The organism is Brevundimonas diminuta 3F5N (assembly GCF_900163625.1).
Lineage (GTDB): Bacteria > Pseudomonadota > Alphaproteobacteria > Caulobacterales > Caulobacteraceae > Brevundimonas > Brevundimonas diminuta_A.
On sequence record NZ_FUIE01000039.1, the window covers coordinates 1 to 56211 of the forward strand.

The following is a 56211-nucleotide window of genomic DNA, read 5'->3' on the forward strand; positions in this document are numbered from 1 at the left end:
CTCCGCCATAGCCCTCGCCGCTACAGTGCTCTTTTGGCTATGAGTCCTGAGCCTAGGGGAGTCGGATTGGCTGATCCGCGTCCGTTTCGGCTCGTTCTTTGGTTCAGGCATCACCGATTTTCCTTTGCTCATGGAACAAAGGTGGTACATGAATCCATGTTCGTCAACCGTCGTTCAATCGAAAAATTGGTTCGATTTGGCTGCATCTCATCAATGCATTGATTTTAAAGAAAAATTCTTATCGGATCGAAACGGCGTGACCGCTTGGTCACGCCGTTTTCCGTGGTTCACACCTTCACCTCAATCGCCCCGCCCCCAGCCCTGAACTTCGCGCTCATCTCGGCCATGCCCGCCTCGGCGTCCGTCAGGCTGGCGCCCGCGTCGTTCTGGGCTTTGGCGGCGTCGCGGATGTCCTGGCTGATCTTCATGCTGCAGAACTTGGGGCCGCACATGGAGCAGAAGTGGGCGGTCTTGTGCGCCTCCTTCGGCAGGGTCTCGTCGTGGAATTTGCGGGCGGTCTCGGGGTCCAGGGAGAGGTTGAACTGGTCCTCCCAGCGGAACTCGAAGCGGGCTCTGGAGAGGGCGTCGTCGTGGGCGCGGGCGCCGGGGTGACCCTTGGCCAGGTCGGCGGCGTGGGCAGCGATCTTGTAGGTGATGACGCCGTCCTTGACGTCCTGACGGTCGGGCAGGCCCAGGTGCTCCTTGGGCGTGACGTAGCAGAGCATGGCCGTGCCGAACCAGCCGATCATGGCCGCGCCGATGGCGGACGTGATGTGGTCGTAGCCTGGGGCGATGTCGGTGGTCAGCGGGCCAAGCGTATAGAAGGGCGCCTCGTGGCAGTGCTTGAGCTGCTCATCCATGTTGGCCTTGATCTTGTGCATCGGCACGTGGCCGGGGCCTTCGATCATGACCTGGCAGCCCTTGGCCCAGGCGATCCTGGTCAGTTCGCCCAGGGTGCGCAGCTCGGCGAACTGGGCCTCGTCATTGGCGTCGGCGATGGAGCCGGGGCGCAGGCCGTCGCCCAGGCTGAAGCTGACATCATAGGCGCGCATGATGTCGCAGATGTCCTCGAAATGCTCGTAGAGGAAGCTCTCCTTGTGGTGGGACAGGCACCACTTGGCCATGATGGAGCCGCCGCGCGAGACGATGCCCGTCACGCGCTTTGCCGTCATCGGCACGAAGGGCAGGCGCACGCCCGCGTGGATGGTGAAATAGTCCACGCCCTGTTCCGCCTGTTCGATCAGGGTGTCGCGGAAGACTTCCCAGGTCAGATCCTCGGCGATGCCGTTCACCTTCTCCAGCGCCTGATAGATGGGCACGGTGCCGATGGGGACGGACGAGTTGCGGATGATCCAGTCGCGGATGTTGTGGATGTTGCGGCCGGTCGACAGGTCCATGACGTTGTCGGCGCCCCAGCGGGTGGCCCAGACGAGCTTGTCGACCTCGTCGTCGACGGACGAGAGGACGGCCGAGTTGCCGATGTTGGCGTTGATCTTCACCAGGAAGTTGCGGCCGATGATCATCGGCTCGACTTCGGGGTGGTTGATGTTGTGCGGGATGATGGCGCGGCCGCGGGCGATCTCCTGACGGACGAACTCAGGGGTCACGAAGTCGGGGATCGAGGCGCCGAAGTCTTCGCCGTCGCGGATGCAGGGGGCGGTCTGTTCGCGGCGCAAGTTCTCGCGAATGGCGACGTATTCCATCTCGGGCGTGATGATGCCCGCCTTGGCGTATTCGTACTGGGTGACGGGGCGGCCCTCGACGCCCTTGAACACGCGGTGGTTGGAGACGTCGAAGCGGGGGGCCAGGTGCTTGCCGCTGGCGTGGCCGTTGTCCTCGGGCTTGACCTCGCGCGGGTTCAGGACGGGGGCGATGTCGCCGCGGTCCAGTTGCCAGCTGGATTTGACGCGCGGCAGGCCCTTCTTGATGTCGATGGTCACGGACGGGTCGGTGTAGGGGCCGGAGGAGTCGTACATCGTCACCGGCGGCTCGTTGGCGCTCGGGTGGACGGCGACCTCGCGGAAGGGGACGCGGATGTCGGGGAAGAGCTCGCCCGCCACATAGACCTTCTCGCTGCCGGTGCGGGGGCCGGTGGGGATGGTGCCGTGCTCGGCGGCGACCTGCTTGCGGGCGTCGGCCAGGGCGACGTCGACCTGCGGCTCGTGCGGCTGTTCGTTGGAAACGTGGATATTCATTTGGCGGCCTCCTGCGAGAAGAGGGACCGCCGGCGCGGTAGGAGCGCCCCCTACGCCGGACTTCGGGCGTCGAAAGCGGTGAACTCGTCCCTTCGCCGGCATGACCCGGATCAGGTTCGACGGGTCAGAGGAGAAACCTCAATCTCAGCCGCTCGATTGCGACCCCCCGGAGAACGCGGCGACCCTAGCCGCTTTCCCCTGCGGGTCAAGCGGGGCGGCGTGCTAGGGAGACGCCCATGTTGACCGCCCGCCCCTATCGCGCCGAAGACCGAGAGGCCCTGCCTGGCCCTGTTCGACGGCAATACGCCGCGCTTTTTCGACGCCAGCGAGCGCGAAGGATTCGTCGACTATCTGGAGGAAACCGCCTTCGGGCACGCCTATCAGGTGATCGAGCGCGACGGGCGCGTCGTGGCCTGCGGCGGCCATGCGGTTGAGCCGGACAAGATCAGCGTGGCCCTGTGCTGGGGCATGGTCGACAACAGCCTGCACCGTCAGGGCGTGGGCCGGGCGCTGACCGAGGCGCGGATCGCGGCGGCGCGCGCCACGCCGGGGATCACGCGCGTCATCCTGAACACCAGCCAGCACACGCAGGGCTTCTACGCCCGCTTCGGCTTCGAGACGATGAAGGTCACGCCCGACGGCTATGCGCCCGGCATCGATCGCTGGGACATGGTGTTGAAGCTGGATTGAGGGAGAGGGGGCGGCCCGGCCTTAACGCCCCCCCGACTGAGAAGCCGGGCCGCCGCAGACTTCGTCGGGGTTGGGGGGGCGTCCGACGTGTCCGATTGCTCAATCCCCGGCCGCGATGTTGGTTCCGCCGATTTTCGCGTGTTAACGCTCTTTATCGAACAATAATCGTTTTTCTCGCGGCGCTCGGATTACTTGAAACGCTGCGGTTCAGCAGGATCGTAAAAATGGCGCGCGTTCTGGGCGTTCTGGGCGGCATGGGGCCGGCGGCGACCGTGGCCTTCCTGGCGCGGGTGCAGGCCCTGACTCCGGCCAGGGGCGACGAAGACCACATCCGCGTCATCGCCGACATCAATCCTCAGGTGCCGAACCGCCATACGCAGGCTGAAGCGGCGGGCCTGACGCTGGGCGAGATGGCGCGGGCGCTGAAGACGGCGGGCGCGCAGGTGCTGGCTATGCCGTGCAACACGGCCCACGCCCATGCCGACGCCATCCGAGCGGCGGGCCTGCCCTTCATCGACATGATCGCCGAGACGGCGAAAGCCGCAGGCGCGACCGGGGCGCGGCGGGTCGGCGTGCTGGCCACGCCGGGCGCGGCGCTGCTTTACGCCGAAGCCCTGAGCGTCGAGGGGCTGGAGATGGTCGCCCCCTCCCCCGCCGAGCGCGAGCGGTTCATGCAGGTGGTGTTCGGGGTCAAGGCCGGCGACGTCGGATCTGACCAACGCGCGGCCATGCGCGATCTGGCGAAGGCCCTGATCGCGGCGGGCGCCGAGGCGGTGATCGGCGGCTGCACCGAGGTGCCGCTGCTGCTGGATCAGGGCGACGTCGAGGCCCCGCTGATCGACTCGACCGAGGTGCTGGCCCAGGCCTGCGTGGCGGCATGCCGGTGAGGCGCTAGGCGAGGCGCTCAGCTTGGCCTAAGCGGGAAGGCGACGCTGTTCAGCAGGAGCCTTCGTCATGGATCGCCGCGCCTTCATCGCCGCTTCGTCCGCCGCGCTTGCGGCATCCGGTCTGGCTGGACCGACCCTGGCGCGGAATGATCGGCTGCAGATCGGGATCATCGGCACGGGGCTGAGGGCGCAGAGCCTGATGTCCATCCTGCTGAAGCGGGCCGATGTGGACATCGTCGCCCTGTGCGACATCGAACCGCTGATGATCGCGCGGGCCAAGGGGATGATCGCCGCCGCCGGAAAACCTGCGCCGCGCGCCTATGAAGGAGCGCCCGATCAAGCCTATCGCGACCTGCTGGCCCATCCGGGGCTGGACGCCGTCATCATCGCCACCCCGTGGGAATGGCACGCCCCCATGGCCATCGCGGCGATGGAGGCGAAAATCCCGGTCGGCTGCGAGGTGGTGGCGGGCGTCACCCTTCAGGACCACTGGGACGTGCTGGAGGCGCACGAGCGAACCGGCACCCCCTATATGGTGCTGGAGAACGTCTGTTATCGCCGCGACGTGCTGGCGGTGCTGAACATGGTGCGCGCCGGACTGTTCGGCGAACTGGTCCATCTGCAGGGCGGCTATCAGCACGATCTGCGCGCGGTGAAGTTCAACAGCGGCGATCCGCAGAAGCCCTATGGCGGCGGGGTCGAGTTCGGGCCGAAGGGCTGGTCCGAGGCGCGCTGGCGCACCTGGCATTCGGTCAACCGCAACGGGGAGCTTTATCCGTCGCACGGCATCGGGCCGATCGCCAACTGGATCGACCTGAACCGGGGCAACCGGATGGCGACGCTGACGGCCTACGCCTCCAAGGCGCGGGGGCTGCACGCCTATGTGGTCGACAACGGCGGGGCCGACCATCCGAACGCCCAGGTGCAGTTCAAGCTGGGCGACGTGGTGACGACCTCGATCGGCTGCGCCAACGGTGAGACCCTGCTGCTTCAGCACGACACCAATCTGCCGCGTCCCTATTCGCTGGGCTTCCGGGTGCAGGGGGTGAAGGGGCTCTGGATGGACCTGAACAAGTCGGTCCACATCGAAGGCCGCAGCCCCGAGCACCAATGGGAGGCGCAGGAGGCCTGGTTCGAGCAGTACGACCACCCGCTGTGGAAGACTCACGCGGACACGGCGGCCGGGTCGGGCCACGGCGGCATGGACTTCTTCGTCATTCATGCCTTCGTCGAAGCGCTGAAGGCCAAGGCGGCGATGCCGCTCGACATCTATGACGCCGTGAGCTGGAGCGCGATCACGCCCCTGTCGGAACAGTCGATCGCCGAGAGCAACCGCACGGTGGACTTCCCCGACTTCACGCGCGGGACGTGGCGCGAGCGCAAGCCGATCTTCGGTTTCGACGGGGCGTATTGAGCCCACGCCACCCGCCACCCTCGAGCTTGTCCCGAGGGTGACTGCAGGAGGGCGGGATCAGTTCTCCGCCTTCTTGCCCATCAGGGGCGACAGCAGGCTGTTGACCTCGTCCATCTGGCCGTGGCCCTGGGCGGCGCGGTGCTCCAGTTCGTCGGCGCGGGCCTGGAGCTCGCGGGCGCGGTCGCAGCGCGGATCGCCTTCCGGCACGGCGGCCAGGTCAGGACGGCGGGCCTCCAGTTCGGCGATCAGCTCGTCGAAACGGGCCTGGTTCATGTTCTCACCCTGTTCGAACAGGGCGATGGCTTCCTCCAGGGCGGCTTCAAAGGCGTCTTGATCGGGCATGGGCCTCATCCTCTTATGCTTACGCTTTTCAATGAGCGGGGCCGCGCGCCGGTTCCGCCTTGGCCGCCGATCACGCAGGGTTTACGAGACCGTCATGCGCTCCCTTTTCGCCTCCGCCGCCCTGATGGTCCTGCTGGCCGCCTGCACCGTTTCGACGGAAGGCGCGCCGGAGCGGGCCGAGGTCGCGGGCGCCGTCTGCGACGTGCCGGACGATGTGCGCCCCGCCCGCCCCTATCGCGTTCCGCAGGACGAGGTGGCCGCCAACGTGCCGGTCGCCTTCAACATGCTGGCGGTCAGCTGGTCGCCCCAGGCGTGCCGCAGCGGCAAGGACTATCCGGATGAGCGCTATCAGTGCGCCAACAATCAGTTCGGCCTGACCCTGCACGGGCTATGGCCCAACGGCGCCGACAATAAACACCCGCGCTATTGCGCCGCGCCCGGCCCGGCCATCCCGGTCGAGACCGTGCGCGAACATTTCTGCATGATCCCCTCGCCCAGCCTGCAGCAGCACGAATGGGCGGCCCACGGCACCTGCGGCTGGGACAGCCCCGAGGCCTATTTCGAGCAGGCGGCGAGGATGTGGGACGGGCTGAACAAGCCAGACCTGGAGGCCATTCCCGCCCAGCGCCTGACCGCCGGCGCCATCCGCGACGCCTTCGTCGCCGCCAATCCCGGCTTCCCGCGCGACGGGGTGTTCATCGCCACCACCGACGGCTGGTTCCGCGAGGCGCGGCTCTGCTACTCCAAGGACTATCGGCCGATGCGTTGCCCGCGCGGCCTGGGCGCGCCCGATCGCGAGCGGCTGAGACTGGCGCCCAAGGGCGTTCAGCCCGGCGCGCAAACGACCGGTTAACCAGAACAGGGTCAGGCTGCGGATCGCTGTTTCGTCCGAGGCCGTCATGTCGACCATGCTGACCCAGTCCCGCCGTCGTTCCAGCGACCATTTCCAGCCCGAGGACATGGAGCCGCAGGAGCAGCGCCGCCTGCGCGGCCTGCTGGAGCAGATCGACTACGCCGCCTATGTCGCCAACCGCGAACTGATCGGCCACGCCCTCGCCCAGGTCGACGTCGGCGCTTTTCAGAAGCTGGCCGTGCTGACGGCCCAGGCACGGGTCCGCTGGGGCGCCGAGGCCGTGCGCCTGGCCGAATCCGGCGCCCCGGCCACGCCCGACCAGGTGGCGCGCCTGACCGCCGCCCGCACCGCCTATGACGAGTTGGCCGAGGCCTATGACGCCCTGCGCCGGATGGTGGAGCGGGGCTATCTGCCCTTGCGCTAAGCGTGACCGTTCCCCTTATCGAGAGGCATGAAACGCCTGATCCCCTTCGTGGCAGCAGCGCTGCTTCTCTCCGGCTGCGGTTCCCAGGGTCGCGATGACGCCCCGCCAACGGCCCGAACTGACAATGGAGCTCTGACCGCCCTGTTCAACGCCGACCAGAAGGCGCGCCAGGACAACCGCCTCGACCTGTTGGAAAGCATGGCCGACGCCGAACGACTGGCCGAGACCAAGTCCATGCTGGCGCGCGGCGAGATCCGATCCGGCGCCGACTACTATCGGGCGGCCTTTATTTTCCATCACAGCCGTGAGGCGGACGACATCCTGAAAGCCCATGTGCTGGCGACCGCCGCCCTGGCGCAAGGTCATCAAGACGCCGCCTGGATCGCGGCGGCGAGCCTGGACCGCTATCTCCAGGCGAGGGGACGGCCGCAGATTTACGGGACGCAATACATTCAGATCGACACAGAGATGACGCGCGGCGCCTTCGATCCCGGCTTCATGCCTGACAGCGTACGCCGCGACACCCGTGTGCCGCCGCTGGACGAGCAGAAGGCGCCGCCGCTCGTACGCTGATCAGTCCAGTCGCTGAGGCCGGGTGACGATGGGGGCGTCGGGGTCGTTCTGGGCGGGACGCGCCTGGGTCGGCGGCGGGCCTTCGGGCTGGGCCGGGGCGTCCGGCTGGGACGCGGCCGGCGGCGTCACCACAACGACAGGCGGAGGCGTCGTCGCCGCCGGAGGCTGGGTCACGGGAGCCTGAGCTGCAGACGTCGAGACCGGCCGGGTCGGCGCGGGCGCCGGACGCGCAGGCGTCGTGCTTCGCGTCGAAGGCGACGGAGCGCGGGCGGCCGGAACGGCGGCGGGCGGCGTTTCGGCGGCGGCCGAAGCGGGCTGCGGCGTCGGCGCGGGCGTCTCCGGCGGGACGACGGGAGCCTCGATCGCCGGTTCCGCGACGACGGCAGGGGGCGGAGACGTCTTCTCTTCCGCGCCCGAGCGCGCCAGCAACCACACCGCCACAGGAACCAGCACGGCGGCGGCCGCCACGCCCGCATAGAGCGGCCAACGCGAGCGGGGCTTGGGCGCAGCAGGCGTGAGGGGCGCGGCGATCGTCTCAACGACCGGCGGCGCTACGGGCGGGACGACAGGCGCGGGAGCCGCAGTCGGAATGGTGGAGGCGGCCGGAGCCGTCGCGGCGGGCGCCGCGCTGGGCGCGGCTTGCGGCAGGGGGCGCGGCGTCAGCGCGGCGGCGGGCGTGGACGGCGCTGGTTGCGGCGCGGTCGGCTGTGGCGCGGCGGTCGGCGCGAGGCGGCGGCGGGGCACCATGGAGCCGCCGAAAACGTCGGCCGGACGGGCGGCGGGCGCGGCGGGACGCGCGGCGGCGGGCTGGGCCGCCTGCGGGCGCGGTTGGGCGGGCTTGGCCTGCGTCGGCTTGGGGTGCGGCGGCATGGCGGCCAAGCGCGCCAGGCCCTCGTCGCGCGGCAGGGGCCCGACATGGAAGGCGGCCTGAGGCGGGCGGCCCCAGGTGATCTGGCCCCGGCGGAAGGGTTCGGGCTGCTTTACCGGCGCCGGATTATCAGGCGTATGGGGCTTGTCGTCGGCGTCGGACATTCGGTCTCCGGCGCCCGGCCGGGCGCGCATCAGGTCGAAAAGGCGTTAGAGGGCCAGGACGGTGAGCGCCGAGTTCGGCGCTTTCGTGACCGTCAGTTCTTCAGACGATAGCCGGTCTTGAAGATCCAGCCCACCACCGCCAGGCAGCCGAAGAAGAAAGCCAGCGTGGCCGCAAGGCTGATCTGAACGCTGACGTCCCCCACCCCATAGAAGGCCCAGCGGAAGCCCGAGATCAGATAGACCACCGGATTGAACAGGGCGACGGTGCGCCAGCCCTCGGGCAGCATGTCGATCGAATAGAAGGCGCCGCCCAGGAAGGTCAGGGGCGTGACGATCAGCATGGGCACGAACTGAAGCTGCTCGAAATTCTGCGCCCAGACCCCGATGATGAAGCCGAACAGGGCGAAGGTGGTCGAGATCAGGACCAGGAAGGCCAGCATCCAGAAGGGGTGCAGGATTTCGAGCGGCACGAAGAGGGCCGCCGTGGCCAGGATGATCAGGCCCAGGATCGCCGACTTGGTCGCCGCCGCCCCGACATAGGCCAGCACGATCTCCAGCGGCGAGACGGGCGCGGACAGGAGCTCGTAGATCGTGCCTGTGAACTTCGGGAAGTAGATGCCGAATGACGCATTGAAGATCGACTGGGTGAACAGGCTGAGCATGATCAGCCCCGGCACGATGAAGGCGCCGTAGGGGACGCCGTCCACCTCGGTCATGCGGCTGCCGATGGCGCCGCCGAAGACGACGAAATAGAGCGACGTGGTGATGACCGGCGTCACCAGCGACTGCCACAGGGTGCGCAGGGCGCGGGCCATCTCGAAGCGATAGATGGCCCAGACGCCATATCCGTTGAACGCCATCACGCGGCCTCCCGATCCTGATGGACCAGGCCGACGAAGATGTCCTCGAGCGAGCTCTGGCGGGTGCTGAGATCCTTGAAGCCTATCCCCAGGTCCGACAGGCGGCGCATCAGGGACGGCACGCCGGTCTTTTCGGCGTTGGAATCGAAGACGTATTCCAGCTCGGCCCCGTCGCATTGCAGCGCCAGGTTCCATTCGGCCAGTTCGGGCGGCAGGGCGGCCAGCGGCTCCTGAAGCTGAAGAGTCAGGGTCTTCTTGCCCAGCTTCTGCATCAGGTCGGCGGTCTTCTCGACCAGGATGAGTTCGCCCTTGAGGATGACGCCGACGCGGTCGGCCATCTCCTCGGCTTCCTCGATGTAGTGGGTGGTCAGGATGATGGTCACGCCGCGCTCGCGCAGGCGACGCACCAGCGACCACATATCCCGGCGCAGCTCGACATCGACGCCCGCCGTGGGCTCGTCGAGGAAGAGGATTTCCGGCTCATGGCTCAGCGCCTTGGCGATCATGACGCGGCGCTTCATCCCGCCGGACAGGGTCATGATCTTGGCGTCCTTCTTGTCCCACAAGGAAAGGTCGCGAAGGATCTGTCCGACATAGGCCGGGTTCGGCGCCTTGCCGAACAGGCCCCGGCTGAAGGTGACGGTGGCCCAGACGGTCTCGAAGGCGTCGGTCGTCAGCTCCTGCGGCACCAAGCCGATCTTGGTGCGGGCGGCGCGATAGTCGCTCTGAATATCGTGGCCGTCGGCGGTGATGGTCCCGGTCGAGGGCGTGACGATGCCGCAGACGATGGAGATCATCGTCGTCTTGCCCGCCCCGTTGGGCCCCAGCAGGGCGAAAATCTCGCCCTTCTCGATCTCCAGGTCGACCTGCTTCAGGGCCTGATGCCCCGTCTTATAGGTCTTGGTCAGACCCTGGATGGTGATGACGGCTGGCATGGAGGCCCCTCCCGGCTTGGGCGAGGCAGATAAGAAGACGTCCCCTCCCGCTCAAGGGCGCCGTTTAGACAAGATTGACAAAAATCAGACGTCGGAGCGCCAGCCGAACACCAGGGTCTCGCGGTGGCCGAAGCGCGACAGGTGGTCTGCGAACACGACCTTGAAGCGGTCCATGTCGTCGCCGACATCGCCTTCCAGCCGGACCAGCAGCCGGTCGGCCAGGGCCTGCATCTTGCACACCCCCATAGGCAGGACGATGCGGGCGTTATCGGGCGTGACGACGGTCTCGAACTTGTGCGCCCAATGCTTGCCCAGTTGCTGCATATAGCGGCTGGCGTGGGCGGTCAGGACTTCGACGGTCGCCACCGGACCCGTCTGATCGGCGGCGACATCAAAAGCAGCGGGGACGGTAGCGGCGGTCATGGCGATCCTCACACGAACAGGCGGCCACCATAACAAATTGCGATTGGTTCGCAATATCACAAGAAACCCGACCACCCTCCCGCGGGTTTCCCCTCTGACGCCATGAAAGGGCGACGCCATGTCCCGTCTTTCCGTCCTGCCCGTTCTGAGCGTGAGCCTCAGCCTGGCCCTGGCCCTGGAGGCATGCGCCACACGCAGCGCCCTGCCTGACGACGCGGGCTTCGGCGCCGCCCCCGCCCTGCCCGCGCCCCGGCCCCAGACCGTTCCCACGGTCAAGATCGCCCGCGCCGTCGGTTGGCCGCAGGGGCAGACGCCGGTTCCGGCCGCAGGTCTGGCGGTCGGCGCCTTTGCGACAGGGCTGGACCATCCGCGCTGGCTCTATGTCCTGCCCAACGGCGACGTGCTGGTCGCCGAGTCCAAGGCGCCGGCGAAGCCGAAGGAGAAGACGGGCGGCCTGCGCGGCTGGATCGAGGGGCTGGTGATGTCGCGCGCCGGGTCGGGCGACACGCCCAGCGCCGACCGCATCAGCCTGTTGCGCGACGGCGACGGCGACGGAACGGCGGAGACCAAGACCGTCTTCCTGAGCGGGCTGACCTCGCCCTTCGGCATGGCCCTGATCGCAGAGCGGCTGTACATCGCCAACGCCGACGCCGTGGTCGCCGTCCCCTATCAGACGGGACAGACGCGCATCGACGCGGCGCCGGTCAAGGTCGCGGACCTGCCCGCCGGACGCAATCACCACTGGACCAAGAGCCTGGTCGCCTCGGCCGACGGGACGAAGCTCTACGTCGGGGTCGGCTCCAACTCCAACATCGGCGAGAACGGCCTGGACGAAGAGGTCGACCGCGCCGCCATCCTGGAGATCGACGCGGCGACGGGCGCGCGGCGCGTCTTCGCCTCGGGACTGCGGAACCCGGTCGGCCTGGCCTGGAATCCGCAGGACGGGCGGCTGTGGACCTCGGTCAATGAGCGCGACGCCCTGGGCGACGATCTGGTCCCCGACTACATGACCTCGGTCGCGCGGGGCGGCTTCTACGGCTGGCCGTGGAGCTATTACGGCACGAGCGTCGACGAACGGGTGCAGCCCGCCCGGCCCGACATGGTCGCCAGGGCGATCAAGCCCGACTACGCCCTGGGATCGCACACGGCGTCGCTGGGCCTGACCTTCTACGCCGGGACGCTGCTGCCGCAGTGGCGCAACGGGGCGATCATCGGCCAGCACGGCTCGTGGAACCGCAACCCGCCGTCTGGATACAAGGTCATCTTCGTCCCCTTCCGTGACGGGCGCCCGGACGGGCCGCCGCAGGACGTGCTGACCGGCTTCCGCAACACCAAGGGCGAGGCCATGGGGCGGCCGGTCGGCGTGGCGGTCGATGGACGCGGCGCCCTGCTGGTGGCGGACGACGTCGGCGACGCGGTCTGGCGCGTGACGCCCGCCGCGCGATAAGATGCGGCGGCGGCCTGATCAGTCATGAGGGCGCGGGCCTGATTTCATCTGTAGACGACCAGGCGTGAACCCGCCGATCAATCCCGGATCAGGTTGACCCTGCGTCGGCTTTCGACTTGACCTTACGTCATTGAAAAGGTCGCGAAAGCTTGCCTTTTTGTCGAATGGCCCCGCCTGCGTCTCCGCCGCCGGTTGACCCGCCGCCCCGCGCCGTTCATCAACCATGACAAAGGCAATCGGGAAGAGGCGGCGCACCCATGGGACTGGCGGCAAACATCCGGCGTGACATCAAGTTCGCTGGCGGGCTGTTCAGGCTTCTGAAGCGCATCAAGCCCATCACGCTCGACAGCGATGTCCTGGCCTGTGACGACATCGAGGAGGCGGTCGACAAGTTCGGCCCCAACATCGCCGTCGAGGACGAAACCCGCAAACTGACCTATCGCGAGTTCGAGGCCCTGGCGAACCGCTACGCCAACTGGGCCAAGAGCCGGAACCTGAAGCGCAGCGACGTCATCGCCCTGGTGATGCACAACCGCGTGGAATACGTGGCGGCCTGGTTCGGCTTCTCCAAGGTCGGGGTGGCCACCGCCCTGATCAACAACAATCTGACCGGCGCGGCCCTGGCCCACTGCCTGACCATCTCGACCGCCTTCAACGTGGTGACGGACGAGGACTGCTGGCAGGCGGTCGAGGACGCGCGCGGCCTGGTGGATCGCAACCTGATGATCTGGGTCCATGGCCTGGGCGAAGAGAACGAGACCAACGCGCGCCGCGACCTGGACAACGCCGTGCGCAGCGCCTCCTCGGTGCGGCCCGACCGTTCGCTGCGCCAGGGCATGACCAATCGCGACACGGCGCTGTACATCTTCACCTCAGGCACGACCGGCCTGCCCAAGGCGGCGCGGATGCCGCATTCGCGGGTGCGGACCTATATGCGCGCCTTCGCCGGGGCCACCGCCTCGACGCCCAAGGACGCCCTGTTCAACGTCCTGCCGCTGTATCACTCGACCGGGGGCCTGGTCGGCGTCGGCTCGGTGCTGCTGAACGGCGGGCGGATGGTGACGCGGCGACGCTTCTCGGCCACCCATTTCTGGCCGGACGTGAAGGCGACGGGCGCGACCATGTTCGTCTACATCGGCGAGCTGTGCCGCTATCTGGTCAACAGCCCCGAACACCCGGACGAGAAGGGCCACAAGCTGCGGCTGGCCTTCGGCAACGGCCTGCGCCCCGACGTCTGGCCCGAGTTCCAGAGCCGCTTCGGCATCAAGGACATTCTTGAGTTCTACGGCTCGACCGAGGGCAACGTCTCCCTGTTCAACTTCGACGGCAAGGCGGGGGCCATCGGCCGGGTGCCGGGCTTCCTGAAGTCGCAGATCAACATCCGCCTGATCGCCCTGGACCCGGAGACGGGCGAGCCGGTGCGCGGCGCCGACGGCCTGTGCCGCCTGGTGATGAGCGGCGAGACGGGCGAGGCCATCGGCCAGATCGGCAGCGACATCCGCCACGACTTCTCGGGCTATGCCGACAAGAAGGCGTCGGAGAAGAAGATCCTGACCGACGTGCTCAAGAAGGGCGACCGCTGGTTCCGCACCGGCGACCTGATGCGCCAGGACCGCCAGGGCTACCTCTATTTCATGGACCGCCTGGGCGACACCTTCCGCTGGAAGGGCGAGAACGTCTCGACCGCCGAGGTCGAGCAGCGCCTGTCCGAGGCGCCGGGCGTGCAGGAAGTCATCGCCTATGGCGTCGAGGTGCCCGGTCAGGAAGGCAAGGCGGGCATGGTCGGCCTGGTGCTGGACGAAAAGTTCGACGCGGCCAGCTTCGCCGCCTGGGCCGACGCGCAACTGCCGACCTACGCCCGGCCGGTGTTCGTGCGGATGCTGAAATCGGCCGACACCACGGGCACCTTCAAGTATCGCAAGGTCGATCTGGTCGCCGACGGCTTCGATCCCGACAAGGTCGACGGCCCCGTCTGGGTGCGCGGCGGCAAGGCCGGCTACCAGAAGCTGACCGCCAAGGCCCGCGAAGCGATCCTGAGCGGCGCGACGCGGCTGTAAGATTCTCCCTCCCCGTCCCGGGGAGGGTGGCTGAGGCGAAGCCGAAGCCGGGTGGGGGCGGCAAGGCTATTCAGACGCTGAGACCGGGATAACGTCGAAGCCACGATAACGTCGAGGCTAGCATCGCCCGGCCCTCCCCACCCGGTCGCTGCGCGACCACCCTCCCCGGGACAGGGAGGGAGAGGGTTGTGTTCATTTTCGTCCCGAACCGGGATTCGCGAAACGCGGCCTTAAGCATTAACGCCGATAACGGCGTCCTGACCCTTTCGGCTCCAGGACGTCTGCTCGCCTCATGTTCCAGATCATCGGCATCATCATGCTGTTCGCCATGGTGTTCGGCAGCTTCCTGCTGCACGGCGGCAAGATGGCGACGATCCTCTATTCGCTGCCCTATGAGCTGATGGCCATCTTCGGGGCGGGCATCGCGGCCTTCCTGATCTCCAACAGCCTGCCGGTGATCAAGGCCACCCTGGGCGGCCTGGGCAAATGCTTCGCCGGGCCGAAGTGGAAGAAGCAGGACTACAAGGACCTGCTCAGTCTGCTGTTCCAGTTGACCAAGACGATGAAATCCAAGGGCGTGATCGCCCTGGAAAGCCACATCGAAAAACCGGCAGAGAGCGCCATCTTCCAGAAGTACCCCAAGGTGCTGAAGGACCACTTCGCCACCGACTTCATCTGCGACACCCTGCGGATGATGACCATGAACCTCGAGGATCCGCACCAGATCGAGGACGCCATGGAGAAGCAGTTGGAGAAGCACCACCACGAGGCCCTGGCCCCCGCCCATGCGCTGCAGACCCTGGCCGACGGCCTGCCGGCCCTGGGCATCGTCGCCGCCGTGCTGGGCATCATCAAGACCATGGGCTCGATCACCGAGCCGCCGGAAGTCCTGGGCGGCATGATCGGCGGCGCCCTGGTCGGCACCTTCCTGGGCGTCTTCCTGGCCTATGGCCTGGTCGGACCGTTCGCCTCGCGCCTGAACGCCATCGTCGAGGAGGAAGGCGCCTACTACAAGATCATCCAGTCGGTGCTGGTGGCCCACCTGCACGGCAATGCGGCCCAGATTTCGGTCGAGATCGGCCGCGGCGACATCCCCTCGACCGCCCAGCCGTCCTTCACCGAAATGGAAGAGGCCCTGGCCGCCGCGCCGATGGAGGCCTAGGGCCCTTCGGCGACCTTCGGAACACGGAGCGTTCACGACGGTTCTCTCAGGATCACGGCCGCGTGCGCGGCCTTACGCCTGGAGCCGTCCCATGCCTGTGCGTCCCACCTGCCGTCCCGCCCGTTTCGCGGCCGCGCTCGGCGGCCTGTCGATCCTGACGCTGGCCGCCGCCTGCAACGAACGGGCGCCCGAACAGCCCGCGCCCCTCGCCGACGCAGCCCCCGCAGCGGCCGCGCCGCCGGTCAGCCCCATCCCTGCGCCCGATTCGACCGGATCGGCGGCGCCGCCGCCAGGCGACTCCGTCCCGGCCCCCACGCCCCCGACCCTGCCGCCGGACCCGAACGAGCCGACGCCGCCCGATCCCATGGACCCCACGGCGGCGCGGCCGGTTCCCCCGGACAGGCCTTGAATTTCGGGACTGAATCCGGCCGCCCTCAAGTTGTCTTCACGAACGCGTGAGAAATCGCTTGCGCTCATCCTCACGAAGCCGTTATCACTTCCTCAGCGAGGTTCATGGTCTCGCTTTTACCTTCTGAAGGAAGAAACCTATGCGCATCACCGCTCTGATCGCCGCTTCGGCCGCTGCTCTGGCCCTGGCCGCTTGCCAACCCGCCGCCACCGACAAGGCTGAAGACGCCGCTGCCGACGCCACCGCCGCCGCCGACACCGCTGCCGACGCCGCTGCTACGGCCGACGCCGCCGCCACCGACGCTGCCGCCGCTGCTGGCGAAGCTGCTGGCGAAGCCGTCAAGGCTGCCGACGCCGCTGCCCCGGCTGCCGACGCCGCTGCCGCTCCGGCCGCTGCTCCGGCTGCTCCGGCTGCCGCTCACTAAGACTTACGTCTTGGATCGCGGTCTTCGGATCGCGATGCGGAAAGGGGTCGTCCTCACGGACGGCCCCTTTTTCATGCCCGCTTTCCAGACAGAGCGGCTTTCACACGGCGACGCGGCCCGATAGACCCCCACCATGACCGCCGCACCGCCCTCTGACGTCTCGCCCCAACTACTGTGGGCCGAAGACGGCTCGCCCCGCTCGGGTCGATTCGGCGACGTCTATTTCTCCAAGGATGACGGCCTGGCCGAGACCCGCGCGGTCTTCCTGCAAGGCTGCGGCCTGCCCGACGCCTGGAGCGGGCGAGCCGCCTTCACCGTCGGCGAGCTGGGCTTCGGCACCGGACTGAACATCGTGGCGCTGCTGGACCTGTGGCGGCGCACGCGCGCGGATGGGGCGCGGTTGCGGGTCTTCTCCATCGAAGGCTTCCCCCTGACGCGAGACGAGGCCGCGCGCGCCCTGACCGCCTGGCCCGAACTGGCCGAGACGGCCGCCGGGGTGCTGGACGTCTGGCCCGCCGGGACGCCGGGCTTTCACCGTCTGGACCTGCCGCAGTGGGGCGCGACGATCGACCTGGCCGTCGGCGATGCCCAATGGGCGCTGGAGCAATGGTCGGGACCGGCCGACGCCTGGTTCCTGGACGGGTTTTCACCCGCGTTGAACCCCGGCATGTGGTCGCCCGAAATCCTGGCCCTGGTCGCGGCGCGCTCCGCGCCCGGCGCGCGACTGGCCACCTTCACCGTCGCCGGCGCCGTGCGGCGCGGCCTGGCCGAGCATGGCTTCACCGTCGAGAAGAAGCCCGGCCACGGCCGCAAGCGCGAGCGGCTGGAGGCTCGCATGGCGGGCGAGACGCCGATAGACCATCCCCGACATGTCGCTGTGATCGGCGCCGGGATCGCCGGAGCCGCCGTCGCGCGCGCCCTGATCGCCGAGGGCGCGCGCGTCACCGTCATCGAAGCCGAGCATGCGGGCGCGGGCGCTTCAGGCTTCCCGGCTTCGCTGGTCACGCCCAGGCTGGATGCGGGCGACGCCTTCATCGCCGGGTTCCACGCCCAGGCGCTGGAGCGGGCGGGAAGCCTGTATCGCGCCCTGCACGGCGCCGTCGTGGCCGAGGGGGTGCTGCAACTGGAGCAGGCGCCGCGCGACGCAGCCCGCTTCGACAAGATCGCGGCCCAGCCCCTGTGGCCCGAAGGCGCCATGCAGAGGCTGGCCCCCGCCGCCTGCGCCGAGCGCCTGGGCGAACCCACGACGCGCGGCGGGCTGATGATGGGCCAGGCGCTGGCGGTGCGCTCCAGCGCCATACTGGAGCCGTGGCTGGCCGGGGCCGAACGGATCACAGGACGCGCGGCCAAGCTGGAGGCGACCACGGGCGGCTGGTGCGTGAGGGGCGCGGACGGCGCCGTCCTGATCGAGGCGGACGCCGTGGTGCTGACGGCGGGCTGGGGATCGGCGCGACTGGCGCCCGATCTGCCGCTGTCGCCGGTGGCGGGACAGGCGGACTGGACGCGGGGGACGCCGCCGCCTCTGCCCGTCGCCTGGGGCGGCTACGCCGCGTCGACCGGCGAAGGCGTGCTCTACGGCGCCACCCATGAGCGGGGCGAGGCAGCGCCCGAGACGTCCGACGCAGCCAGCGCCCGCAATCAGGCGACCCTGGGCGACGCCCTGCCCGGCCTTGCCGAGATCGTACGTCAAACATCCGCCGAGGCGCGCGGCCGCCGCGTCGCCGTGCGAGCCACGACGCCCGACCGCCTGCCCCTGTGCGGAAAATGGAAGAGCGGGCTTCATGTCCTGACCGGTCTGGGTTCGCGCGGTTTCTGCGTCGCCCCCCTGCTGGGCGAGCATCTGGCGGCGATCATCATGGGACGGGCATCGCCCGTTCAGCTTGACCACGGACGTCGCCTGAGCCCTTCGCGTCATGACAATGTCGCTGAAGGCCTTTAGGGTCGGATATCGACGATCAACAAAGGATTCGCCATGGCTCGCCGCATCTCCCTCGCCGCCTGTACGGTTATGGCTTTGAGCATGGGCGTCGCCGCTTGCGCGCCCCAGACGAACGACGCCTCCATGGTGCAGACGGCCTCGTCGACGGCCGCGCCCTGCTTCTATCCGGATCAGGTCCGCAACTTCCGCTCGGACGACCACTCCAACATCTATTTCGACACGGGTCGCGGACGAATCTATCAGGCCCAGGCGACCGGCGTGTGCCAGGATCTGGACTTCGCCATGTCCATGACCATTCGCCCGGAGAGCACCGGAAAATCGCGCCTTTGCGCCGGCGACTCTGCACTGCTGAGAGTCCGGGGCATGGGCATGGGCGGCCCTTGCCGTGTCCGCGTCGTCAAGGCCCTGAGCGAAGCTGAAATCGCCGCCTTGCCGGATCGCGTCCGTCCCTGACCCGTCAGCGCTCGTTCTGGTTGCAGATTACATCTCTGTAATTGCGAATGAGTCGTTTGAGCGCGGATCGCCGAACGGGTAAGTAGCGTGGCTATGCCCGCGACGCCGGACAGAAGGTTGGCGCGCGCCTGACTGTACGCTCAACCTTCCAGGATATCCGCACGTGGCGACCTCTCGACGCTTTCCGGCCCGACTGACCTCCGCCATGGCTGTGGCCTTGGCCGCCAGCCTGACCCTGGCCGCCTGTGGCGGACACGGAGATGAAAAGGACAAGAAGGAAGGCGCCTCGCGCCAGACCGTCAGCGCGGCGACCGCGATCTCGGTCGCCCTGCCCCGCACCGTGGTCGCCTCGGGCACCGTCTCGGCCTGGGAAGAGGTGCCGGTCGGCGCCGAGACCGGCGGGCTGACGGCGACGACCCTCTATGTCGACGAAGGCTCCTATGTCCGCCAGGGCCAGCCGCTGGTGCAGATGAACGACGTCCTGTTGCGCGCCCAGGTGCGCCAGCAGCAGGCGGCCGTACAGACCGCCGAGGCCAACGTCGCCCGCGACGACGCCGCCCTGGCCCGCGCGCAGGAGCTGAAGACGCGCGGCTTCCTGAGCCAGGCGTCGCTGGACACGGCCCTGGCCAACCAGCGCGCCTCGGCGGCCAATCTGGCCTCGGCCCAGGCCGCCCTGGCCGAGACCCAGACCCGCCTGTCGCAGGCCACCATCCGCGCGCCCGTCAGCGGCCTGATCATCAGCCGCAGCGTGACCAAGGGCCAGATCATCAGCGCCGAGGCCGAACTGTTCCGCATGGTGCGCGACGGCCGTCTGGAGCTGGACGCCCAGGTGCCGGAAACCGAACTGCCCCTGATCCAGGCCGGACAGAGCGCGGCCGTCACCTCCAGCCAGGCCGGATCGACCACCGGCACGGTCCGCATCGTCACGCCCGAGGTCAACGCCCAGACCCGCCTGGGCCTGGCGCGCATCAGCCTGGCCCCCGGCAGCGCGCTGAAGCCCGGCATGTTCGCCCGCGCCGCCATCGAGGCGGGCACGCGCCCGGCCACGGTGGTGCCGACCGACGCCGTCCTCTATCGCAGCAACAAGTCGGGCGTGTTCGTGCTGAACGCCGACTCCTCGGTGCGGTTCGTTGCGGTGACGGTGCTGTCGCGGCGCGACGACCAGACCTCAGTCGAAGGGCTGAACGCGGGCGCCCGCGTCGTGGTGGCCGGCGCCGGCTTCCTGAACGACGGCGACAAGGTGACGGTGGCCGCGCCGCGCGCCGCCGCGCCGGCTGCGGCTCCGGCCGCCGCCCCCGCTTCAGCGCCCGCCAAGAAATAAGGCCCGGCCATGAATCAGATTTCCGCCTGGGCGATCAAGAACCCCATCCCCATCATCCTGCTGTTCCTGCTGCTGACGCTGGGCGGCGTGACCGGCTTCGCCGGGATGCGGATCAACAACAACCCGGACATCGACTTCCCCCTGGTCGCGGTCACGGCCGCGCGCCCCGGCGCCGCCCCGACCGAGATGGAGGTGCAGGTCACGCGGGTGATCGAGGATTCGATCGCCGGCCTGTCGGGCGTGCGCCACATCTATTCCAACGTCTCGGACGGGGTGTCCTCGACCACCATCGAGTTCGAGCTGGGCACCGACACCGAACGCGCCACCAACGACGTCCGCAACGCCATGAGCGGGGTGCGCGCCAGCCTGCCCCAGGACATGCAGGAGCCGACGGTCCAGCGCATCGACATCACCGGCGACGCCCTGATCACCTATGTCGTGCGCTCGGAGACGATGACGCCCGAACAGATCAGCTGGTTCATCGACAATGAAATGAGCCGCGCCCTGCTGGCGCTGGGCGGCGTCGGCGAGGTCAACCGTTCGGGCGGGGTGGACCGCGAGATCCGCGTCGAACTGGATCCGCAGCGGCTCAGCGCCTACGGCGTGACGGCGGCCCAGGTCAGCCAGGCGCTGACCAACGTCAACAACAACCTGCCGGGCGGGCGCGTCACCATCGCCGGGTCCGAGCGCGCGGTCCGAACGCTGGGCGCCGCCGGTTCCGTCGAGCAGCTGCGCGAGACCCTGGTGCCCGTCGGCGACGGCAAGAACGTGCGCCTGGGCGATCTGGGCGCGGTGGTCGACAAGTGGAGCGAGCCGCGTCGCCTGGCCCGCTACAACGGCCAGGAGGCCGTGACCTTCAACTTCCTGCGCTCGCGCGAGGCCAGCGAGGTCAAGGTCTCGGAAAAGGTCCGCGCCGAGGTCGAGAAGATCGACGAGGCCCACCCCGAACTGACCATCGAACAGGTCACCTCGAGCGTGAAATACATCGAGGAATCCTACCTCGCCTCGCTGGAGGCGCTGATCCTGGGCGCGGTCCTGGCGGTCATCGTGGTGTGGATCTTCCTGCGCGACTGGCGGGCGACCCTAATCGCGGCGACGGCCATGCCGATGTCGCTGATCCCGACCTTCGCCATCCTGGGGCCGATGGACCAGTCGCTGAACGTGGTGACGCTGCTGGCCCTGTCGCTGACAATCGGCATCCTGGTCGACGACGCCATCGTGGAGATCGAGAACATCGTCCGCCACATGCGCGACGGCAAGCCGCCCTATGACGCCGCCTTCGAGGCGGCCGACGAAATCGGCCTGGCGGTGGTGGCGACGACCGGCACCATCATCGCCGTGTTCGCGCCCGTCGGCTTCATGCCCGGCATCATCGGCCAGTTCTTCAAGGCCTTCGCCCTGGCCGCCTGCATCAGCGTCTTCTTCTCGCTGGTGGTGGCGCGTCTGCTGACGCCGCTGATGGCGGCCTATATGCTCAAGCACACCCACCATGAGGACAAGGACCCCTTCTGGATGGCGGGCTATCTGCGCTCGCTGAAGTGGTGCTTGCGCCATCGCTGGATCGTCTTCGTCATGGGCGGCGCCTTCCTGTTCGGCTCGATCTTCCTATCGGTTGCGGCCAAGATGTCGTTCGAGTTCATGTCGCCCGCCGACGAAGGCCGCGCGGCCTTCCAGATCGAACTGCCGCCCGGCTCCACCCTGCATCAGACCGACGTTGTGGTGCAGCAGGTCACGCAGACGCTGAACGCCCGGCCGGAGGTCACTTCGGTCTACGCCGCCATCGGCGGACAGTCGGTGAACCAGGCCAACATCTACGCCGACATGGTGCCCAAGGGTAAGCGCGAGCTGAGCCAGCAGGCCTTCGCTCGCGTCATGGTCGATGAGCTGAAGCAGATCCCCGGCGCCCGCATTCGCGCCGGCATCGCCCAGCAGGGCGGCGGACCGGGCGACGGCACCAGCTACACCTTCTCCATCCTGGGCGACGATCCCGTCGTGCTGGAAGCCGCTGCCCGCAAGGTCGAGGAGGAGATGCGCGCGGTGCCGGGCCTGGCCAACATCGTCAACACCGCCGCCATCGCCCGGCCGGAAATCCTGGTCACGCCGCGCCCGGATGAAGCCGCGCTGCTGGGCGTCTCGGCGGGGGCCATCTCCCAGGCCGTGCGCGTCGCCACCATCGGCGACATCGATCAGAACCTGCCGAAGTATAATCTGGGCGATCGCCAGATCCCCATTCGCCTGCAACTGACCGAGGCCGCGCGCGAGGATCTGAACGTGCTGGAGACCCTGCGCGTGCCGACCGCCTCGGGGGCCGCCGTGCCGCTGAGCGCCGTGGCCGACATCGAGTTCGGCGCCGGCCCGGCCACGGTCAGCCGTCAGGACCGCTCGCGCATCGCCTCCATCTCGGCCGAACTCGACGGCATCACCACCGGCGCAGCGGGCCAGGCGGTCAACCGCCTGCCCTCGGTGAAGGAACTGCCGACGGGCGTGCGCCAGGTGCCCGCCGGGGACGCCGAGTTCATCCAGGAGATGCTGGTGGGCTTCGGCATCGCCTTCCTGTCGGGCATTCTGCTGATGTACGCCGTGCTGACCCTGCTGTTCAAAAGCTTCGCCTATCCGATCACCATCATGGCGGCCCTGCCCCTGGCCATCGGCGGCGCCTTCATCGCCCTGGTGATCGCGGGCAAGAGCTTCTCCATGTCGGCCCTGATCGGGGTGCTGATGCTGATGGGGATCGCGGCCAAGAACTCCATCCTGCTGGTCGACTACATCATCATGGCCGAGAAGAGCGGGCTGAGCCGTTTCGCTGCCATCATGGACGCCGCCCACAAGCGGGCGCGGCCGATCCTGATGACCACCTTCGCCATGGGTGCGGGCATGGTGCCCATCGCCATCGGCTGGGGCGCCGACGTGGAGTTCCGCTCGCCCATGGCCGTGGCCGTGGTCGGGGGACTGATCTCCTCGACCTTCCTGTCGTTGCTCTACATCCCGGCGGTGTTCACCATCATCGACGACATCGCCGGCTTTGGCCGCCGCCTGCTGAACCGGATGTTCGCCGGACAGCGGAAGCTTGCTGGAGAGAGCCGCACCCCGGCGGAATGAGACGGCGGTCGCGCTGAAAGATGAAGCCCCCGGCCGCATGGCCGGGGGCTTTTTCGTGGGCGTCTTTCTCCCTCCCCGACCCGGGGAGGGTGGTTGAGGCGAAGCCGAAACCGGGTGGGGGCGGCAAGGCTATTCGGGCGCCGAGACCGGGATGGCGTCGGAGCCATGATGACGTCGAGGCTGGCATCGCCCGCCCCTCCCCACCCGGTCGCTACGCGACCACCCTCCCCGAGTCGGGGAGGGAGAAAGGCGTGCGCCATAAGAAAAAGGCGGACCGGATCGATCCGGCCCGCCTCTTTCATTTCAGACGCCCTGCTGGATCAGTAGCGGACGCGCAGGGTCACGCCGTAGGTGCGCGGCTGGCCCATGAAGGCGTTGTAGGTCTGGGTGTCCAGCGCCGGATTGTAGAAGGTGCCGTTCGGCTGGACCGTGGTCTGGAAGGCCGCGCCCTGCAGCGGGGCGTTGATGGCCACCTGCATATACTCCTCGTCCGTCAGGTTCTGGCCCCAGATGTCCAGCGCCCAGTTCTCGTCTTCCGCGCCCAGGGTGATACGGCCGTTCACCAGGGTCATGGCGTCCTGCATCTTATAGGGCAGCAGGTCGGAGCCGGTGTTGAACTCGGTCGAGTATTTGGCCGACAGGTTCAGACCCAGCTTCAGCCCGGCGCCGATCGAACGATCGAAGGCCATGGAGGCCGTGGCCGACCATTCCGGTGCGAACGAGGCGCGGGCGCCCGGCAGCAGGGACAGTTGCGGGAAGTTGGCCGGGTTGGTCAGGTCCGAAGCGACGAAGTTCCCGTACTTGGTGTCGGCGTAGGTCACGCCGCCCGAGAAGGACAGGCCCTCGACCGGGGTGAACCAGACGAAGTCGGCGTCGACGCCCTCGGTCGTGACCTCGGGGATGGACTCGACCACGAAGGCCGTGCCCAGGAAGGTGTTGAGCTGGAAATCCTCGAACTTCTGATTGAAGTAGGTGAGGTTCAGCAGCACCGAGCGGTTGAACAGGGTGTTCTTCAGCCCGATTTCATAGCTGTTGACCGTCTCGGACGGGAAGTAGAGCGACGACGTCGGCGTCACGCCCGCCTGCACCCGGTCCATGTTGTAGCCGAACGACTTGTAGCCGTGGGCGTAGGAGGCGTAGCCCATGATGCTGTCGTTGAAACGATAGCTGCCCTTGATCGTGCCCGAGAATTCGCCGCCGTTGTTCGATTCCGAGATGCGGCGATTGTCGAACTGGGGGTTGGCCCAAGGCAGGCAGATGGTGCCGACCAGGGTCGAGGCCAGGGCCTGGATCTGGGCGGGCGTCAGCGTGGGGTTAGCGATGCCGATGGCGCCGCCGATAGCGCCGGCGTTGCCCAGGGCGCCGCCGCAGGCCGCGCCGTTCGTGCCCACATTGTCCTGAACGCCGATCAGGCGCTTGTGGTCATTCGAATAACGCAGACCCAGGGTGACGTCGAACTTGTCGGTCAGCTTCACCGTGTTGTTGGTGAAGAAGGCGATGGATTCCGTCCGCTGGCTATAGTGGTCCTTCACGCCCTGGCCGACGCCGAAGCCCGGCCCCGTCGGAGCGGTCGCCCCGGTCAGGCATCCGACGATGCCCATCGGCGTCGCGCCTGCCCCGGTGACGCAGTTCACGGCCGCCGGATTGGTCAGGTTCAGTCGCGACCCCAGCAGCAGCGACATATAGGGGGTGTAGCCCGCGCCATACCAATAGCTGTCCTCACGGGCGATGCTTTCGCGCGTCAGGAAGGCGCCGACCAGCCAGTCCAGGCGGTCGGTGGCGCCCGCCAGGCGGAACTCCTGAGTCAGGTTCTCAAGCTCGAAGCCGTAGCCGCCGTCATCCTGGCGGTACAGCAGATCGGCCGTGGTGTAGTCGAGGTCCATGCCGTTGACGCCCGACCAGTTCCGCCAGGAGCTGAGCGAGGTGAAGGTGGCGTTCCACGACGGGATGTCGATATTGGCCTCGGCCGAGAAGCCCATGTCCTCCATTTCCTGCCCGGTGCCGCGGTTGGCGTAGGCCTTGCGCGAGAAGGGCAGAGCGCCGAAGCCCGGCGCGGGCGCCGCCTGCTGGCCGCCGATGGCCGTGATGATGCCGTAGGTCGGGCCGGTCCGGACCTGGGTCGAGACGCAGCAGTATTCGTCGCGCTTGGAGTAGTCGGCGATCAGGCGGATCGACACGTCGTCCGACGGCAGGATCAGCAGTTGGCCGCGGGCGGTCCAGAAATCCTGGTTCTGGTCGTCCGTCTCCTGACGCGGGCCAGGGCCGGTGACGACGTCATAGAAGCCGTCGCGCTCGCGCTTGGCCATGTAGAGGCGGCCGGCGATCTGATCGGTGATCGGGCCGGTGATCGACCCGGCCAGACCCCAGGCGTTGAAGTTGCCGTAGGTGGCCTCGGCGCTGAAGCCCGGCGTGAAGGACGGCGCCTCGGTGATGATGTTGATGACGCCCGCTGAGGTGTTCTTGCCGAACAGGGTGCCCTGCGGCCCCTTCAGCACCTCGATGCGGCTGAGTTCGCCCAGGTCGCCGAAGCCGACGCCGTTGCGCGAACGGTAGACGCCGTCGATGACCACGCCGACCGAGCTTTCCAGACCGGGGTTGTCGCCGACGGTGCCGACGCCGCGGATGCGGGCGGTGGTGGCGGTTTCCGACTGGGTCGAGGTGACGGTCATGCCCGGCGTCAGGATCTGAAGATCCTTGATGTCGCGGACTCCGGCGCCGTCCAGCGCCTCTTGCGACAGGGTCGTCACCACGATCGGCACGTCCTGCAGGCTCTGTTCCCGCTTCTGGGCGGTGACGATGATGTCGTCGACCGTCGTCGGTCCATCCTGAGCGGCGGCGGCGCCGACAAGACCGAAAGCTGCGACGCCGACAACGGCGACCGAAGCGGTGCAGCGGAGGATGTGGTTCAAACGCATAAGGCGGCTCCCCGACTCTATGGGCCCGACCGCATTCGCGGCCGTGCGCGATTCCTGTCCCTGATGACCCGCGTTCATTGATCGACGCGAATTCTCATTCAAAAGGGGTAGTCTATGGTCGAGTCACCGACAAGGAGAGGCCACTTAGGGAACGATAATTTCACCCAAGCCCGCCTCACCTGTGGCGATAAAGCGACAAATATACTGACGTTAGGTCAATGTTATCGTCGATCAGGTAGCCGAAGCGACTGATTTCGCATCGCGTCTTTTCTTTCGACCGGCCTCGGCGAGCGCCAGAATCGTCGCCGCCATGACAGCCGACAGCACCGATCCGCCGATGACGCCCAGCTTGACCTCAATCTGTTCGGGCGAGTCCACCGCGCCGGGGAAGGCCAGGACGCCGATGAACAGGCTCATGGTGAAGCCGATGCCGCACAGCAGGCTGACGCCGTAGAGCTGCATCCAGCCCGCGCCCGACGGCTTGTCGCCCAGGCCCAGCTTCACCGCCAGCCAGGCGACGCCGAAGACGCCGATCTGCTTGCCGACGAAGAGGCCGAGCGCGATGGCGATGACCAGGGGGGCGAAGGCCTGCTCCAGCGACAGGCCGGCAAAGGAGACGCCCGCCTTGGCGAAGGCGAACAGGGGCAGGACCAGATAGGCCACATAGGGATGCAGGTCGTGCATGGCGTCCTTGAGCGGGCTCTGCGAGGTCTCGCGGCGCGGCTCGACCGGCACGATCAGGGCGAAGGCCACAGCGGTCAGGGAGGTGGACAGGCCCGACTGCACCGTCAGATACCAGACGGCGCCGAAGCCCAGCACCCAGAAGGCGGCGGCCATGCGGCGACGGCCCAGGACGGCGAACAGGGCGATGACGCCCAGCGCCGCCAGCAGCGGAACCCACTGGACGCCCTGGCTGAACAGGACGGCGATCAGGGCGATGGCGCCCAGGTCGTCGACGATGGCCAGGGTCAGCAGGAAGACGCGCAGGGAGGACGGCAGGCTGCGCCCGACCACGGCGAAGACGGCCAGGGCGAAGGCGATGTCAGTGGCCAGGGGAATGGGCCAGCCCTGCGTCGGCCCGCCCAGCGCCCCGACCACGCCCAGATAGACCAGGCCCGGAATCGCCATACCACCGAGCGCCGCCAGGATGGGCAGGGCCAGCTTCTTGGGATTGCTCAGCTCGCCCTTGAGGATCTCGTATTTGATCTCCAGGCCGACGACGAGGAAGAAGACGGCCATCAGGCCTTCCTTGATCCAGTCGGACACCGTCTCCTCCAGCCGCAGCGGGCCGATCTGGACGGCGTGGACGCTCTTGAGCCAGGCGAAATAGTCGGCCGACCAGGGCGAGTTGGCGACGATCAGGGCGGCGACGGCGGCGAGGCCGAGGACGGCCCCGGAACCGGCCTCGGTCTTGAGAAAGGCGAGCGTGAATTTTCTGGCCACGAAGGTCTCCGAAACAATGAGATGGTCTGTCGTGGCGTCAGGTTATCGACGGACGCCGGACCGGATTCGCGCGCAGGGCGGCGCCGGCCTGGCCTCGGGATGGGATCGCGCGAGACCTGATGTCTGCGGCTGAAAATACGGATCGGCGGCGAAGGTTCAAGCCTGATCGACCCGATCGGCCTCGCGGTTGCGAAATGCGCAGCGAAGGCGCATCTGCCGCCCATGCCCGTCTCCCCCGCCTATCGCCCCGAACCCCGCTTCTTCGACCTGGGCGCCGACTACGGCGACGCTGTGAAGGCGGCCGAGTTTCCGCAGACGATCCTGCGCCTGCGCAACGACCGGGCGGCGGCCGAGGTCGGGCTGGAGACATTGAGCGACGCCGAGTGGCTGGCCCATTTCGGCCGGTTCGAGCCCCTGCCCGGCCAGCCCGGCCCCACGGCCATGCGCTATCACGGCCACCAGTTCCGCGTTTACAACCCCGACATCGGCGACGGGCGCGGGTTCCTGGCCGCGCAGATGCGGGAAACCCCTCAAGCCGCCTTGCTCCGCGAGCAAGGCGATAGGGACACTCAACCCCCCCGACTTCTCGACCTGGGCACAAAAGGCTCGGGCCAGACGCCGTGGTCGCGTCATGCGGACGGGCGGCTGACGCTGAAGGGCGGGATGCGCGAGGCGCTGGCGGCGGCCATGTTGGACAGCCTAGGCGTGCCGACCTGCCGGATCCTGTCGCTGATCGAGACGGGCGAGAACCTGGAGCGGCACGACGAGCCGTCGCCGACGCGCGCCGCCGTCATGGTGCGGCTGTCGCACAGCCACATCCGGTTCGGGACGTTCCAGCGCGCGGCCTACTATGGACGCAAGGACCAGATCGAAACGCTGATGGAGCACGCCCGCAGCCTGTACCATCCGGCGGTCGCGCCGGGCGATGCGGCAGGCTTCCTCGCCGCCGTGGTCGAGGCCTCGGCGGCGCTGACGGCGAAATGGATCGCGGCGGGCTTCGTCCACGGGGTGCTGAACACCGACAATCTGAACGTCACGGGCGAGAGCTTCGACTACGGCCCGTGGCGCTTCCTGCCGCACTATGAGCCGGGCTTCACCGCCGCCTATTTCGACCAGAACGGCCTCTACGCCTTCGCCCGTCAGCCCGAGGCGGTGTTCTGGAATCTGACTCAGTTGGCCGGGTGCCTGAAGCTGATCGCCGACGCCGAACCGCAGGTCGCGATCCTGACCGAGGCGCTGAACGGTTTCGGCCCGGCCTATATCCGCCACCTGCGGGCGGCCTTCCTGAACCGGCTGGGCGTGCAGAGTCTGGGCGAGGCGGCGGATCAACGACTGCTGGACGCCACCCTGGCGCTGGCGCGCGAAAAGAAGGAGGCCCTGCGCTGGGAGCCGATCTTCTTCGACTGGTTCGGCGGCTTCAGCTCGGCGGCGCGGGCGCTGGGCGGGGTGCGCGGCAAGACCTATCAGGGCAAGGCCTTCGACGCCTTCCGCTTCGCCTTGATGGAGCATGAGCCGGATCGGCCCGAGCGGCTGGAGCATCCCATGTTCGCCGCCCCCGAACCCGAAGAGATGCTGATCGACGAGGTCGAGGCCCTGTGGAGCGCCATCGACACGGCCGACGACTGGGCGCCTCTGCAGGCCAAACTGGCCCGGCTGGAGGCGGCGAAAGCCGCCTGGAGCCTCTAAGTCATCAATTGATGTCATCGACCGTTGACTCGAGGCCCGCCCAGGCTTAGAGGCGGATGATCCCGGCTGGTTTCAGACAATGGGTTACGAGGAATTGTGGTTTCAGCCCTGCTGTCGCCACGTCGTTTTCCGACCGTGATCACAGATTGTTTCGCCCGCTTGCAAATCGGACTCTAGCAACTGATCTTGTGTCTGTTGCAAAATAACGGTTACGGCCATGACGACGACCACCTTGAACTCCCACCAGGCGCGCGCCCGCGCTGACTATCTGAACATCACGCTGTGGACCTTCCAGGGCTGGATCGCGATGTTCTTCATCGCCGCCGGCTACGCCAAGCTGTCCGAGCCGATGGAAAACCTGATCGTCCTGATGCAGTGGCCGGCCATGGCCAGCGAAGCCTTCGTGCGCGGCCTGGGCCTCGCCGAGATCGTGCTGGCCGTCATGGTTCTGGCGCCGCTGGTCTCGTGGCGGTTCGGCCGTCCCCTGCTGCTGACGGCGGCGGCGGGCCTGCTGGTCCTGGAAGCGATCGCCCTGGGCGTCCACGCCTTCGGCCTGGACCTGGGTTTGAGCCTGACCAACGTCTTCCTGCTGGCCGTCACGGCGCCGGTGCTGTGGTTGCGTCGCCGCTGAGCCGACGCGCCTTCCAGAGATTTTGCGGGTCCGCTTCTCCCCCTCCCCCCTGAGGGCCCGCAAATATAAAGGCCGCGACCCGTCCCCGGTCGCGGCCTTTTCTATTGTCCGTCAGACGCCCTAACCCGCCCGTTCACAACTTCGTAGCCCGACGCGCGAAAAGCTTCCCTTTACGTCCGCGTCAAGTTATGAAGCCGTCATGCCGATTGCTGACGAACATCGCACCTACTCCATCCGGCAGCTGTGCCGCGAGTTCGGCGCGACCGCGCGCGCGCTGCGTTTCTATGAAGACAAGGGCCTGCTGACGCCGTCGCGCAAGGGCCAGACACGCGTCTATGGCCCGCGCGACCGCGCCCGGCTGAAACTGATCATGCGCGGCCGGCGCATCGGCTTCACCCTGATCGAGATCCAGGAGATGCTGGATCTGTATGATCAGAAGGACCACAACGTCCATCAGATGGCCATCGCCCTGCCGCGCCATCGCGCCCGCATCGCGGCGCTGCGGCAACAGCTCGAGGACATCGAAGGCGCCATCGAGACGGCCGAGGCCGCCTGCGCCTGGATGGAGTCCAAGCTGACGGAACACCGTCCCGATCTTCTGCCGGGCGCAGAGGCCTACGCCAGCCTGCTGAGCGAACGCCTCAACGATCCCGACGACCACTTCCTGACCTTCAAAGCGAGAGCCTGATCCCATGAGCTACAAGGCGCCCGTCCGCGACCTGTCCTTCGTCCTGCATGACGTTCTGCAGGTCGAGAACTACGGCAACCAGCTTCCCGACGCCGACCTGTCGCGCGACCTGATCGACCAGATCGTCGAGGAAGGCGGCAAGTTCGCCGAAGAGGTCATCGCTCCGATCAACCGCATCGGCGACCAGGAAGGCTGTCACATCACGGGCGACGTGGTGACGACGCCCAAGGGCTGGAAAGAAGCCTATCACCAGATGGTCGAGGCCGGCTGGCCCTCGCTGGGCTTCAGCACCGAGTTCGGCGGCCAGGGGATGCCCTCGGTCGTGTCGAGCGCGGTGGGTCAGTTCACCGCCGCCGCCAGCGCCGCCTTCTCCATGTATCCGGGCCTGACCAGCGGCGCCTTCCACGGCATCGAGGCCAGCGCCTCGGACGAGATCAAGCAGAAGTATCTGCCGAAGATGGCGTCGGGCGAATGGACCGGCACCATGAACCTGACCGAGCCGCAGTGCGGCACCGATCTGGGCATGGTCCGCACCAAGGCGGTCAAGAACGACGACGGCTCCTATTCGATCACCGGCCAGAAGATCTGGATCTCGGCGGGCGAGCACGACTTCGCCGACAACATCATCCACACGGTGCTGGCCCGTGTCGAAGGCGCGGTTCCGGGCATCAAGGGCCTGAGCCTGTTCGTGGTGCCGAAGTTCCTGGTGAACGAGGACGGTTCGCTGGGCGAGCGCAACGGCGTGGCCTGCGCCGGCCTCGAGCACAAGATGGGCATCCACGGCAACGCCACCGCCGTCATGGCCTATGAGAACGCCAAGGGCTGGCTGATCGGCGAAGAAGGCCGCGGCATGAACAACATGTTCGTGGTCATGAACGAGGCCCGTCTGGGCACCGGCCTGCAGGGGCTGGCCATCGGCGACGCCGCCTATCAGGCCGCCGTCGAGTTCGCCAACGACCGCCTGCAGGGCCGCAGCCTGACCGGACCGAAGAACCCGGACGGCCCAGCCGACCCGATCATGGTCCACCCGGACGTGCGCCGCATGCTGCTGGAAGCCAAGGCCTTCGTCGAAGGCGGCCGCGCCTTCATCCTGTGGACCGCCCTGCAGGCCGACCTGCAGAAGGCCGCCGACGAAGCCGTCGCCACCAAGGCCAAGGACTACATGGGCCTGATCACGCCGGTGCTGAAGGCCTATCTGACCGACAAGGGCTTCCACGTCGCCTCGCTGGCGATGCAGGTCCACGGCGGTTCGGGCTACACCGAACACTTCCCCGCCTCGCAGTATCTGCGAGATGCGCGGATCACCATGATCTATGAAGGCACCAACGGCATTCAGGCGCTGGATCTGGTCGGCCGCAAGCTGCCCGCCAACGGCGGCCGCGCCATCATGAGCTGGTTCGCCGACATCGACGCCTTCGTCGGCGAGAACGGCGAGGACGAGGCGATCAAGCCCTTCGTCGAGGGCCTGGCCGACGCCAAGAAGAAGCTGCAGGAGGCCACCATGTGGCTGATGCAGAACGGCATGGCCAACCCGGACAATGCGGCCGCCGCCTCGACCGATTACCTGCACATCTTCGGCCTGACGGCCTACGCCTTCCTGTGGGCCCAGATGGCCAAGGCGGCGCAGGCCAAGATCGCCGCCGGGGACGCCGATCCGTACTACGCCAACAAGCTGATGACCGGCCGCTACTTCGTCGAGCGCATCCTGCCCGACGCCGGGGCGCACCTGAAGAAGCTGAAGTCCGGCGCCGAGGTGCTGATGCAGATGCCCGCCGAGGCGTTCTGAGCATAAGACTCGCGATCTCCTCCCCATCCCTGATGGGGAGGTGGATCGTCGGCGAAGCCGACGAGACGGAGGGGCTCTTTCCGTTGCTCGACAGTAAACCCTTGCGGTGGCCGTAGCCCCTCCACCGCTTCGCGGTCCCCCTCCCCATCAGGGATGGGGAGGAGAGGAAATCCATGAACGTGCTAGGCAGCCCCGAACCCGACTTCATGAAGGAAGAGGAGATCGTTCTCTTCTCCGACTCCGTCGCCAAATGGATCGACGAGCACGCTCCGCAAGAGAAGTTCCAGCAGTGGATCGCCGAGTCCTCGGTGCCGCGCGGCCTGTGGAACGCGGCGGGCGAGGCCGGCCTGTTGGGCCTGTCGCTGCCGGAAGAGGACGGCGGCTTCGGCGGCGACTACCGGCACGAAGTGGTGCTGATGCGCCAGTTGGGCTGGAAGGGCGCGGACCACTTCGGCATCAGCCTGCACAACGCCATCGTCATGCCCTACATCTGGCACTACGGCACGGCCGAGCAGAAAGCGCGCTGGCTGCCGCGCCTGCAGTCGGGCGAATTGGTCGGCGCCATCGCCATGACCGAGCCGGGCGCGGGCTCCGACCTGCAAGGGGTGAAGACCACCGCCGTCAAGCAGGGCGACCACTATGTGCTGAACGGCTCCAAGACCTTCATCACCAACGGCCAGCTGGCCAACTTCATCATCGTCGTCGCCAAGACCGACCCGGCCGAAGGCGCCAAGGGCACCAGCCTGATCTGCCTCGAAACCGACGGCGCCGAAGGCTTTGAACGCGGCCGCAACCTGCACAAGATCGGCATGGAGGCGAACGACACCTCCGAGCTGTTCTTCAACGATGTGAAGGTGCCGCTGGAAAACGTCATCGGCGACACCGAGGGGCAGGGCTTCGTCCAGCTGATGCAGCAACTGCCGCAAGAGCGTCTGAACATCGCCGTTCAGGGTGTGGCCGCCGCCGAGCGCGGGCTTCAGGAGACGCTGGCTTACGTCAAGGAGCGCAAGGCCTTCGGCAAGCGGGTCATCGACTTCCAGAACACCCAGTTCAAGCTGGCCGAGATCAAGACCAAGCTGACCGTGGCCAAGGTCTTCGTCGACCACTGCATTGCTCTGCACCTGAAGGGCCAGTTGGACGCCGCCACGGCCTCCATGGCCAAATACTGGGTGACGGACATCCAGGGCGAGACCATCGACGAGATGCTGCAGCTCTTCGGCGGCTATGGATACATGACCGAGTATCCAATCGCCCAGCTGTACAAGGACGCCCGCGTCCAGCGCATCTACGGCGGCACGAACGAGATCATGAAGCTGCTAATCGCGCGGACGCTGTAATCAGCGCAGCAGCAGGGCGCCCGCGATCAAGGCGCCTGAGATGACAATCGAAGCGGCGATCCACCGCCCGGCCGAGATGATCGACCGGGCGGTTTCCTTGTCCGGCGCCGGGCTGGCGACCGCCTCGGCCGTCAGGCGGCGGGAGGCCGCGCGGATCAGGCGGGGCAGGTCGTCGCTGGCCGCCGACAGGTCCAGCAGGGCGCCGATCAGGCGGTTGCGCAGGGCCTCGGGACTGCGGCTGGAAAACAGGGCGCGGCTCCAGGCGCCCTTCATCGTCTGGACCAGATCGAAGTCGGGGTCGACGCGCGACAGCACGCCCTCGATCGTCACCAGCGCCTTGAGGATCAGCACCAGATCGGGCGGGGCCGCCACCCGCTCCTGACGCATCAGCCCCATCAGGTCGGCGACGATGGCGGGCAGGTCGACCGCGCCCTGACCGTGGCGGGCGATCAGCCGTTCGGCCCCGGCGGTCAGGCTGGTGCGCGAGACGTCCGCCCCCTCGGTCCAGTCGGCCAGCACCTCGGCCATGCGGGTGCCGTCGCCGGCGGCCAGCGACTGGACGAAGCTGATCAGCTCAGCGCGGCGGCGCGGGGTGACGGTCCCGACCATGCCGAAGTCCAGCAGCCCCACCCGGTCGCCGGGCAGGCCGCGCAGGTTGCCGGGGTGCGGATCGGCGTGAAAGCGGCCGTTGACCAGCACCATGTCCAGCACCGCCTCGGCGCCGACGCGGGCCAGCCGGTGCGGGTCGACGCCCGCCGCCCTCAGCCGTGCGGCGTCTATGGGCGCCACGCCATCGAGATAGTCCTGCACCAGCACGCTGTCGGTCGTGTGCTGCCAGTAAACGGCGGGAATGACGACATCGCGGTTCCCGGCGAAGTCGGCGGCGAAGCGGTCGACGTTGCGGCCCTCGGTGGTGAAGTCCAGCTCGTCCAGCATGGCTTCGGTCAGCTGGGCGATCAGGGCGCGCGGGCGATAGCGGGCGATCTCGGCGCTGGACTGTTCGGCGCGGCGGGCCAGTTCGGCGATCAGGCGCAGGTCGGCCTCGACGCGCGGACGCACGCCGGGGCGGCGGATCTTGACCACCACCTCAGTCCCGTCGTGCAGGGCGGCGCGGTGCACCTGGGCGATGGAGGCGGCGGCCAGCGGCGCCGTGTCGAAACGGGCGAAGACCTGTTCCGGCGGCCCGCCCAGGGCGGCCTCGACCTCGGGCCGCAACACCTCGAAGTCGAGGGTGGGGCCGGCGCTCTGAAGCTGTTCGAACTCGACGATCCAGTCGGCGGGCAGCAGGTCCGAGCGGGTGGACAGGATCTGGCCCAGCTTGACGAAGGTAGGGCCCAGCGCCTCGAGCGCCTGACGGGTGCGGCGCGGCAGCGGCTCCGACCCATCGGCATGGGCCTCGCCGCCGCCGAGGCCGAGACGCAGCAGCACGGCCTCAAGCCCGAAGCGGGCCGCGACGCCGGAAATCTCGGCCAGACGTTTTCGATCGCGCGCCGCTACGGCCAAGGTTGTGAACATGAGAGGCCAACGCGGGGTAAGCTCGCCGCGTTCCCGTCAGGCTGAAGTTGGTCGTCTTCATGAAAGCGCGATATGCAGACGCCATGATCCGTCTTTACGTTCAGGGCGACCTCGCCCCCGGCGCCGCCGTGGCGCCCACGCTCGACCAGTCGCGCTATCTGACGCAGGTGATGCGGTTGAAGGCGGGCGACGAACTGCTGGTCTTCAACGGCCGCGACGGCGAGTGGCGCGTCAGCGTCGCCGAGGTGCTGAAGAAGGGCGTCATCCTGCGCGCCGAGGAGCAGACCCGGCCGCAGGTCTATGGCCCCGATCTGGAGCTGATCGTCGCCGTGGTGAAGAAGGCCCGCGTCGAGACCATCGTCGAGAAGGCCGCCGAACTGGGCGCCAAGCGGGTGCGGCTGGTGCTGACCCAGCGCACCAACGCCGACCGCCTGCGGCTGGACCGGCTGGACGCCATCGCCGAGGAGGCCGCCGAGCAGACCGGGCGCCTGGACGTGCCGGTGGTGGATGATCCGGTGAAGCTGGACGCCCTGCTGGACGGCTGGGAGGACGGGCGGCGGCTGATGTTCTGTGATGAGACGGGCGGCGCGCCGGCGGTGTCCGCCCTGACCGGCGCGGGCGAAGGAAAATGGGCCATACTGATCGGGCCGGAGGGCGGGTTTTCGCCCGAGGAAGGCGAGCGGTTGCGGTCCCTGCCCTTCACCACCGCCGTCTCGCTGGGGCCGCGCATCCTGCGGGCCGACACCGCCGCCATCGCCGCCATGACCCTGTGGCAGGCGGCCGTCGGCGACTGGGATCGCTAGAAGTTTCCGCCGCACCCCTTGAGCATGGCCGTCGGCTGGCCCATCTAGCCGCGACAGCAGAGGTTACAGATGTCCGACACGGCGCCCCTTTCCAGAGACCAGCTGATCCACGCCATGTCGAAGGGCGAGAAGCCCCGCGACCAGTGGCGCATCGGCGCCGAGCACGAGAAGTTCGGCTTCGACAAATCGACCCTGCGCCGCCCCGCCTATGAGGGCGAGAACGGCATCCTGGCGATGCTGACGGGCCTGCAACGCTTCGGCTGGACGCCGGTCGAAGAAGCCGGCCATGTCATCGCCCTGGAGCGCAGGAACGCCGAGGGCTTCAGCGCCTCGATCAGTCTGGAGCCGGGCGGACAGTTTGAACTGTCGGGCGCGCCGCTGAAGGACATCCACGACATCTGCAACGAGACCGGCCAGCACCTGATGGAGGTCAAGCAGGTCGCGGATCAGCTGAACCTGGGCTTCCTGGGGCTGGGCTTCGACCCGATGTGGCGGCGCGAGGACATCCCCGTCATGCCCAAGGGCCGCTATGACATCATGCGCGCCTATATGCCCAAGAAGGGCACGCTGGGCCTGGACATGATGCTGCGCACCTGCACCATCCAGGCGAACCTCGACTTCGACAGCGAAGCCGACATGGTGCTGAAATTCCGGACTTCGCTGGCGCTGCAACCCATCGCCACGGCCCTGTTCGCCAACAGCCCCTTCACCGAAGGCAAGCCGAACGGCTTCCTGTCGGCGCGCGCCAACGTCTGGACCGACACCGACCCGGACCGCACGGGCATGCTGGACTTCGTCTTCCAGGACGGCTTCGGCTACGAACGCTACGCCGACTACGCCCTCGACACCCCGATGTATTTCGCCAAGCGCGGCGAGACCTATGTCGACCTGTCGGGCCAGTCGTTCCGCGCCTTCATGGAGGGCAAGCTGGACGCCCTGCCGGGCGATCGCGCCACGGCGAAGGACTGGGCCGACCACCTGACCACCCTGTTCCCCGAGGTGCGGCTGAAACAGTATCTGGAGATGCGCGGCGCCGACGGCGGGCCGTGGAGCCGCATCTGCGCCCTGCCCGCCCTGTGGGCCGGAATCCTGTATGACGCGCCGTCGCTGGCGGCGGCCTGGGACCTGTGCAAGGACTGGGACATCGAGGACCATGAACGCCTGCGCCGCGACGTGACGCGCCTGGGCCTCAAGGCCGAGGTCAACGGCCGCAGCGTGCGCGACATCGCCGTCGACATGGTGACCATCGCCAAACAGGGCCTCAAGAACCGCGCCCGCTTCAGCGGCGGCATGGTGGACGAGCGCGGCTACATCACCGAGCTGGAAGACATCGCCGACAGCGGCGTGACCTCGGCCGATCGGCTGCTGGAGCTCTACAACGGCGAATGGGGCGGCGATCTCAGCCGCGTCTATCGCGACATGGCCTATTGAAGCTCTCCTGAAACGCGAGCCGCAAGGCGCCCTTAACCGGCAGGCGCTAGGATGAGGTCCAGCCTGCCTTCAGGACCGCGCCTCAGGACCGCCCATGCCCTTCACTCCGGCCGCCGCCCCTTCCTCGACGGGACAGCCGCAGCCGCCGCCTGACGCCGGGGTCGATCTGGCGACCTTCTTCGACGTGTCCCTGGACCTGTTGGTGATCCGCGACCTGGAGGGGCGGATCGTGCGGGTCAGCGCCTCCTGGGCCTCGACCCTGGGCTATCAGCCCGAGGAGCTGGTCGGCCTGGCCATACTGACCCTGGTCCACCCCGACGATCTGCCCGGCACCCTGGGCAGCGTGACCGAAGTCGAGACTCGCCGCCCCGGCGATCCCGTGCTGGGCCACGTCAACCGCTATCGCCACAAGGACGGCCGCTACGTCACCCTGGAATGGCGGGCGCAGAAGTTCGGCGACCGCATCTACGCCGTGGCCCGCGACGTGACGGCCAAGGTGGCGGCGGAGCGCGCCCTGGTCGAGGCCAAGGCCGCGGCCGAGGCCGCCAGCCGCGCCAAGTCCGACTTCCTGGCCAATATGAGCCATGAGATCCGCACGCCGCTGAACGGGGTCATCGGCGTCATCGACGCCCTGGCGCGTACGCCGCTGTCGCCCCAGCAGGCCGAAATGGTCGAGCTGGTCCGCAGTTCGGGCGTGACCCTGGAGCGGCTGGTCACGGACATACTGGACGTGTCGCGCATCGAATCCGGGCGCATGACGCTGGAAGTCCGTCCCTTCGATCTGGACGACGCCTTGATCCCGGCCATCGCTCCCCTGCGCGGCCTGGCCGAAGCGAAGGGGCTGACCTTCCGCCTCGAGCGCGCCGAGACCGCGTGCGGCGTCTTCAACGGCGACGTGGTGCGGATCCGCCAGATCCTGAGCAATCTGCTGTCCAACGCCGTCAAATTCACCGCGCAAGGCCAGGTCTCAGCCCATATCGACCTGCTGGACAGAGGCGACGGCGACGCCCTGCTGACGCTGGAGGTGCGCGACAGCGGCATCGGCTTCGGCGCTGACCATGCGGCGCAGTTGTTCCAGCGGTTCAGCCAGGCCGACGCCTCCATCACCCGGCGCTTCGGCGGGGCCGGGCTGGGCCTGTCCATCTGCCATGCCCTGGCCGAGATGATGGGCGGGCGCATCGAGGCCGAATCGACCCTGGGCGAAGGCAGCCGCTTCCGGGTCGAACTGCCGCTGGCGCGCATCGCCTCCCTGGCCGAGTTCGATGCGGCCTATGACGAGGAAACGACGTCAGACGCGCCGTCTTGCGGCGTCCGTCCCCGCATCCTGCTGGCCGAGGATCATCCGATCAATCAGCGGGTCGTGCAGCTGATCCTGGGCGACAGCGTCGAGCTGACCCTGGTCGAGAACGGCGAGCAGGCCGTGGCCGCCTTCGCCGCCGAGCGGTTCGACCTGGTGCTGATGGACATGCAGATGCCGGTGATGGACGGGCTGAGCGCCACGCGCGCCCTGCGCGATGTCGAGGATGCCGATCCGATGCGTCCGCGCGCGCCGGTCATCATGCTGAGCGCCAACGCCATGGCCGAGCATCAGGAACAGGCCGCCCAGGCGGGCGCCGACCTGCACCTGGCCAAGCCCGTCACGGCCGAGGCCCTGACCGGCGCCGTCCGCCGGGCGCTGGGCGGCCGCGCGGTCTAGCTCAGCCAGCCGGCGATCATGGCCCGCAGCGGATTGGCGGGGTCGGACAGCAGCCGCGCGGTCATGGCCAGAGAGATGACCACCAGCAGGGGGCGGATCAGCCGCGGCCCGAAACGCATGGCCGCGTGCGACCCCAGGCGGCCGCCGATGAACTGGCCCACCGCCATGATCCCTGCCAGCGCCCAGACCACATGGCCGCCCACGGCCAGAACGACGATGCCGACGACGTTGCTCATCAGGTTCAGCGCCTTGGTGTGCGCCGTCGCCCGCGTCAGCCCCATGCCGAGCAGCATGACGAGACTCAGCGCGAAGAACGACCCAGTCCCCGGCCCGAAGAAGCCGTCATAGAAGCCGATCCCGCCCGCCACAAAGGCGTAGGCCAGCGGCGTCAGCCGAGCGTGGGCGTCCTCGTCCGCCGCCTTGGGGCCGAGCAGGAAATACAGGGCGATGCCGACCAGCAGCACCGGCAGCAGCACCATCAGCCACCGCGTGTCGACCAGCGTCACGGCGAAGGCGCCCAGCCCCGCCCCGACCGCCACCAGCGCCAGAGGCCAGCGGATCAGCCGGAAATCCACGCGACCTTTTCGCCAGAAATTCCACAGGGCGCTGGCCGTGCCGACGCTGCCCTGAACCTTGTTGGTGGCGATGGCGGCGACCGGGTTCAGCCCCACCGACAGCAGGGCCGGCAAGGAGATCAGCCCCCCGCCCCCGGCGATGGCGTCGATAAAGCCGGCGATCACCGACGCGACGCCCAGCAGGGCGATGATCTCAGGCGTCAGTTCGAACACGCGCGCAGCACTCCGGTCAGGCTGGCGCTATAGACCCGCGCGGGGCGGGCCGCCACCGCTTCGAGGTGAAGCTGGGGGCACGAACTCAAGCCGGTGCTTCGCGATAAGACGATGACGGCTTTCGCCCCATAGCCGAAGTTGGAACGCTAGCTTTCAAGCTAAGGTGAAATGGCCGATACAGTCGCGCTTGCATCCTCGCCCTGCCATTCTTGCTCCTACAGCTGTCCATGCGACTCGCCCCAAATTGCCTGCTTGCCCCTTTGGGGATCGCTCTCTGCCTCAGCTTGGCTGGGTGCGACTTCACCGTCCGCCCCTGGGAGAACACTGCGCGGCCTGCGGAAGGTTTGAAGGTCAAATTTCCCGATGGCCTAAAAGTCTGCAAAACAATGAGCATGGGGTATGTGTTTAATGGTTTTTCAGCCAGCCTTTCGCCAAACCCAAAACCCTGCAACAGCGACGAAGTGGACTCTCCGTACGTAGGCAGCATGAGTATTTGGTATGAGATCAGCTCAATTCCAGATCAGTGGCCATATCTATGTCGGCCTGATTTCTCTGCTCCAGATCTTAAAAATCGTCTTGCTTCGCTGAAGATAAGGAATCGAGCGACATTCAGCTGCGTTACGCGAGCCCCGGATGGGACAATCAACTTCTGGGTTTTTGCCGAAGCTGAAGAGCCGACCGGCCAGGTAGCTACTTACGTAGCTAGACTATCAACCGATGATAAAAATCTTTCACAAAGTATAAATTATTTTACAGAGCTTCTCTCAAGCGTGGAGCTTAGCTTTCCTCCCGTAAAAACCGATGCCGCGACAGATTGGCACAAGATAGAATTCTCTATGAGGGAGCGGTATCCAGAATTGGATTCGCCGTCAGAATAGTTCATATTTCCGGTAGTTCTGCATTTGGCGAGACCAATGCATTGAGTCCGCTTTCTACCCTTAGCTGACAGGCAACGCATCCGCTTCCCATAGCAACAGCCCGTGATTTCTGCGATCAAGGCGGCCTGCATCAGGAGACCCTTCCATGACAGGTTCCATCCACATCGGCGTCGGCGGCTGGACGTTCGAGCCGTGGCGCGGGGTCTTCTATCCCGAGGGGCTGGTGCAGAAGCGGGAGCTGGAGTTCGCCAGCCGGGCGCTGACCTCCATCGAGATCAACGGCACCTATTATTCGACCTTCAAGCCCGACAGCTGGATGAAGTGGCGCGACGAGACGCCCGACGGCTTCGTCTTTTCGGTCAAGGCCAGCCGCTATTGCACCAATAGAAAGGTTCTGTCCGACGGCGCCGAGAGCTTCGAGCGGTTTCTGTCGCAGGGGCTGACGGTGCTGGGCGACAAGCTGGGGCCGATCAACTGGCAGTTCATGGGGACCAAGAAGTTCGAGCCTGAGGACTTCGAAGGCTTCCTCAAGCTGTTGCCGAAGGAGAAGGACGGCGTGCGGCTGCGGCATGCGCTGGAGGTGCGCAATCCGACCTTCGCCACCGAACAGTTCTATGATCTGGCGCGGAAGTACGGCGCAGCCATCGTCTATGCGGTAGACGATGAGGAGCCGACCTGGCCGCAGATCGACGAAGAAACATCTGACTTTAGATATGCGCGGCTGATGTCCAGCCGCGAGGACGAGCCGACGGGCATGACCTCGGAAGAGCTGGACGCCGTGGCGCGGCAGACCCGCGGCTGGGCCGAGCGCGGCGACGTCTTCGCCTACTTCATCTCGGGGGCCAAGGTGCGGAACCCGGCGGCGGCCCAGGCGCTGATCGCCAAGCTGAAGGACTGAACGCCATGCCCATCGCCACCCGCGCCTTCGCCGCGACCGCCGCCGACCAGCCGCTGAGCCCCTACAGCTTCGAGCGCCGCGATCCGGGGCCGGACGACGTCGCCATCGAGATCAAATACTGCGGCGTCTGCCACTCGGACCTGCATGTGGCGAAGAACGACCTGGGCGGGACGCGCTATCCCATCGTGCCGGGCCATGAGATCGCCGGGGTGGTGACGGCGGTCGGCGCGAACGTCACGCGCTTCAAGGAAGGCGACCGCGTCGGCGTCGGCTGCATGGTCGACAGCTGCCGGACCTGTTCCGCCTGCCGCGAGGGGCTGGAGCAGTATTGCGAGCCGGGCATGACCCAGACCTACGGCTCGCGCGATCCGAAGGGCGCAGGCGTAGGCCAGACCATCACCCAGGGCGGCTATTCCGACCGCATCACGGTGGATCAGGCCTTTGTGCTGAAGATTCCCGACAGCCTGCCGCTGGATGCGGCGGCGCCCCTGCTGTGCGCGGGCGTGACCACCTGGTCGCCGCTGAAGACCTGGGGCGTGGGATCGGGGTCGAAGGTGGCGGTGATCGGCCTGGGCGGGCTGGGCCATATGGCGGTCAAGCTGGCCGCCGCCCTGGGCGCCGAGGTGACGGTGCTGTCGACCTCGGACCGCAAGAAGGCCGACGCCGAACGGATGGGCGCGAAGCATTTCCTGATCAATTCGGACGCCGACGCCATGAAGGCGGCGGCCGAACAGTTCGACCTGATCATCAACACCGTCTCGGCCACGCATGAGATCGCCAGCCACGTCAACCTGCTGGCGCGCGACGGGACCATGGTCATGCTGGGGCTGACGACGGAGGGACTGCCGGTCTTCGCCATGCCCTTGCTGTGGCGCCGCCGGCGCATCGCCGGTTCGCTGATCGGCGGGATTCGCGAGACGCAGGAGATGCTCGACTTCTGCGGCGAACACGGGATCGTGTGCGATATTGAAGTGATCGCCCCCGACCAGATCAACCAAGCTTATGAACGGATGGAACGGTCGGACGTGCGCTACCGCTTCGTCATCGACATGGGCCGTATGGCCGCGACGGCATAACCCTGTCTTCTCGTTCGCCGCCAGCCGCGCTAAGGCTGTCAGCAAGGGAGACGGACGGCGTCGCGACCATGACGACCGCCGCACAGGACAGGGAGACGTCATGACGCGTACCGCATTCGTCACCGGGGGCACCCGGGGCATCGGCAAGGCGATCGTTCAACGACTGAAGGAAGACGGGCTGCAGGTCGCCGCCGGTTATTCCGGCAACACCGAGGCCGCAGAGGCCACCGCCCGCGAACTGGGCGTCATGGTGGTGAAGGGCAACGTCGGCTCGTTCGAGGACTGCGCTCGCGCGGTGCAGGAAGTCGAGGCGCAGCTGGGCCCCATCGACGTCCTGGTGAACAACGCCGGCATCACGCGCGACGGCTTCTTCCACAAGATGAGCGCGGACCAGTGGTCCGACGTGATCCGCGTCAACATGGACAGCGTGTTCAACATGACGCGCCAGGTCATCAACGGCATGCGCGACCGGAGCTTCGGCCGCATCGTCAACATCTCCTCGATCAACGGCCAGAAGGGCCAGATCGGCCAGACCAACTATTCCGCCGCCAAGGCCGGGATGATCGGCTTCACCAAGGCGCTGGCGCTGGAGAACGCGCGCAAGGGCGTGACCGTCAACTGCATCGCGCCGGGCTATATCGACACAGAAATGGTCGGCGCCATGGACCAGAAGGTGCTGGACGCCATCGTGGCCCAGATCCCCGTCGGCCGCCTGGGCAAGGGCGAGGAGATCGCCGACATGGTGTCCTGGCTGTCGGGCGAGCGTGCCGGATATGTCACAGGGTGCACGCTCTCGCTCAACGGCGGGCAGTACCTGGTTGGATAAGCCGCGTTCGCCCAAAATCCGCCGTTCGCGCGTATCACCTCTGAAAACATGAAGACTGCGGTCGAAGTCGTGGCGGAGAAACCGCCTTTCTTCGCCGTCGCAACGCCCAGCGCAGCGACGGGCGCGGGCGTGCGCCTGCTCCAGGCCACCGGGTTGGCGCTGGCCTTCGCCTGCCTGGCGGGCGCCGTCGAGGCTGAAGCCCAGACCCGCTCGAACGTCCAGTCCGAACAGAGCCGCGTCATCCGCGACCAATCGGTCATCCGCACCACCCCGCCGCCGGGGCGCTATGTCTCCGAGGCGGGCCAGACCTTCATTTTGGACCGGGCGGGGTCGCTGACCCTGCTGCGGTTCGAGCGCTCGACCGAGACCTGGGCGCTGCGTCCGTCCTCGGCGCCGCGCGGCGACACCATCTATCGCAACGATGCGGGCGATCAGGTGCTGCGCGTCACCACCGGCGGCGGCATCACCGTCTATACGACGCGCGCGCCCGGCGGCTCGCCGGTCAGCCTGGCCGGGCCGCCGGTCAGCCTGGAGCCGCCCTCCCTCGGCCCGGTGCAGATGTTCAACCTGATGACCCGGCGCAGCAGCCTGGTCTCGGAGGCCATGGGCCGCCTGGTCCGCATCAACGTCTTCGGCGAAGAATCCGAGGCCCTGTGCATCGAGGCCCTGATCGTCACCACCGACGCCGTGGTCCGCATCGCCCGCTCGCCCAGCGCCCGACCCTTCCTGGATCGGCTTCGCAGCATCACCGTGGTCGAGGGCCAGCGCGCGAGCGTGACCTATTCCAGCGGCGACCTGCGCGTCGTGGTCGACCCCCGGCGCGGCATCGCCGGCCGCCCTTCGTCGGCGCGCGTCATCCGGGCCGTCATCCCGCAAGACTGACGGTGGACCAAAGGTCCGACCCGCGCCATCTGCCCTTTCGCGTCCATTGGGCGTATGAGGGCCGCCATACTCACTATCAGAGAGGCTGATTTCACAGTGACCTCTTCCCTCACCGCCGTTTCCGCCGAGGACAAGGCCAAGACCCGCGCCATCGTTCCGGTGTCGATGAAGGGCTATGACGCCGACTTCCAGGCCTTCGCCGACGCCCTGGGCGCCTCCTTCGCCCGCTACGGATTCGCCGTCATCGCCGACCACGGCCTGGACCAGGGGTTGATCGACGCCGCCGTGTCCGACGCCAAGGCCTTCTTCGCCCTGCCTGAGGACGTGAAGCGCCAGTACCATCAGGCCGGCACGGGCGGCGCGCGCGGCCTGACCCCCTTCGGCGTCGAGGCGGCCAAGGGCGCCAAGGCGGTGGACCTGAAGGAATTCTGGCACACGGGCCGCGAACTGCCGGAGGGTCATCCCTATCGCCAGTACATGCGCGACAACGTCTGGCCGACCGAGGTCGCGGGGTTCCAGGAGCACGTCTACGGCCTGTACGACGGTCTGGACGAACTGGGCCGCCGCGTGCTGAAGGCCATCGCCCGCTATCTGAAGCTGGACGACGCCTATTTCGAGGACAAGGTCCAGCTGGGCAACAGCGTGTTGCGCCTGCTGCACTATCCGCCGATCCCGGCCGACGCCGAAGGCGTGCGCGCGGGCGCCCATGAGGACATCAACGTCATCACCCTGCTGCTGGGCGCCGAAGAGGCCGGGCTGCAGCTGAAGGACTCGGACGGCGAGTGGCTGGACATCGCCCCGCCGCCGGGCGCCCTGGTGGTCAACATCGGCGACATGCTGCAGCGGCTGGTCAACCACGTCCTGCCGTCGACGACCCACCGCGTGGTCAACCCTGCGCCCGAGCGTCGGGGCTTCGCCCGCTATTCGACGCCCTTCTTCCTGCACTTCAACCCGGACTTCCCGATCGAGACCCTGCCGTCGACGATCACGGCGGAAAACCCGGACCGCTATGCGGGCAAGACCATCCTGGCCGAGGCCTTCCTGACCGAGCGCCTGAAGGAGATCCGCCTGATCTGACCGGGCGGAGCGACTGAAAAGCACGAAGGGCCGGCGGATCGCTCCGCCGGCCCTTTTGCTTGCGTCCGCGCCCTCGTCAGCGGGCGATGCGCAGGCGGGTGATGTCGCGACCGATGGCGCGGAAGGCTTCCTTAAGGTCGGTATTCTTGTTCGGAGTAAAGAAGTGCTCCTTGCTGGTGGCGCACTGCTGCATGACCTCATAGGCCGTATCCACGCCCGCTCCGCCTGTGCTGGTGCTAAGGTTGAAGCCGACCGTGTAGATGACGATGTTCTCCTTCTTCATCCCCTCACAGAGCGCTACGGACTGAGCAAAGGGGCTGCCGTTCGGCGCGCTGCAGTTGATCTGGAAATTGGCGTTGCCTGCGGATCCGTTGCTGGGGGCGTCATGCGAGATCACGCCCTGGCAATAGGGGTTATTGAACTCGCCGTCCGTCATCAGCACGACGGCTTTCAGCGTCTTGGAGGTATCATAGAGATTGGCGCTGCTGGCGGAGGGCCAGACGGTGTTGAAGTTCGGCGAGACCGCATACCAGCCCCATTCGATGCCGATCTGCCCCGCTGTCGAGCCGGCCGCCCGATAGGCGTCAATCTGACTGTTCAGCCCTTTCACGCCTCTCTTGTCGTCATCGTTCACCTGATCGGTCAAGGGCGTGAGCGTATTGCTCAGGCAACGGTTGTCTTCATGCGGATAATTGCGGCCGCCCCACTCGTCTCGCTCCGACGTTCGGCCTGGACTGCGGTCTGTCGGGATCAGTGCGCCGGACCTATTCCGTTCGGTCCACAAGCGTTCGCTGACACAAGTGCTCGAAGACAGATCACGCAAGGTGCGATTGTCGCGACCGATGAAATAGCGTCGTTCGCAGCCGTCATAGCCGCACTGAACGGCCCCCCCTCTAGAGTAGGCGGATTGCTCTGGCCCCCATAGGCCGACGCTGAACTGGTCGTCGGAAATCTTTGTCACCTGGAAGGTGTTGTTGAGCGCGCTCATGCCCTGAACGCCCGAAACTTTCACCCAATCGCCCGTCGAGAGCGTGTGCTGGTTTGATGTCACCCAGACCTGACAATCGGGCGCCCAGCACCGACGGAAACTACCGGTATTGTTGCGGCCGTTGCCCGAAAAACCGGAAATCTGGAAGCTATTGGTCGTCACAGACGACACGCGATGGACGCGATTGTTCAATCCTGAAGAGGCGTTGCTGACGCCGCTGATCCAGACGTAATCGTCCTTTTTCAGCCCATGATTGTTCGCAGTCAGACTGCCGTTGGAGACTCGCGAAAGCGATTTGGCCGCATCGGCCCAGTCGGCCCCCTGCACCGTCGTCGACGTCTGTAGCGGCCCCCGCGCCTTGGCGGCGTAGTCGCCCAGGTTCACTCCCATGGAATAAGGCACCAGAGCCACACGCGACGTGAAAGGACTCTGCTGCTCCTGCACCACAAGGCCCACCAACTCCTTGGCCGCTTCCTTCAGGCTGACCAACGGCGAACCGGCCATAGAGCCGGTAATGTCCAGAACCAACGCCACCTCGACGTTGCGGGAGGCCCGCACAACCTCCGAACTGGCCCCGACCGGCAGATAATCGTCCAAAAGCTTGCCGTAGGGCGGCAGGAAGACGTTGGCGACCAACACCTTCACATCAACCTTGGCTTCAGCCTCAACCCGACGATTGTCGACCAGGGTAAAGCTGGCGGTGTCGCCATCCTTACCAAAATAACCCGGCATATTAGCCTTGAGCGCCGCCAAGCCGACGGTGTTGATGTTGACGTCGTCGGTGAAGTTCGAGCGGGCGGCGGCCAGGGCGGCGGCGTCCAGCGCGTCCTGAAGTTGGGCCTTCACCTTGGAGGCCTGGTGGATGTCGATGGCGCCCAGGGTGATCATCAACAGCACCGGCAGGGCCATGGCGAACATCATCGCCACATTGCCCTGTGTCTGGCGCAGGAAGCGCGAGGCCAGGCTCTTCAGGCCGGCGGCCCCACAGGCGCGTTTCAGTCGGTCCATCGTCTTGCCAAACCCCGGCTGCCTCGGCGCGGACGCACAGGTCCGCAGTCGACCTCAGCATGACGCGGGTCCGTTAAGGCTTGGCCCCCCGTTCACGGTTAACGGCGGGTTGCGAAACGGCCGGCTTCAGCGGCGGTCGACGCAGGCGTCCAGCCCCTGTTCGCGCACCGTGCCCATGGCGGCCTGGATGCGGGCGGCGCGACGGCGGACATAGGGGCCGGGCGATCCGGCGTTGTAGCGGCGCGGGCTGGGCAGGATGGCGGCCAGGCGGGCGGCCTCGCGCGCCGTCAACTTGTCCGCGCTCTTGTTGAACCAGTGGCGCGAGGCGGCCTCGGCGCCGTAGACGCCCGGCGCCCATTCGGCGACGTTCAGGTACATCTCCATGATCCGCCGCTTGCCCCAGCCGATCTCGATCAGGCCGGTGTAGCCGACCTCCAGCCCCTTCCTGACCCAGTCGCGGCCGGGCCACAGGAAGACGTTCTTGGCGGTCTGCTGGCTGATGGTCGAGGCGCCGCGCCTCTTGTCCGAGCCGCGCTGCTCGGCGCGCTCATTGGCCTCCATCGCCTTCTGGATCGCCTCGACGTCAAAGCCGTGGTGCTGGCAGAAACGGGCGTCCTCGGCGGCGATCACCGCCTCGACCAGGCGCGGCGAGATGCGATCCAGCGAGCGCCAGCGATAGTCCATGCCGTGCCCGGCCGCCGCCTGCTTGACCATCAGGATGGTCGCCAGCGGCGGCAGGAAGCGATGCACCGCCACCCCGGCCAGCGGGAACAGGGCCAGGATCACGAGCAGGGTCAGGATCGGCCGCCGCCTGCGGCCCTTTGCGCGGGTCATACCGTCATCCTGCCTCAGCCAAGCTTCAGCGCAAGCGCGATCAGAGCGAAGCCACGCCCGCGTGGCCGTCCTCGTCCGCCCAGGCGATGCGGGCGGCGCCGGAACTCATGGCCAGGGCGGTGATGGGGGCGCCCTTGTCCTGCTTGACGAACTGAAGCCCGCGCCCGGCCGGATCGGCCCACCAGACGCGCCCGTCTTCCAGCCCCGCCGCCAGACGGCCGTGGGCGGGGGCGGCGGCGACCTGGGCGATCAGGGTCGTCTCGTCATAGCCGATCTCGGTCGCCTCACGGCCCATCGGCCCGTTGGAGCCGACGAAGGGCCACAGCACCACGCCCTGCGCGCCCGAGGTCGCCAGCAGCTGCCCCTTGGCCATGAAGGCGAAGCTCTTGATCTTGGACGGATAGCCGCCCATCCGCATGTTCTTCTGATCCTTCAGACGCCAGCCGTGCAGCTGGTTGTCCTGCATGGCCGTGACGACATAGGCGCCGTCGGGCGCGAAGCCCACGGCCAGGTGCGACCCGGCCCAGGCCAGCTTCGTCGGCTGCTGCTGCTCGATGCGGGCGTACCACAGCCAGGCGCCGCCATAGGTCGAGGCGGCGATGCGGCGGCCCTTGGGATCGAAGGCCACGCCCGAGACGGTGCGCTCGTGCTGGAAGTCGCGGCGGAAGTGCGGATCCTTGACGTCCAGCACGCTCAGTGTCCGGCCCGAAGAGAAGGCGATCAGGCCGGACTCGGCCGAGGCGGCGACGGCGTCGATCCATTGGCCCTTGGTCTGGGCCAGCAGCACGGCCTCGCCCTCGCGGCTCCAGACCAGCTTGCCGTCGTCGCCGCCGGTGACGATCCCCTCGCCCGAGGGGTGGACGCAGGCGCACAGGACGGCGCCGTCATGGACCTCGCTGCGGGCGCCGCTCTCGAACCGCACCGAGCCGTCGCCCAGGGCGAAGATCGCGCCCGTCTTGTCGAACAGGGCAGCGGTGACCTGGGCGTCGAAGGAGAAGGTCGTCATATCGGCTCGCACACGCAAGGAAAGTCGGATGCGCCTCATAGAGCGAAATCGGCTCACATGCGAACGCATGTGAGCTCAGATCTTCGCTCAAACCTGTCATGGCTGCACCGTCGCGTCTGTCGCGTGGCGGGTCTATGAGGAGGGCCATGACCCTGCTGCTCATTCCCGGCTTCATGGCCGATGCGACCCTGTGGGACGCCATGACCGACGATCTGGCCCCGTTCGGGCTGCTGATCGCCACCGACCTCAGCCGGGGCGAGGATATCGAGAGCATGGCGGCGGCGATCCTGAGCGATGCGCCGGATCGGTTCGTCGCCGTGGGCTTTTCCATGGGCGGCTATGTGGCGCGGGAACTGGCGCGGATCGCGCCGGAGCGGGTCGAGGCCCTGATCCTGATCGCCACCTCGGCGCGCGGGGATACGGAGGAGTTGATCCGTCAGCGGCGTTCATCCCTAAAGGCGCCGCCGAAGGCCTTCAAGGGATTGAGCCGACCGGCCATCGTCTCGTCCCTGCACCCCGATCTGGCGGACGACGAGGCGATGATCGCGCGGGTGCGCGAGATGGGGCTGAGGCTGGGCGGCGAGGTGTTTCATCGCCAGTCGGCGATGGCGCGGGCGGGCGATCTGGACCGGTTGGGAGAGATCGCTCAGCCGACGCTGATCGTGGCGGCGGACACGGATCGGCTGCGCAGCGCTGAGGAGGCGGAGGAACTGCGGCGGGGAATTACAGGCTCGACGCTGGAGACGGTGACGCACACCGGCCACATGATCCCGCTGGAACAACCGAAGGCGCTGGCGCGGGTGATGACGGGGTGGCTCGCGTCCCTCTCCTGATGGGAGAGGGCGTTACTTGTGCGTTTCGACCCAGCGCTGGGTCATCAGTTCGCCGGACGCATAGGCCTCCTGAAGCTCGACGCTCCAGTAGTTGAGGGCCTCCAGCGGGATCGGGACGCCGGAGACGGCGCAGCGGACGTGGTCGCCGTGCTGCACGATCTCGAACTCAGGCGTGCCGTAGATCAGCTTGGCTTCGGCGCGCGGGCGGGGTGGCGGGTTCATGCCGCGCAGGCCTCGAACCCGGCCTTCAGGGCGGCCTCGTCCAGATCGCGACCGATGAAGACGGCGCGGCTCCAGCGGCGTTCGGCCTCGCCCCAAGGCTTCTGAAGGTCGCCCTCCAGGATCATGTGAACCGCCTGGAAGACCAGGCGGCGGTCCTCGCCGGCCACGTCGATGATGCCCTTGGCGCGCAGGATGTTCTGACCCTGCTCGCCCAGCAGCTTGTCCAGCCAGGCGGTGAATTTGGCGCCGTTCAGCGGGCGGTCCAGCGTCAGGGAAATACCCTTGATGTCGTCATTGTGGGCATGGCCGCGCGGGCCATGGTCGTGACCATGGTCATGATGGTCATGGCCACAGTGCTCATCATGAACGTGGTCGTGGCCGTGATCGTGGCCGCAGTGTTCGTCGTGGACGTGGCCCTCGGCGCCGTGGGGCGGGTTCACGAAGTCCGGCTTGACCTCGAGGATGCGGTCCAGATCGAAGGCGTGCAGACCCAGCACCTGATCCAGCGGCACGTTCGAACGCTCGGCGCGGACGATGGGGGCCAGAGGGTTCAGGGCGCGAAGGCGGGCCTCGACGTCGGCCAGAGCGGCCTCGTCCACCAGGTCGATCTTGTTCAGAATGATGCGGTCGGCGAAGGCGACCTGCTCGCGCGCCTCTTTGGAGTCGTCCAGGCGCGCCATGACGTGTTTGGCGTCGACCAGGGCGGTGACGCTGTCCAGCTGGGTCTTGGCCTTGACCTCGTCGTCGACGAAGAAGGTCTGGGCCACCGGACCAGGGTCGGCCAGGCCGGTCGTCTCGACGATGATGGCGTCAAAGGCGGGCTTGCCGGGGCGCTGACGCTTCATCAGGCCGTTGACCACGCGGATCAGGTCGCCGCGCACCGTGCAGCAGACGCAGCCGTTGTTCATCTCGAACACGTCCTCGTCGGCGCCGACCACCAGATCGTTGTCGATGCCGATCTCGCCGAACTCATTGACGATGACGGCGTAGCGCTTGCCGTGATCCTCGGTGAGGATGCGGTTCAACAGGGTGGTCTTGCCGGCGCCGAGGTAGCCGGTGAGGACGGTCACGGGAGTCTTCTGGGTCATGGCTCGCTAGATGGCGTGTCGAGAGCGGAAATGGAAGACGTTCGACGCCCCCTTCCCCCTCGATGGGGGAAGGGCCGGGGATGGGGGTGCGGGCAAGGCGTGCATTTGTTAAAGCGCAGGAGACGGGGCGGCGTCTCCTGCGCCAAGCCCTTCTGAGGAGCTGCCTTCACCCCCACCCAACCCTCCCCCATCGAGGGGGAGGGCTCACGCGATCGGGATCAGCAGGTCGGACAATCCGGCAAGGCGGCGGTTTCCAGCTGCAACGTCGTGTGACTGATGTCGAAGCGGCCGCGCGCCAGGCCCTGCGCCTCGGCCAGAAGGGCGTCGCCGTCGGGACGTTCATGGACGATATGGGCGGTCAGGGCCGCGTCCGTGGTCGACAGGCCCCAGACGTGCAGGTCGTGCACCGCCGTCACCCCCGGCAGGGCCAGGAAGGCGGCGCGGATCTCGCCCACGTCCAGTCCGTTCGGCGCGGCGTCCAGGGCCAGGTTCACTGAATCCTTCAGCAGGCCCCAGGTGCCGATCATGATGACGGCGACGATGATCAGGCTGACCATCCCGTCGATCAGCGACCAGCCGGTGAACAGGATGACGACGCCCGCGACGACCACGCCCAGCGACACGGCGGCGTCGGCCATCATGTGCAAATAGGCCCCGCGCACGTTCAGATCCTTGTGCTGATCCTTCATGAACAGCAGGGCCGTGCCCAGATTGATGAAGAAGCCGATCCCGGCCACGACGATGATAACGCCCGAAGCCACCGGCGCGGGTTCGGCCAGGCGACGCACCGCCTCGAAGGCGATGGCCCCACAGGCGAAGATCAGCAGCAGGGCGTTGCCCAGGGCCGCCAGCACCGTCGCCTTGCCGTAGCCGTAGGTGCGCTTCGGTCCCGCCGCGCGGCGCGCCAGCCAGGCCGCCCCGCCCGCCATGGCCAGACCCAGCACATCGGACAGATTGTGGCCCGCATCGGCCATCAGGGCGGTGGAATCGGCGATGAAGCCGGCCGTGAACTCGGCGACGACAAAGGCCAGGTTGATGATCAGGCCGACGGCGTAGCGCCAGTCGCCCGTATCCGTCGGGCCATGATGGTGGTGCCCGCCGAAGCCGTGCGAATGACCGTGGTCATGGTCGTGGGAGTGATCGTGATGATCGTGGCCGTCATGGCCGTGTGCGTGATCGTGCGCCATGTCCGCTCAGCTAGGTCTTCCCGCGCGGGAAGGTCAAGCCCCGCAGAACATAAGTCTTTGAATGTAAATATATAACCTATCGAAACTCAGTGCTGATGCGTCAGCACCAGGAAGCCGATCAGGATCAGCGCCCCGCCCAGGATGGCGCCTTCATAACGCGCCCACCGCTCCAGCCGCAGGATAGAGTAGCCCGCCGTCGCCAGGGCGGCCAGCAGGGTCATGCCCAGGACCGTTCCCGCCGCGAAGGTCAGGGTCAGCAGGGCCAGGGCCCCCACGCCCTCGGTCGCCGAGGACAGATAGATAGGCAGCAGCACCTCGCCCGGCGTCACCGCCATCATCAACACCAGGCCCCAGAAGGCCGCCTTGTCCGAAACCGCGGGCTCGGCCAGTTCAGCCGCCGGTCCGCCCGCCGTGGCGGGGCGCTTCAGCGAGGCCTTGGCCAGGTAGAAGGCGCCGAACAGGAACAGCAGCGCCGCCGACAGGTGCGGCAGCAGCCCCTCGACCCAGCGGTTCAGCGCCAGCCCCGCCGCCACGATCAGCGAGCCGACGAGAGCCGTCGACACGATGTGCGCCAACCCGGCCGTGACCACGGCGGTCATCACCCGCGCCACGCTCCAGCGCTGGGCGCGGCCGACCAGGACGAAAGGCAGCCAATGAGTCGGCAGCGCCGCATGCAGAAAGGCCGCGACGAAACCGCCGCCCAGAAGCGACAGCAGAACCGGCTCGGCGAGATCGGGAGAGGACATGGCCGCTCCCTTAGAATGTTACCTTATAACAATCGAGAAGAATCGGCGAAGAATCTTCACGCGCGACGCCACGCCGCGTCGCCGCACCCTTGGCTCGCATACGCGCGCGAACAACCTGTGTCGCCCATTGCGTCACCCGTGCAATCGGGCCACAGAGTCCGCCAGGAACAGGTTCCGTGCGGGTTTTCGCCCCGGACGCCGCCCTTTCACGTTGACTCTTCCGTGACCATCCGTATATGTCGCCGCTCTTCGCCCGCAGGGTCTCCTGGCGGGCGCATCCATTTTTGCGTTCACGCTGAGGCTTCCAAATGTACGCGGTGATCAAGACCGGCGGAAAGCAGTACCGGGTTCAACCGGGCGATGTGATTGTTGTCGAGAAGATCGACGGCGACGCTGGCGCTGCCGTCAATTTCGGTGAAGTCCTCATGCTGGGCGGCGACAAGGGTGTTACGGTCGGCGCTCCGCTGATAGACGGCGCCGCTGTCGCAGCCACGCTGATCGAGACCCGCAAGGGCGAGAAGATCAAGATCTTCAAGAAGATCCGTCGTCAGGGCTATCGCCGCACGAACGGCCATCGTCAGATGGAATCGGTCCTGCGCATCACCGGCATCGAAGGCGCCGGCGAGAAGGCCAAGTGGGACGGCACGGTCGACCTGATGACCAAGGCCGAGATCAACGCTCGCGCCCGTGGTCTGGCCCCGCGCGTCGAAGCCGTCGAAGCTGAAGCTCCGAAGGCCAAGAAAGCTCCGGCCAAGAAGGCCGCCAAGGCTGACGCCGCCGAAGGCGCCGAAGCCTAAGATTTTCACCGGCGCTGGATCAGCGCCTAGCAGGACAGATGGAGCGCTCAAGCAGCCCGAACGGGCGGTAGCGCACCAAGGAAGAGGAGCAGCAAGATGGCTCACAAGAAATCTGGCGGTTCGTCGCGCAACGGTCGCGACTCAGAGTCGAAGCGCCTTGGCGTGAAGAAGTTCGGCGGCGAGCGCGTGCTGGCTGGCAACATCCTCGTGCGTCAGCGCGGCACCAAGTTCCACCCGGGCACCAACGTCGGCCTGGGCCGTGACCACACCCTGTTCGCCACTGTGACCGGCTCGGTGCAGTTCACCACCAAACGTGGCGGCCGTTGTTACGTGTCGATTCTCCCGGCCAACGACGACGCCCAGGCGATGGCCGCCGAGTAACGCGAAGCCAGGACAGTATTTCCCCGGATCGCGTTGCTCTCGACAGCAGCCGATCCGGACCAAGGGAAAATTTTCCGCGGGGAGTCTGGATCACCAGGCTCCCCGTTTGCGTTTCCCCGCCTCGAATGCCGCCCGAGCCCTCCAAGGAGGCGGCGCCGAAGACATCGAGGCCGAACCATGTGCGTGATCGAAACCTCTCCCGTCGTCGAGACGCGGCGCCTGCTGCTGCGCGCCCCCGGCGCCCAGGACGTGACCCGGATCGCGGCCCTGGCCAATGACCACAACATCGCCCGCATGACCCAGCGGATGCCCCACCCCTTCCGCGTCGACGACGCCGAGGACTTCGTCCTGCAGGTAGCGTCCCAGGACCCGAAGCGGGCCAACACCTTCCTGATCGAGCACGAGGACCACGGTCCCGTGGGCGTCATCGGCATGTTCCAGAACACCGACGCCGTGCCCGAAGCCGGCTATTGGGTCGGGCGGGAGTTCTGGGGCCGGGGCTACGCCACCGAGGCGCTGGAAGGCGCCCTGGTCTGGGCCTCGACGCGCTGGAAGCGCCGCGCCCTAATGGCCGGCCACTTCGCCGACAACCCGGCCTCGGGCCGCGTGCTGGAGAAGGCGGGCTTCCTGTACACTGGCGAGACCCGTCCGGCCTTCAGCCGCGCGCGGGGCGAGAGCGCCGATACGCGGATGATGGTCTGGCTGGCCTGATAGGACGCGGAAATCGCGGGGCTTTCAGTCAACGGTGCAGTTTTTTCACGAAAGCGGAAAAAGGCTGTTGACCGCCCCGAGGGTCCCCCCTATTAGTCCGCGCCTCGGCGGGGCGACCCACCGGGCCCAGGTGGCGGAATTGGTAGACGCGCTGGCTTCAGGTGCCAGTGGCTTAACGGCCGTGGAGGTTCGAGTCCTCTCCTGGGCACCATTTCTCAGACGGCGCTGTATCCGATCGGATGCGGCGCCGTTTGTCATTTAGGCCCTCCCCTTTCCTTTTGCGACGGCCGTGACAGCAAAGGTCGAGCTTGCGTCCTAGCGATAGCGCGCGGTTCGTCTATGTTACGGACTGAACGACTGACGAGTTTCTGCATGACGGTTTATTTCCACGAAGGCGACCTGCCCGACGGCCTCGACCTGGGCCCTGAGGTGGCGATCGATTCCGAGACGATGGGCCTGCGCTTCCGCCGCGATCCGCTGTGCGTGGTGCAGTTGTCGTCCGGCGACGGAAACGCCCACGTCGTGCGCCTGAACCGTCCGGCCTACGACTGCCCCAACCTGAAGCGGGTGCTGACCGATCCGAAGGTGCTGAAGATCTTCCACTTCGGTCGCTTCGACATCGGCATGTTCGAACTGCACCTCGGGGTCGAGACGCGGCCCGTCTATTGCACCAAGATCGCCTCCAAGCTGGCGCGCACCTACACCGACCGTCACGGCCTGAAGGACGTGGCGCGCGAACTGGCCGGGGTCGACATGTCCAAGGCGCAGCAGAGCTCGGACTGGGGCGCGGCGGAACTGAGCCCGGCGCAGATGGATTACGCCGCCTCGGACGTGCTGTATCTGCACGCCATCAAGAACCGGCTGAACGACATGCTGGTCCGCGAGGGCCGCATGGAGCTGGCCCAGGCCTGCTTCGACTTCCTGCCCATGCGTTCGCGCCTCGACCTGGCCGGTTGGGACGAGATCGACATCTTCGCCCACGCCTGAGGAGAACCATGGCCGACCGCGACGCCCAGGACGCGCAAAAACGCGCCGACGAGCTCCGGGTCGCCCAGGCCGGGGCGCGCTGGCGCGCGCGCGCGCAGCGGGTGCGGCTGTATCGGCGCGTCCTGCCC

Annotated in this window: 52 protein-coding genes, 1 tRNA gene and 1 riboswitch (1 of these 54 only partly in view); of the genes, 36 read left to right on the top strand and 17 right to left on the bottom strand. The window is 67.2% G+C overall.

What is annotated here, in order from left to right; all coding sequences use genetic code 11:
- Positions 1 to 287: 287 nt before the first annotated feature.
- A complete protein-coding gene (gene thiC, locus FM111_RS07440; RefSeq protein WP_256968139.1) occupies positions 288 to 2195 on the bottom strand; it encodes a phosphomethylpyrimidine synthase ThiC in 1908 nt (635 codons plus the stop codon).
- 69 nt (positions 2196 to 2264) lie between these two features.
- A riboswitch (TPP riboswitch) is annotated at positions 2265 to 2374 on the bottom strand.
- 172 nt (positions 2375 to 2546) lie between these two features.
- Here thiC and FM111_RS07445 point away from each other — a divergent pair.
- The 3 genes from FM111_RS07445 (at position 2547) to FM111_RS07455 (ending at position 5186) form a co-directional block, all read left to right on the top strand.
- Positions 2547 to 2885, top strand: coding sequence for a GNAT family N-acetyltransferase (locus FM111_RS07445; protein WP_256968144.1), 339 nt, complete (start codon positions 2547 to 2549; stop codon positions 2883 to 2885).
- A gap of 224 nt (positions 2886 to 3109) precedes the next feature.
- The gene (locus FM111_RS07450) at positions 3110 to 3772 is read left to right on the top strand and encodes an aspartate/glutamate racemase family protein (RefSeq protein WP_087140340.1); all 663 of its coding nucleotides are present in this window, start codon (positions 3110 to 3112) and stop codon (positions 3770 to 3772) included.
- A gap of 67 nt (positions 3773 to 3839) precedes the next feature.
- On the top strand, positions 3840 to 5186 hold the full coding sequence (locus FM111_RS07455; protein ID WP_087140341.1) for a Gfo/Idh/MocA family protein: 1347 nt from the start codon (positions 3840 to 3842) through the stop codon (positions 5184 to 5186).
- A 57-nt stretch (positions 5187 to 5243) separates the two neighbouring features.
- Here the strand turns inward: FM111_RS07455 and FM111_RS07460 are convergent, their stop codons facing one another.
- Positions 5244 to 5528, bottom strand: coding sequence for a hypothetical protein (locus tag FM111_RS07460; RefSeq protein WP_256968140.1), 285 nt, complete (start codon positions 5526 to 5528; stop codon positions 5244 to 5246).
- A gap of 94 nt (positions 5529 to 5622) precedes the next feature.
- Between FM111_RS07460 and FM111_RS07465 the strand changes: the two genes are divergently transcribed.
- The 3 genes from FM111_RS07465 to FM111_RS07475 are packed head-to-tail and all read left to right on the top strand — an operon-like array spanning position 5623 to position 7378.
- Positions 5623 to 6381 (top strand): ribonuclease T2 family protein, encoded by a 759-nt coding sequence (locus FM111_RS07465; protein ID WP_179205049.1) that lies wholly within the window; start codon positions 5623 to 5625, stop codon positions 6379 to 6381.
- 46 nt (positions 6382 to 6427) lie between these two features.
- A complete protein-coding gene (locus FM111_RS07470) occupies positions 6428 to 6805 on the top strand; it encodes a hypothetical protein (protein ID WP_087140343.1) in 378 nt (125 codons plus the stop codon).
- 27 nt (positions 6806 to 6832) lie between these two features.
- On the top strand, positions 6833 to 7378 hold the full coding sequence (locus FM111_RS07475; protein WP_087140344.1) for a hypothetical protein: 546 nt from the start codon (positions 6833 to 6835) through the stop codon (positions 7376 to 7378).
- Here the strand turns inward: FM111_RS07475 and FM111_RS07480 are convergent, their stop codons facing one another.
- From FM111_RS07480 to FM111_RS07495, 4 genes are all read right to left on the bottom strand, one after another.
- Positions 7379 to 8410: a hypothetical protein gene (locus tag FM111_RS07480; protein WP_087140345.1), complete on the bottom strand. Its 1032-nt coding sequence runs from the start codon at positions 8408 to 8410 to the stop codon at positions 7379 to 7381.
- 92 nt (positions 8411 to 8502) lie between these two features.
- Positions 8503 to 9270, bottom strand: coding sequence for an ABC transporter permease (locus FM111_RS07485; protein ID WP_087140346.1), 768 nt, complete (start codon positions 9268 to 9270; stop codon positions 8503 to 8505).
- Complete coding sequence (locus FM111_RS07490; RefSeq protein WP_087140347.1) at positions 9270 to 10205, bottom strand: ABC transporter ATP-binding protein; 936 nt, start codon at positions 10203 to 10205, stop codon at positions 9270 to 9272. Before FM111_RS07490 ends, FM111_RS07485 begins: the two co-directional genes overlap by 1 nt.
- 84 nt (positions 10206 to 10289) lie before the next feature.
- Positions 10290 to 10628 (bottom strand): DUF2218 domain-containing protein, encoded by a 339-nt coding sequence (locus tag FM111_RS07495; RefSeq protein WP_087140348.1) that lies wholly within the window; start codon positions 10626 to 10628, stop codon positions 10290 to 10292.
- Between the two features lie 118 nt (positions 10629 to 10746).
- On the opposite strand from FM111_RS07495, the gene FM111_RS07500 reads away from it, so the two are divergent.
- The 9 genes from FM111_RS07500 (at position 10747) to FM111_RS07540 (ending at position 22939) form a co-directional block, all read left to right on the top strand.
- Entirely contained in the window at positions 10747 to 12075 is a 1329-nt protein-coding gene (locus FM111_RS07500; protein ID WP_087140349.1) for a PQQ-dependent sugar dehydrogenase, read from the top strand.
- Positions 12076 to 12332: 257 nt separating this feature from the next.
- Positions 12333 to 14132 carry a long-chain-acyl-CoA synthetase gene (locus FM111_RS07505; protein WP_087140350.1) on the top strand — a complete coding sequence of 600 codons (1800 nt, stop codon included), beginning with the start codon at positions 12333 to 12335 and terminating at the stop codon, positions 14130 to 14132.
- Between the two features lie 292 nt (positions 14133 to 14424).
- On the top strand, positions 14425 to 15294 hold the full coding sequence (gene motA / locus FM111_RS07510; RefSeq protein WP_087140351.1) for a flagellar motor stator protein MotA: 870 nt from the start codon (positions 14425 to 14427) through the stop codon (positions 15292 to 15294).
- Positions 15295 to 15385: 91 nt separating this feature from the next.
- A complete protein-coding gene (locus FM111_RS07515; protein ID WP_087140352.1) occupies positions 15386 to 15703 on the top strand; it encodes a hypothetical protein in 318 nt (105 codons plus the stop codon).
- A 139-nt stretch (positions 15704 to 15842) separates the two neighbouring features.
- Positions 15843 to 16127, top strand: coding sequence for a hypothetical protein (locus tag FM111_RS07520; RefSeq protein ID WP_087140353.1), 285 nt, complete (start codon positions 15843 to 15845; stop codon positions 16125 to 16127).
- Positions 16128 to 16260: 133 nt separating this feature from the next.
- Positions 16261 to 18066: a tRNA (5-methylaminomethyl-2-thiouridine)(34)-methyltransferase MnmD gene (mnmD, locus tag FM111_RS07525; protein WP_087140354.1), complete on the top strand. Its 1806-nt coding sequence runs from the start codon at positions 16261 to 16263 to the stop codon at positions 18064 to 18066.
- A 33-nt stretch (positions 18067 to 18099) separates the two neighbouring features.
- A complete protein-coding gene (locus FM111_RS07530) occupies positions 18100 to 18519 on the top strand; it encodes a DUF6491 family protein (RefSeq protein WP_143276059.1) in 420 nt (139 codons plus the stop codon).
- A gap of 163 nt (positions 18520 to 18682) precedes the next feature.
- A complete protein-coding gene (locus tag FM111_RS07535; protein WP_256968142.1) occupies positions 18683 to 19840 on the top strand; it encodes an efflux RND transporter periplasmic adaptor subunit in 1158 nt (385 codons plus the stop codon).
- 9 nt (positions 19841 to 19849) lie between these two features.
- Entirely contained in the window at positions 19850 to 22939 is a 3090-nt protein-coding gene (locus FM111_RS07540; protein WP_087140356.1) for an efflux RND transporter permease subunit, read from the top strand.
- A gap of 320 nt (positions 22940 to 23259) precedes the next feature.
- Here the strand turns inward: FM111_RS07540 and FM111_RS07545 are convergent, their stop codons facing one another.
- Both FM111_RS07545 and nhaA read right to left on the bottom strand, forming a co-directional pair.
- Positions 23260 to 25854, bottom strand: a complete 2595-nt coding sequence (locus tag FM111_RS07545) for a TonB-dependent receptor (RefSeq protein WP_087140357.1) — start codon at positions 25852 to 25854, stop codon at positions 23260 to 23262.
- A gap of 231 nt (positions 25855 to 26085) precedes the next feature.
- Positions 26086 to 27297 carry a Na+/H+ antiporter NhaA gene (gene nhaA / locus FM111_RS07550; RefSeq protein ID WP_087140358.1) on the bottom strand — a complete coding sequence of 404 codons (1212 nt, stop codon included), beginning with the start codon at positions 27295 to 27297 and terminating at the stop codon, positions 26086 to 26088.
- 222 nt (positions 27298 to 27519) lie between these two features.
- Between nhaA and FM111_RS07555 the strand changes: the two genes are divergently transcribed.
- The 5 genes from FM111_RS07555 to FM111_RS07575 all read left to right on the top strand — a co-directional run bounded on the left by FM111_RS07555 (position 27520) and on the right by FM111_RS07575 (position 33425).
- Entirely contained in the window at positions 27520 to 28983 is a 1464-nt protein-coding gene (locus FM111_RS07555) for a protein adenylyltransferase SelO family protein (RefSeq protein ID WP_087140359.1), read from the top strand.
- 217 nt (positions 28984 to 29200) lie between these two features.
- Positions 29201 to 29614, top strand: coding sequence for a DoxX family protein (locus tag FM111_RS07560; protein WP_087140360.1), 414 nt, complete (start codon positions 29201 to 29203; stop codon positions 29612 to 29614).
- Positions 29615 to 29813: 199 nt separating this feature from the next.
- Entirely contained in the window at positions 29814 to 30302 is a 489-nt protein-coding gene (locus FM111_RS07565; RefSeq protein WP_087140361.1) for a MerR family transcriptional regulator, read from the top strand.
- A gap of 4 nt (positions 30303 to 30306) precedes the next feature.
- Entirely contained in the window at positions 30307 to 32088 is a 1782-nt protein-coding gene (locus tag FM111_RS07570; RefSeq protein ID WP_087140362.1) for an acyl-CoA dehydrogenase C-terminal domain-containing protein, read from the top strand.
- A gap of 173 nt (positions 32089 to 32261) precedes the next feature.
- Complete coding sequence (locus FM111_RS07575; RefSeq protein ID WP_087140363.1) at positions 32262 to 33425, top strand: acyl-CoA dehydrogenase family protein; 1164 nt, start codon at positions 32262 to 32264, stop codon at positions 33423 to 33425.
- On the opposite strand, the gene FM111_RS07580 is transcribed toward FM111_RS07575, so the two are convergent.
- Positions 33426 to 34940, bottom strand: a complete 1515-nt coding sequence (locus FM111_RS07580; RefSeq protein ID WP_087140364.1) for an ABC1 kinase family protein — start codon at positions 34938 to 34940, stop codon at positions 33426 to 33428.
- A gap of 83 nt (positions 34941 to 35023) precedes the next feature.
- On the opposite strand from FM111_RS07580, the gene FM111_RS07585 reads away from it, so the two are divergent.
- From FM111_RS07585 to FM111_RS07595, 3 genes are all read left to right on the top strand, one after another.
- Positions 35024 to 35743, top strand: coding sequence for a 16S rRNA (uracil(1498)-N(3))-methyltransferase (locus FM111_RS07585; RefSeq protein WP_087140397.1), 720 nt, complete (start codon positions 35024 to 35026; stop codon positions 35741 to 35743).
- Between the two features lie 69 nt (positions 35744 to 35812).
- Complete coding sequence (locus FM111_RS07590) at positions 35813 to 37174, top strand: glutamate--cysteine ligase (RefSeq protein WP_087140365.1); 1362 nt, start codon at positions 35813 to 35815, stop codon at positions 37172 to 37174.
- Positions 37175 to 37268: 94 nt separating this feature from the next.
- Entirely contained in the window at positions 37269 to 38870 is a 1602-nt protein-coding gene (locus FM111_RS07595) for an ATP-binding protein (RefSeq protein ID WP_087140366.1), read from the top strand.
- Here the strand turns inward: FM111_RS07595 and FM111_RS07600 are convergent.
- Entirely contained in the window at positions 38867 to 39658 is a 792-nt protein-coding gene (locus FM111_RS07600) for a TSUP family transporter (protein ID WP_087140367.1), read from the bottom strand. The two genes, FM111_RS07595 and FM111_RS07600, sit on opposite strands and share 4 nt — an antisense overlap.
- A gap of 386 nt (positions 39659 to 40044) precedes the next feature.
- Here FM111_RS07600 and FM111_RS16180 point away from each other — a divergent pair, with 386 nt between their 5' ends.
- From FM111_RS16180 to FM111_RS07625, 6 genes are all read left to right on the top strand, one after another.
- On the top strand, positions 40045 to 40536 hold the full coding sequence (locus FM111_RS16180) for a hypothetical protein (RefSeq protein WP_143276060.1): 492 nt from the start codon (positions 40045 to 40047) through the stop codon (positions 40534 to 40536).
- 145 nt (positions 40537 to 40681) lie between these two features.
- Positions 40682 to 41434 carry a DUF72 domain-containing protein gene (locus FM111_RS07605; RefSeq protein ID WP_143276061.1) on the top strand — a complete coding sequence of 251 codons (753 nt, stop codon included), beginning with the start codon at positions 40682 to 40684 and terminating at the stop codon, positions 41432 to 41434.
- A 5-nt stretch (positions 41435 to 41439) separates the two neighbouring features.
- Complete coding sequence (locus FM111_RS07610; RefSeq protein WP_087140369.1) at positions 41440 to 42510, top strand: NAD(P)-dependent alcohol dehydrogenase; 1071 nt, start codon at positions 41440 to 41442, stop codon at positions 42508 to 42510.
- Positions 42511 to 42610: 100 nt separating this feature from the next.
- On the top strand, positions 42611 to 43336 hold the full coding sequence (gene phbB, locus FM111_RS07615; protein ID WP_087140370.1) for an acetoacetyl-CoA reductase: 726 nt from the start codon (positions 42611 to 42613) through the stop codon (positions 43334 to 43336).
- A 48-nt stretch (positions 43337 to 43384) separates the two neighbouring features.
- Positions 43385 to 44218, top strand: a complete 834-nt coding sequence (locus FM111_RS07620; RefSeq protein WP_087140371.1) for a DUF4908 domain-containing protein — start codon at positions 43385 to 43387, stop codon at positions 44216 to 44218.
- 54 nt (positions 44219 to 44272) lie between these two features.
- Positions 44273 to 45295 carry an isopenicillin N synthase family dioxygenase gene (locus FM111_RS07625; RefSeq protein ID WP_087140372.1) on the top strand — a complete coding sequence of 341 codons (1023 nt, stop codon included), beginning with the start codon at positions 44273 to 44275 and terminating at the stop codon, positions 45293 to 45295.
- A 76-nt stretch (positions 45296 to 45371) separates the two neighbouring features.
- On the opposite strand, the gene FM111_RS07630 is transcribed toward FM111_RS07625, so the two are convergent.
- The 3 genes from FM111_RS07630 to FM111_RS07640 all read right to left on the bottom strand — a co-directional run bounded on the left by FM111_RS07630 (position 45372) and on the right by FM111_RS07640 (position 49131).
- Positions 45372 to 47291 carry a TadE/TadG family type IV pilus assembly protein gene (locus FM111_RS07630; RefSeq protein ID WP_087140373.1) on the bottom strand — a complete coding sequence of 640 codons (1920 nt, stop codon included), beginning with the start codon at positions 47289 to 47291 and terminating at the stop codon, positions 45372 to 45374.
- Between the two features lie 126 nt (positions 47292 to 47417).
- Positions 47418 to 48125 (bottom strand): monofunctional biosynthetic peptidoglycan transglycosylase, encoded by a 708-nt coding sequence (mtgA, locus tag FM111_RS07635; protein WP_087140374.1) that lies wholly within the window; start codon positions 48123 to 48125, stop codon positions 47418 to 47420.
- Between the two features lie 40 nt (positions 48126 to 48165).
- Positions 48166 to 49131 (bottom strand): WD40 repeat domain-containing protein, encoded by a 966-nt coding sequence (locus FM111_RS07640; protein ID WP_087140375.1) that lies wholly within the window; start codon positions 49129 to 49131, stop codon positions 48166 to 48168.
- A gap of 146 nt (positions 49132 to 49277) precedes the next feature.
- Between FM111_RS07640 and FM111_RS07645 the strand changes: the two genes are divergently transcribed.
- Complete coding sequence (locus FM111_RS07645; protein WP_087140376.1) at positions 49278 to 49964, top strand: alpha/beta fold hydrolase; 687 nt, start codon at positions 49278 to 49280, stop codon at positions 49962 to 49964.
- Between the two features lie 12 nt (positions 49965 to 49976).
- Here FM111_RS07645 and FM111_RS07650 read toward each other — a convergent pair whose 3' ends face one another.
- The 4 genes from FM111_RS07650 to FM111_RS07665 all read right to left on the bottom strand — a co-directional run bounded on the left by FM111_RS07650 (position 49977) and on the right by FM111_RS07665 (position 53207).
- Positions 49977 to 50186 carry a DUF2093 domain-containing protein gene (locus FM111_RS07650; RefSeq protein ID WP_087140377.1) on the bottom strand — a complete coding sequence of 70 codons (210 nt, stop codon included), beginning with the start codon at positions 50184 to 50186 and terminating at the stop codon, positions 49977 to 49979.
- Complete coding sequence (locus FM111_RS07655) at positions 50183 to 51274, bottom strand: CobW family GTP-binding protein (protein ID WP_087140378.1); 1092 nt, start codon at positions 51272 to 51274, stop codon at positions 50183 to 50185. The genes FM111_RS07650 and FM111_RS07655 overlap by 4 nt, the downstream gene beginning before the upstream one ends.
- A 218-nt stretch (positions 51275 to 51492) precedes the next feature.
- Entirely contained in the window at positions 51493 to 52461 is a 969-nt protein-coding gene (locus FM111_RS07660) for a cation diffusion facilitator family transporter (protein ID WP_087140379.1), read from the bottom strand.
- An 86-nt stretch (positions 52462 to 52547) separates the two neighbouring features.
- Entirely contained in the window at positions 52548 to 53207 is a 660-nt protein-coding gene (locus FM111_RS07665; protein WP_087140380.1) for a hypothetical protein, read from the bottom strand.
- Positions 53208 to 53515: 308 nt separating this feature from the next.
- On the opposite strand from FM111_RS07665, the gene rplU reads away from it, so the two are divergent.
- From rplU to lptC, 6 genes are all read left to right on the top strand, one after another.
- A complete protein-coding gene (rplU, locus tag FM111_RS07670) occupies positions 53516 to 54004 on the top strand; it encodes a 50S ribosomal protein L21 (protein WP_087140381.1) in 489 nt (162 codons plus the stop codon).
- A gap of 96 nt (positions 54005 to 54100) precedes the next feature.
- Positions 54101 to 54385: a 50S ribosomal protein L27 gene (gene rpmA, locus FM111_RS07675; RefSeq protein ID WP_087140382.1), complete on the top strand. Its 285-nt coding sequence runs from the start codon at positions 54101 to 54103 to the stop codon at positions 54383 to 54385.
- 177 nt (positions 54386 to 54562) lie between these two features.
- A complete protein-coding gene (locus FM111_RS07680) occupies positions 54563 to 55096 on the top strand; it encodes a GNAT family N-acetyltransferase (protein WP_087140383.1) in 534 nt (177 codons plus the stop codon).
- Positions 55097 to 55220: 124 nt separating this feature from the next.
- Positions 55221 to 55307, top strand: a tRNA-Leu gene (locus FM111_RS07685).
- Positions 55308 to 55468: 161 nt separating this feature from the next.
- Positions 55469 to 56083: a ribonuclease D gene (locus FM111_RS07690; RefSeq protein ID WP_087140384.1), complete on the top strand. Its 615-nt coding sequence runs from the start codon at positions 55469 to 55471 to the stop codon at positions 56081 to 56083.
- Positions 56084 to 56091: 8 nt separating this feature from the next.
- A protein-coding gene (gene lptC / locus FM111_RS07695) for an LPS export ABC transporter periplasmic protein LptC (protein WP_087140385.1) crosses the window boundary here: on the top strand, positions 56092 to 56211 show its beginning. Its footprint extends 543 nt past the window's final position; 120 of the gene's 663 nt are visible here — the first part of the coding sequence; the start codon lies at positions 56092 to 56094; the stop codon falls past the right edge of the window.

Bases quoted from the DNA above. Each gene is read 5' to 3' on its own strand.
- FM111_RS07645 (WP_087140376.1), top strand. From the start codon at position 49,278: ATGACCCTGCTGCTCATTCCCGGCTTCATGGCCGATGCGACCCTGTGG.
- FM111_RS07625 (WP_087140372.1), top strand. From the start codon at position 44,273: ATGAGGGCCGCCATACTCACTATCAGAGAGGCTGATTTCACAGTGACC.
- FM111_RS07680 (WP_087140383.1), top strand. From the start codon at position 54,563: ATGTGCGTGATCGAAACCTCTCCCGTCGTCGAGACGCGGCGCCTGCTG.
- FM111_RS07540 (WP_087140356.1), top strand. From the start codon at position 19,850: ATGAATCAGATTTCCGCCTGGGCGATCAAGAACCCCATCCCCATCATC.
- FM111_RS07560 (WP_087140360.1), top strand. From the start codon at position 29,201: ATGACGACGACCACCTTGAACTCCCACCAGGCGCGCGCCCGCGCTGAC.
- FM111_RS07555 (WP_087140359.1), top strand. From the start codon at position 27,520: ATGCCCGTCTCCCCCGCCTATCGCCCCGAACCCCGCTTCTTCGACCTG.
- FM111_RS07595 (WP_087140366.1), top strand. From the start codon at position 37,269: ATGCCCTTCACTCCGGCCGCCGCCCCTTCCTCGACGGGACAGCCGCAG.
- motA (WP_087140351.1), top strand. From the start codon at position 14,425: ATGTTCCAGATCATCGGCATCATCATGCTGTTCGCCATGGTGTTCGGC.
- FM111_RS07640 (WP_087140375.1), bottom strand. From the start codon at position 49,131: ATGACGACCTTCTCCTTCGACGCCCAGGTCACCGCTGCCCTGTTCGAC.
- FM111_RS07455 (WP_087140341.1), top strand. From the start codon at position 3,840: ATGGATCGCCGCGCCTTCATCGCCGCTTCGTCCGCCGCGCTTGCGGCA.
- rpmA (WP_087140382.1), top strand. From the start codon at position 54,101: ATGGCTCACAAGAAATCTGGCGGTTCGTCGCGCAACGGTCGCGACTCA.
- FM111_RS07465 (WP_179205049.1), top strand. From the start codon at position 5,623: ATGCGCTCCCTTTTCGCCTCCGCCGCCCTGATGGTCCTGCTGGCCGCC.
- FM111_RS07590 (WP_087140365.1), top strand. From the start codon at position 35,813: ATGTCCGACACGGCGCCCCTTTCCAGAGACCAGCTGATCCACGCCATG.
- phbB (WP_087140370.1), top strand. From the start codon at position 42,611: ATGACGCGTACCGCATTCGTCACCGGGGGCACCCGGGGCATCGGCAAG.
- FM111_RS07480 (WP_087140345.1), bottom strand. From the start codon at position 8,410: ATGTCCGACGCCGACGACAAGCCCCATACGCCTGATAATCCGGCGCCG.
- FM111_RS07470 (WP_087140343.1), top strand. From the start codon at position 6,428: ATGTCGACCATGCTGACCCAGTCCCGCCGTCGTTCCAGCGACCATTTC.
- thiC (WP_256968139.1), bottom strand. From the start codon at position 2,195: ATGAATATCCACGTTTCCAACGAACAGCCGCACGAGCCGCAGGTCGAC.
- FM111_RS07520 (WP_087140353.1), top strand. From the start codon at position 15,843: ATGCGCATCACCGCTCTGATCGCCGCTTCGGCCGCTGCTCTGGCCCTG.
- FM111_RS07655 (WP_087140378.1), bottom strand. From the start codon at position 51,274: ATGACCCAGAAGACTCCCGTGACCGTCCTCACCGGCTACCTCGGCGCC.
- FM111_RS07515 (WP_087140352.1), top strand. From the start codon at position 15,386: ATGCCTGTGCGTCCCACCTGCCGTCCCGCCCGTTTCGCGGCCGCGCTC.
- FM111_RS07500 (WP_087140349.1), top strand. From the start codon at position 10,747: ATGTCCCGTCTTTCCGTCCTGCCCGTTCTGAGCGTGAGCCTCAGCCTG.
- FM111_RS07570 (WP_087140362.1), top strand. From the start codon at position 30,307: ATGAGCTACAAGGCGCCCGTCCGCGACCTGTCCTTCGTCCTGCATGAC.
- FM111_RS07650 (WP_087140377.1), bottom strand. From the start codon at position 50,186: ATGAACCCGCCACCCCGCCCGCGCGCCGAAGCCAAGCTGATCTACGGC.
- FM111_RS07450 (WP_087140340.1), top strand. From the start codon at position 3,110: ATGGCGCGCGTTCTGGGCGTTCTGGGCGGCATGGGGCCGGCGGCGACC.
- FM111_RS07610 (WP_087140369.1), top strand. From the start codon at position 41,440: ATGCCCATCGCCACCCGCGCCTTCGCCGCGACCGCCGCCGACCAGCCG.
- mtgA (WP_087140374.1), bottom strand. From the start codon at position 48,125: ATGACCCGCGCAAAGGGCCGCAGGCGGCGGCCGATCCTGACCCTGCTC.
- mnmD (WP_087140354.1), top strand. From the start codon at position 16,261: ATGACCGCCGCACCGCCCTCTGACGTCTCGCCCCAACTACTGTGGGCC.
- FM111_RS07505 (WP_087140350.1), top strand. From the start codon at position 12,333: ATGGGACTGGCGGCAAACATCCGGCGTGACATCAAGTTCGCTGGCGGG.
- FM111_RS07580 (WP_087140364.1), bottom strand. From the start codon at position 34,940: ATGTTCACAACCTTGGCCGTAGCGGCGCGCGATCGAAAACGTCTGGCC.
- FM111_RS07630 (WP_087140373.1), bottom strand. From the start codon at position 47,291: ATGGACCGACTGAAACGCGCCTGTGGGGCCGCCGGCCTGAAGAGCCTG.
- FM111_RS07665 (WP_087140380.1), bottom strand. From the start codon at position 53,207: ATGTCCTCTCCCGATCTCGCCGAGCCGGTTCTGCTGTCGCTTCTGGGC.
- FM111_RS07530 (WP_143276059.1), top strand. From the start codon at position 18,100: ATGGCTCGCCGCATCTCCCTCGCCGCCTGTACGGTTATGGCTTTGAGC.
- FM111_RS07620 (WP_087140371.1), top strand. From the start codon at position 43,385: ATGAAGACTGCGGTCGAAGTCGTGGCGGAGAAACCGCCTTTCTTCGCC.
- FM111_RS07575 (WP_087140363.1), top strand. From the start codon at position 32,262: ATGAACGTGCTAGGCAGCCCCGAACCCGACTTCATGAAGGAAGAGGAG.
- rplU (WP_087140381.1), top strand. From the start codon at position 53,516: ATGTACGCGGTGATCAAGACCGGCGGAAAGCAGTACCGGGTTCAACCG.
- FM111_RS07660 (WP_087140379.1), bottom strand. From the start codon at position 52,461: ATGGCGCACGATCACGCACACGGCCATGACGGCCACGATCATCACGAT.
- FM111_RS07460 (WP_256968140.1), bottom strand. From the start codon at position 5,528: ATGCCCGATCAAGACGCCTTTGAAGCCGCCCTGGAGGAAGCCATCGCC.
- FM111_RS07605 (WP_143276061.1), top strand. From the start codon at position 40,682: ATGACAGGTTCCATCCACATCGGCGTCGGCGGCTGGACGTTCGAGCCG.
- FM111_RS07475 (WP_087140344.1), top strand. From the start codon at position 6,833: ATGAAACGCCTGATCCCCTTCGTGGCAGCAGCGCTGCTTCTCTCCGGC.
- FM111_RS07485 (WP_087140346.1), bottom strand. From the start codon at position 9,270: ATGGCGTTCAACGGATATGGCGTCTGGGCCATCTATCGCTTCGAGATG.
- FM111_RS07565 (WP_087140361.1), top strand. From the start codon at position 29,814: ATGCCGATTGCTGACGAACATCGCACCTACTCCATCCGGCAGCTGTGC.
- FM111_RS07495 (WP_087140348.1), bottom strand. From the start codon at position 10,628: ATGACCGCCGCTACCGTCCCCGCTGCTTTTGATGTCGCCGCCGATCAG.
- FM111_RS07690 (WP_087140384.1), top strand. From the start codon at position 55,469: ATGACGGTTTATTTCCACGAAGGCGACCTGCCCGACGGCCTCGACCTG.
- FM111_RS07490 (WP_087140347.1), bottom strand. From the start codon at position 10,205: ATGCCAGCCGTCATCACCATCCAGGGTCTGACCAAGACCTATAAGACG.
- FM111_RS07545 (WP_087140357.1), bottom strand. From the start codon at position 25,854: ATGCGTTTGAACCACATCCTCCGCTGCACCGCTTCGGTCGCCGTTGTC.
- FM111_RS07585 (WP_087140397.1), top strand. From the start codon at position 35,024: ATGATCCGTCTTTACGTTCAGGGCGACCTCGCCCCCGGCGCCGCCGTG.
- FM111_RS16180 (WP_143276060.1), top strand. From the start codon at position 40,045: ATGAGCATGGGGTATGTGTTTAATGGTTTTTCAGCCAGCCTTTCGCCA.